The 57,671-nt window shown below is 42.1% G+C and carries 61 protein-coding genes, 1 pseudogene and 1 riboswitch (1 of these 63 only partly in view); of the genes and pseudogenes, 51 read left to right on the top strand and 11 right to left on the bottom strand.

From position 1 onward, the window contains the following. From AS888_RS07675 to AS888_RS25585, 6 genes are all read left to right on the top strand, one after another. On the top strand, nucleotides 1–1,008 hold the 3' portion of the coding sequence (locus AS888_RS07675) for a Na+/H+ antiporter NhaC family protein (protein WP_061141563.1). It extends 309 nt beyond the left edge of the window; the window shows 1,008 of its 1,317 coding nt (coding positions 310–1,317); the start codon falls outside the window, past its left edge; the stop codon is at nucleotides 1,006–1,008. A gap of 294 nt (nucleotides 1,009–1,302) precedes the next feature. After that, on the top strand, nucleotides 1,303–2,730 hold the full coding sequence (locus AS888_RS07670; protein WP_061141562.1) for an alanine/glycine:cation symporter family protein: 1,428 nt from the start codon (nucleotides 1,303–1,305) through the stop codon (nucleotides 2,728–2,730). Nucleotides 2,731–2,943: 213 nt separating this feature from the next. Next, nucleotides 2,944–3,144 (top strand): YozQ family protein, encoded by a 201-nt coding sequence (locus AS888_RS07665; protein ID WP_061141561.1) that lies wholly within the window; start codon nucleotides 2,944–2,946, stop codon nucleotides 3,142–3,144. Nucleotides 3,145–3,855: 711 nt separating this feature from the next. Beyond that, nucleotides 3,856–5,385 carry a cobyric acid synthase gene (locus tag AS888_RS07660; RefSeq protein WP_061141560.1) on the top strand — a complete coding sequence of 510 codons (1,530 nt, stop codon included), beginning with the start codon at nucleotides 3,856–3,858 and terminating at the stop codon, nucleotides 5,383–5,385. 84 nt (nucleotides 5,386–5,469) lie between these two features. Beyond that, nucleotides 5,470–5,742, top strand: coding sequence for an HU family DNA-binding protein (locus tag AS888_RS07655; protein ID WP_061141559.1), 273 nt, complete (start codon nucleotides 5,470–5,472; stop codon nucleotides 5,740–5,742). A gap of 162 nt (nucleotides 5,743–5,904) precedes the next feature. Next, nucleotides 5,905–6,072 (top strand): hypothetical protein, encoded by a 168-nt coding sequence (locus tag AS888_RS25585; protein ID WP_155645410.1) that lies wholly within the window; start codon nucleotides 5,905–5,907, stop codon nucleotides 6,070–6,072. Nucleotide 6,073: 1 nt separating this feature from the next. Here AS888_RS25585 and AS888_RS07650 read toward each other — a convergent pair whose 3' ends face one another. After that, nucleotides 6,074–6,853, bottom strand: coding sequence for a serine/threonine protein kinase (locus AS888_RS07650; RefSeq protein WP_260320154.1), 780 nt, complete (start codon nucleotides 6,851–6,853; stop codon nucleotides 6,074–6,076). 500 nt (nucleotides 6,854–7,353) lie between these two features. Between AS888_RS07650 and AS888_RS26355 the strand changes: the two genes are divergently transcribed. The 12 genes from AS888_RS26355 (at nucleotide 7,354) to AS888_RS07590 (ending at nucleotide 20,705) form a co-directional block, all read left to right on the top strand. After that, nucleotides 7,354–7,590 carry a hypothetical protein gene (locus AS888_RS26355; protein ID WP_061141558.1) on the top strand — a complete coding sequence of 79 codons (237 nt, stop codon included), beginning with the start codon at nucleotides 7,354–7,356 and terminating at the stop codon, nucleotides 7,588–7,590. Between the two features lie 164 nt (nucleotides 7,591–7,754). Next, entirely contained in the window at nucleotides 7,755–9,242 is a 1,488-nt protein-coding gene (locus tag AS888_RS07640; RefSeq protein ID WP_061141557.1) for a 4-hydroxyphenylacetate 3-hydroxylase family protein, read from the top strand. A gap of 32 nt (nucleotides 9,243–9,274) precedes the next feature. Further along, nucleotides 9,275–10,024: an IclR family transcriptional regulator gene (locus tag AS888_RS07635; RefSeq protein ID WP_061141556.1), complete on the top strand. Its 750-nt coding sequence runs from the start codon at nucleotides 9,275–9,277 to the stop codon at nucleotides 10,022–10,024. A 40-nt stretch (nucleotides 10,025–10,064) separates the two neighbouring features. Then, nucleotides 10,065–10,625, top strand: coding sequence for a 3-hydroxyanthranilate 3,4-dioxygenase (locus tag AS888_RS07630; RefSeq protein WP_061141555.1), 561 nt, complete (start codon nucleotides 10,065–10,067; stop codon nucleotides 10,623–10,625). Then, complete coding sequence (locus AS888_RS07625) at nucleotides 10,610–11,608, top strand: amidohydrolase family protein (RefSeq protein WP_185113045.1); 999 nt, start codon at nucleotides 10,610–10,612, stop codon at nucleotides 11,606–11,608. The genes AS888_RS07630 and AS888_RS07625 overlap by 16 nt, the downstream gene beginning before the upstream one ends. A gap of 10 nt (nucleotides 11,609–11,618) precedes the next feature. Then, a complete protein-coding gene (locus AS888_RS07620; RefSeq protein WP_061141553.1) occupies nucleotides 11,619–12,080 on the top strand; it encodes a RidA family protein in 462 nt (153 codons plus the stop codon). Nucleotides 12,081–12,126: 46 nt separating this feature from the next. After that, entirely contained in the window at nucleotides 12,127–13,602 is a 1,476-nt protein-coding gene (locus tag AS888_RS07615) for an aldehyde dehydrogenase (protein WP_061141552.1), read from the top strand. A gap of 17 nt (nucleotides 13,603–13,619) precedes the next feature. Then, nucleotides 13,620–14,402 (top strand): 2-keto-4-pentenoate hydratase, encoded by a 783-nt coding sequence (locus tag AS888_RS07610; RefSeq protein ID WP_061141551.1) that lies wholly within the window; start codon nucleotides 13,620–13,622, stop codon nucleotides 14,400–14,402. Between the two features lie 16 nt (nucleotides 14,403–14,418). After that, the gene (locus tag AS888_RS07605) at nucleotides 14,419–15,303 is read left to right on the top strand and encodes an acetaldehyde dehydrogenase (acetylating) (protein WP_061141550.1); all 885 of its coding nucleotides are present in this window, start codon (nucleotides 14,419–14,421) and stop codon (nucleotides 15,301–15,303) included. Continuing rightward, nucleotides 15,296–16,357, top strand: coding sequence for a 4-hydroxy-2-oxovalerate aldolase (gene dmpG / locus AS888_RS07600; protein ID WP_061141549.1), 1,062 nt, complete (start codon nucleotides 15,296–15,298; stop codon nucleotides 16,355–16,357). Before AS888_RS07605 ends, dmpG begins: the two co-directional genes overlap by 8 nt. Further along, nucleotides 16,354–17,127, top strand: a complete 774-nt coding sequence (locus AS888_RS07595; RefSeq protein ID WP_061141548.1) for a 2-keto-4-pentenoate hydratase — start codon at nucleotides 16,354–16,356, stop codon at nucleotides 17,125–17,127. Before dmpG ends, AS888_RS07595 begins: the two co-directional genes overlap by 4 nt. 827 nt (nucleotides 17,128–17,954) lie before the next feature. After that, on the top strand, nucleotides 17,955–20,705 hold the full coding sequence (locus tag AS888_RS07590; protein ID WP_260320153.1) for a pullulanase: 2,751 nt from the start codon (nucleotides 17,955–17,957) through the stop codon (nucleotides 20,703–20,705). 79 nt (nucleotides 20,706–20,784) lie between these two features. Here AS888_RS07590 and AS888_RS26750 read toward each other — a convergent pair. Next, nucleotides 20,785–21,141 (bottom strand): annotated as a pseudogene (locus AS888_RS26750) (transposase); the annotation flags it as partial. A gap of 226 nt (nucleotides 21,142–21,367) precedes the next feature. Here AS888_RS26750 and AS888_RS07580 point away from each other — a divergent pair. From AS888_RS07580 to AS888_RS07500, 18 genes are all read left to right on the top strand, one after another. Beyond that, a complete protein-coding gene (locus AS888_RS07580) occupies nucleotides 21,368–22,405 on the top strand; it encodes a LacI family DNA-binding transcriptional regulator (RefSeq protein WP_061141546.1) in 1,038 nt (345 codons plus the stop codon). A 483-nt stretch (nucleotides 22,406–22,888) separates the two neighbouring features. Continuing rightward, nucleotides 22,889–23,016: riboswitch (TPP riboswitch) on the top strand. 129 nt (nucleotides 23,017–23,145) lie between these two features. After that, entirely contained in the window at nucleotides 23,146–23,829 is a 684-nt protein-coding gene (tenA, locus tag AS888_RS07575) for a thiaminase II (protein ID WP_061141545.1), read from the top strand. 15 nt (nucleotides 23,830–23,844) lie between these two features. Continuing rightward, nucleotides 23,845–24,429, top strand: coding sequence for an ECF transporter S component (locus AS888_RS07570; RefSeq protein ID WP_061141544.1), 585 nt, complete (start codon nucleotides 23,845–23,847; stop codon nucleotides 24,427–24,429). Nucleotides 24,430–24,441: 12 nt separating this feature from the next. Next, nucleotides 24,442–25,920: an ABC transporter ATP-binding protein gene (locus AS888_RS07565; RefSeq protein ID WP_061141543.1), complete on the top strand. Its 1,479-nt coding sequence runs from the start codon at nucleotides 24,442–24,444 to the stop codon at nucleotides 25,918–25,920. After that, a complete protein-coding gene (locus AS888_RS07560; protein ID WP_061141542.1) occupies nucleotides 25,921–26,697 on the top strand; it encodes an energy-coupling factor transporter transmembrane component T family protein in 777 nt (258 codons plus the stop codon). A 34-nt stretch (nucleotides 26,698–26,731) separates the two neighbouring features. Further along, nucleotides 26,732–27,343, top strand: a complete 612-nt coding sequence (locus AS888_RS07555) for a thiamine phosphate synthase (protein ID WP_061141541.1) — start codon at nucleotides 26,732–26,734, stop codon at nucleotides 27,341–27,343. A gap of 1 nt (nucleotide 27,344) precedes the next feature. Beyond that, nucleotides 27,345–28,469, top strand: coding sequence for a glycine oxidase ThiO (gene thiO / locus AS888_RS07550; RefSeq protein WP_061141540.1), 1,125 nt, complete (start codon nucleotides 27,345–27,347; stop codon nucleotides 28,467–28,469). Nucleotides 28,470–28,483: 14 nt separating this feature from the next. Continuing rightward, entirely contained in the window at nucleotides 28,484–28,687 is a 204-nt protein-coding gene (thiS, locus tag AS888_RS07545; protein WP_061141539.1) for a sulfur carrier protein ThiS, read from the top strand. 1 nt (nucleotide 28,688) lies between these two features. Then, the gene (locus AS888_RS07540; RefSeq protein ID WP_061141538.1) at nucleotides 28,689–29,456 is read left to right on the top strand and encodes a thiazole synthase; all 768 of its coding nucleotides are present in this window, start codon (nucleotides 28,689–28,691) and stop codon (nucleotides 29,454–29,456) included. Beyond that, nucleotides 29,453–30,472, top strand: coding sequence for a thiazole biosynthesis adenylyltransferase ThiF (locus AS888_RS07535; RefSeq protein WP_061141537.1), 1,020 nt, complete (start codon nucleotides 29,453–29,455; stop codon nucleotides 30,470–30,472). Before AS888_RS07540 ends, AS888_RS07535 begins: the two co-directional genes overlap by 4 nt. A gap of 210 nt (nucleotides 30,473–30,682) precedes the next feature. Next, a complete protein-coding gene (locus tag AS888_RS26745; RefSeq protein ID WP_260320152.1) occupies nucleotides 30,683–30,805 on the top strand; it encodes a hypothetical protein in 123 nt (40 codons plus the stop codon). 250 nt (nucleotides 30,806–31,055) lie between these two features. Then, nucleotides 31,056–32,006, top strand: coding sequence for a mannose-6-phosphate isomerase, class I (gene manA / locus AS888_RS07530; RefSeq protein ID WP_061141536.1), 951 nt, complete (start codon nucleotides 31,056–31,058; stop codon nucleotides 32,004–32,006). Between the two features lie 204 nt (nucleotides 32,007–32,210). Then, nucleotides 32,211–32,522, top strand: coding sequence for a PTS sugar transporter subunit IIB (locus AS888_RS07525; RefSeq protein WP_061141535.1), 312 nt, complete (start codon nucleotides 32,211–32,213; stop codon nucleotides 32,520–32,522). Next, the gene (locus AS888_RS07520) at nucleotides 32,522–32,854 is read left to right on the top strand and encodes a PTS sugar transporter subunit IIA (RefSeq protein ID WP_061141534.1); all 333 of its coding nucleotides are present in this window, start codon (nucleotides 32,522–32,524) and stop codon (nucleotides 32,852–32,854) included. The genes AS888_RS07525 and AS888_RS07520 overlap by 1 nt, the downstream gene beginning before the upstream one ends. 27 nt (nucleotides 32,855–32,881) lie before the next feature. Beyond that, nucleotides 32,882–34,183, top strand: coding sequence for a PTS cellobiose transporter subunit IIC (gene celB / locus AS888_RS07515; protein ID WP_061141533.1), 1,302 nt, complete (start codon nucleotides 32,882–32,884; stop codon nucleotides 34,181–34,183). An 89-nt stretch (nucleotides 34,184–34,272) separates the two neighbouring features. Beyond that, nucleotides 34,273–35,688 (top strand): glycoside hydrolase family 1 protein, encoded by a 1,416-nt coding sequence (locus AS888_RS07510; RefSeq protein ID WP_061141532.1) that lies wholly within the window; start codon nucleotides 34,273–34,275, stop codon nucleotides 35,686–35,688. Nucleotides 35,689–35,893: 205 nt separating this feature from the next. Further along, on the top strand, nucleotides 35,894–36,607 hold the full coding sequence (locus AS888_RS07505; RefSeq protein ID WP_061141531.1) for a GntR family transcriptional regulator: 714 nt from the start codon (nucleotides 35,894–35,896) through the stop codon (nucleotides 36,605–36,607). Between the two features lie 21 nt (nucleotides 36,608–36,628). After that, a complete protein-coding gene (locus tag AS888_RS07500; RefSeq protein ID WP_061141530.1) occupies nucleotides 36,629–37,528 on the top strand; it encodes an ROK family protein in 900 nt (299 codons plus the stop codon). A gap of 403 nt (nucleotides 37,529–37,931) precedes the next feature. On the opposite strand, the gene AS888_RS07495 is transcribed toward AS888_RS07500, so the two are convergent. From AS888_RS07495 to AS888_RS07475, 5 genes are all read right to left on the bottom strand, one after another. Continuing rightward, nucleotides 37,932–38,192 carry a PTS lactose/cellobiose transporter subunit IIA gene (locus tag AS888_RS07495; protein WP_061141529.1) on the bottom strand — a complete coding sequence of 87 codons (261 nt, stop codon included), beginning with the start codon at nucleotides 38,190–38,192 and terminating at the stop codon, nucleotides 37,932–37,934. Between the two features lie 287 nt (nucleotides 38,193–38,479). Next, the gene (locus tag AS888_RS07490; RefSeq protein WP_061141528.1) at nucleotides 38,480–39,673 is read right to left on the bottom strand and encodes a MalY/PatB family protein; all 1,194 of its coding nucleotides are present in this window, start codon (nucleotides 39,671–39,673) and stop codon (nucleotides 38,480–38,482) included. 17 nt (nucleotides 39,674–39,690) lie between these two features. Further along, nucleotides 39,691–41,253 (bottom strand): maltose/glucose-specific PTS transporter subunit IIBC, encoded by a 1,563-nt coding sequence (gene malX, locus AS888_RS07485; RefSeq protein WP_061141527.1) that lies wholly within the window; start codon nucleotides 41,251–41,253, stop codon nucleotides 39,691–39,693. A gap of 170 nt (nucleotides 41,254–41,423) precedes the next feature. Beyond that, nucleotides 41,424–42,197 (bottom strand): MurR/RpiR family transcriptional regulator, encoded by a 774-nt coding sequence (locus AS888_RS07480; RefSeq protein ID WP_061141526.1) that lies wholly within the window; start codon nucleotides 42,195–42,197, stop codon nucleotides 41,424–41,426. A gap of 212 nt (nucleotides 42,198–42,409) precedes the next feature. Next, the gene (locus AS888_RS07475) at nucleotides 42,410–42,553 is read right to left on the bottom strand and encodes a small acid-soluble spore protein P (RefSeq protein WP_061141525.1); all 144 of its coding nucleotides are present in this window, start codon (nucleotides 42,551–42,553) and stop codon (nucleotides 42,410–42,412) included. A 114-nt stretch (nucleotides 42,554–42,667) separates the two neighbouring features. On the opposite strand from AS888_RS07475, the gene AS888_RS07470 reads away from it, so the two are divergent. Beyond that, nucleotides 42,668–42,928 (top strand): hypothetical protein, encoded by a 261-nt coding sequence (locus tag AS888_RS07470; RefSeq protein WP_061141524.1) that lies wholly within the window; start codon nucleotides 42,668–42,670, stop codon nucleotides 42,926–42,928. Nucleotides 42,929–43,012: 84 nt separating this feature from the next. On the opposite strand, the gene sspO is transcribed toward AS888_RS07470, so the two are convergent. Further along, nucleotides 43,013–43,165: a small acid-soluble spore protein O gene (gene sspO / locus AS888_RS07465; protein ID WP_061141523.1), complete on the bottom strand. Its 153-nt coding sequence runs from the start codon at nucleotides 43,163–43,165 to the stop codon at nucleotides 43,013–43,015. A 389-nt stretch (nucleotides 43,166–43,554) separates the two neighbouring features. Between sspO and acnA the strand changes: the two genes are divergently transcribed. From acnA to AS888_RS07435, 7 genes are all read left to right on the top strand, one after another. After that, nucleotides 43,555–46,266, top strand: a complete 2,712-nt coding sequence (gene acnA / locus AS888_RS07460; protein WP_061141522.1) for an aconitate hydratase AcnA — start codon at nucleotides 43,555–43,557, stop codon at nucleotides 46,264–46,266. 213 nt (nucleotides 46,267–46,479) lie between these two features. Further along, nucleotides 46,480–47,013 carry a redoxin domain-containing protein gene (locus tag AS888_RS07455; protein ID WP_061141521.1) on the top strand — a complete coding sequence of 178 codons (534 nt, stop codon included), beginning with the start codon at nucleotides 46,480–46,482 and terminating at the stop codon, nucleotides 47,011–47,013. A gap of 268 nt (nucleotides 47,014–47,281) precedes the next feature. Next, nucleotides 47,282–47,410, top strand: a complete 129-nt coding sequence (locus tag AS888_RS24950) for an FbpB family small basic protein (RefSeq protein WP_081092343.1) — start codon at nucleotides 47,282–47,284, stop codon at nucleotides 47,408–47,410. Nucleotides 47,411–47,545: 135 nt separating this feature from the next. Continuing rightward, entirely contained in the window at nucleotides 47,546–47,689 is a 144-nt protein-coding gene (locus tag AS888_RS07450) for an acid-soluble spore protein N (RefSeq protein WP_061141520.1), read from the top strand. Between the two features lie 66 nt (nucleotides 47,690–47,755). After that, complete coding sequence (tlp, locus tag AS888_RS07445; protein ID WP_061141519.1) at nucleotides 47,756–48,001, top strand: small acid-soluble spore protein Tlp; 246 nt, start codon at nucleotides 47,756–47,758, stop codon at nucleotides 47,999–48,001. Nucleotides 48,002–48,140: 139 nt separating this feature from the next. Next, nucleotides 48,141–48,572: an acyl-CoA thioesterase gene (locus tag AS888_RS07440; protein WP_061141518.1), complete on the top strand. Its 432-nt coding sequence runs from the start codon at nucleotides 48,141–48,143 to the stop codon at nucleotides 48,570–48,572. 19 nt (nucleotides 48,573–48,591) lie between these two features. Beyond that, on the top strand, nucleotides 48,592–48,888 hold the full coding sequence (locus AS888_RS07435; protein ID WP_061141517.1) for a hypothetical protein: 297 nt from the start codon (nucleotides 48,592–48,594) through the stop codon (nucleotides 48,886–48,888). Nucleotides 48,889–48,928: 40 nt separating this feature from the next. On the opposite strand, the gene AS888_RS07430 is transcribed toward AS888_RS07435, so the two are convergent. Next, on the bottom strand, nucleotides 48,929–49,225 hold the full coding sequence (locus AS888_RS07430; protein ID WP_061141516.1) for a HesB/YadR/YfhF family protein: 297 nt from the start codon (nucleotides 49,223–49,225) through the stop codon (nucleotides 48,929–48,931). An 89-nt stretch (nucleotides 49,226–49,314) separates the two neighbouring features. On the opposite strand from AS888_RS07430, the gene AS888_RS07425 reads away from it, so the two are divergent. Both AS888_RS07425 and AS888_RS07420 read left to right on the top strand, forming a co-directional pair. Further along, nucleotides 49,315–49,803 (top strand): NUDIX hydrolase, encoded by a 489-nt coding sequence (locus AS888_RS07425; RefSeq protein WP_061141515.1) that lies wholly within the window; start codon nucleotides 49,315–49,317, stop codon nucleotides 49,801–49,803. Nucleotides 49,804–50,011: 208 nt separating this feature from the next. After that, nucleotides 50,012–50,356, top strand: a complete 345-nt coding sequence (locus AS888_RS07420; RefSeq protein ID WP_260320151.1) for a PadR family transcriptional regulator — start codon at nucleotides 50,012–50,014, stop codon at nucleotides 50,354–50,356. A 16-nt stretch (nucleotides 50,357–50,372) separates the two neighbouring features. On the opposite strand, the gene AS888_RS24945 is transcribed toward AS888_RS07420, so the two are convergent. Continuing rightward, nucleotides 50,373–50,522, bottom strand: a complete 150-nt coding sequence (locus tag AS888_RS24945) for a YycC family protein (protein ID WP_081092342.1) — start codon at nucleotides 50,520–50,522, stop codon at nucleotides 50,373–50,375. A gap of 213 nt (nucleotides 50,523–50,735) precedes the next feature. On the opposite strand from AS888_RS24945, the gene AS888_RS26350 reads away from it, so the two are divergent. Beyond that, entirely contained in the window at nucleotides 50,736–50,873 is a 138-nt protein-coding gene (locus tag AS888_RS26350; protein WP_221408570.1) for a hypothetical protein, read from the top strand. A gap of 132 nt (nucleotides 50,874–51,005) precedes the next feature. Further along, nucleotides 51,006–51,149 (top strand): hypothetical protein, encoded by a 144-nt coding sequence (locus tag AS888_RS25580; RefSeq protein ID WP_155645409.1) that lies wholly within the window; start codon nucleotides 51,006–51,008, stop codon nucleotides 51,147–51,149. Between the two features lie 49 nt (nucleotides 51,150–51,198). On the opposite strand, the gene plsY is transcribed toward AS888_RS25580, so the two are convergent. Beyond that, a complete protein-coding gene (gene plsY, locus AS888_RS07415) occupies nucleotides 51,199–51,792 on the bottom strand; it encodes a glycerol-3-phosphate 1-O-acyltransferase PlsY (RefSeq protein ID WP_061141514.1) in 594 nt (197 codons plus the stop codon). A 479-nt stretch (nucleotides 51,793–52,271) separates the two neighbouring features. Here plsY and AS888_RS07410 point away from each other — a divergent pair, with 479 nt between their 5' ends. The 3 genes from AS888_RS07410 (at nucleotide 52,272) to parC (ending at nucleotide 57,472) form a co-directional block, all read left to right on the top strand. After that, on the top strand, nucleotides 52,272–52,682 hold the full coding sequence (locus AS888_RS07410; protein ID WP_061141513.1) for a CoA-binding protein: 411 nt from the start codon (nucleotides 52,272–52,274) through the stop codon (nucleotides 52,680–52,682). 370 nt (nucleotides 52,683–53,052) lie between these two features. Then, on the top strand, nucleotides 53,053–55,038 hold the full coding sequence (gene parE, locus AS888_RS07405; RefSeq protein ID WP_061141512.1) for a DNA topoisomerase IV subunit B: 1,986 nt from the start codon (nucleotides 53,053–53,055) through the stop codon (nucleotides 55,036–55,038). Next, on the top strand, nucleotides 55,028–57,472 hold the full coding sequence (gene parC, locus AS888_RS07400; RefSeq protein WP_061141511.1) for a DNA topoisomerase IV subunit A: 2,445 nt from the start codon (nucleotides 55,028–55,030) through the stop codon (nucleotides 57,470–57,472). Before parE ends, parC begins: the two co-directional genes overlap by 11 nt. The last annotated feature ends 199 nt before the right edge of the window (nucleotides 57,473–57,671 follow it).

Genomic DNA, 57,671 nt, shown 5'->3' with positions numbered 1-57,671 from the left:
TTAGCGGTCTTTCCGCAAAATCTTTTGATGGTAGGGATTTTCATAATTGCCTGTTTTATTTCTTTATCCATGGGAACAAGCATGGGAACGATCGTAGCGCTTGCACCGATAGGAGTAGGCATTAGTGAGCAAACGGATATAACTCTTGCGCTTTCAATGGCTGCGGTTATCGGCGGTGCCATGTTTGGCGATAACTTATCATTCATTTCCGATACGACGATTGCGTCAGTACGTACGCAGGGGACGAAAATGAAGGATAAGTTTAAAGTGAATTTCTTCATCGTCCTGCCTGCGGCCATCGTCACATGTGTCATTTTGGGAATATTAACGGTAGGTGAGCAGGCGGCCATTACGCAACATTCCTATAATTGGGTGAAAATCCTTCCGTATCTGTGTGTATTGATCACGGCATTGGCAGGTGTCAACGTATTTCTTGTCCTATCCTTCGGCATCGTGTTTGCCGGTATTATCGGTTTAGCGGATGGGAGTTATAAGTTGCTGGGTGTGATCCAAAAAATGGGAGATGGAATGGCTGGCATGTATGAAATCTCGTTCCTGGCGATTTTGATTGCCGGTATGGTAGCGGTCATCCAACATAATGGCGGCATCGATTATTTACTGCATGTCGTCACCCAAAAAAGCAAATCAAAAAAAGGAGCTGAATTCAGCATTGCCGGACTAGTAGGCTTAACAAATCTATCAACGGCAAATAACACGATTTCGATCATCATTGCCGGACCGTTAGCGAAAAACATTGCCGAAAGGTATGGTATCGATCCTCGGAAATCAGCGAGCCTGCTAGACGTTTTTGCCTGTTGTGTCCAAGGATTGATTCCCTATGGCGCACAACTGCTTGTTGCAGCGGGGGTGGCAAAAATTTCGCCAATAAGCATCCTCCCCTATTCATATTACCCGATACTAATTGGAATTTGTGGAGTCATAGCCATCTTGATTGGTTATCCACGATTTCAGGCAAAAGATATCGAAGTAAAAAAACGGGCATCTTAAACCATGGAAACGTCCTGAATCTTAAGATTCAGGACGTTTCATTATATTCAGATAGTTTTGCGTTCGGTGAAAATGTCTTAATTTTCTGTGTTTTTTAATGGCGTTTTTTTGGCTCTTTCATGCAAATTCTTGAATGAAAAAAATAGAATCGTAGGATATAATAGATTATTGTAAGGAAATTCATGTTTGGATTTCCTTTTTTGTTTGTTTATTTCCCAGAGGAAACGGGAAATAAATTAAAATACAAAATGTTTTTATAATAATTCATGTAGATTAAAGGGGTTTTTTGGAGAAATGGAGTTTATAGGGAATTTTATTACTGAAACAAATAATTTTTTATGGTCGTTCATTTTGATCATTTTACTGATTGGCATGGGCATTTATTTTTCAATTCGAACTAAATTTGTTCAATTCAGAATGGCAGGGGAAATGTTCAGGCTTTTGGGTGAAGGTGCTTCGGCGGAAAAAAAGGGTGTTACATCTTTTCAAGCTTTTTGCATCAGCACCGCTTCACGGGTAGGAACTGGTAATCTTGCAGGTGTAGCCTTGGCGATTACGATGGGCGGTCCAGGCGCCGTATTCTGGATGTGGCTTATCGCTCTGATTGGGTCTGCTTCTGCGTTCATAGAAAGTACACTTGCCCAAATCTATAAAGTCAAGGATGGGGACGCTTTCCGTGGAGGTCCTGCGTATTATATGGAAAAAGCTTTGAATGCACGGTGGATGGGCATCACATTCGCAGTATTAATTTCGCTTACATTTGGACTTGCGTTCAACTCGGTACAAGCCAATACGATCACAAGCGCATTCAATGAATCATTTGGCATTGAAAAGTGGGTTACTGCAGTCATTCTGGCTATCGTGACGGCGTTCATCATTTTTGGTGGCATCAAAATGATTGCAAAAGTATCTGAAGTCATTGTCCCGATCATGGCCGGAGCATATGTAATCGTGGCATTGACAATAATCATCATGAATATAACCGAATTGCCCAGTGTTTTAGGGCTAATCTTTGAAAGTGCATTTGATGGTATAAAAGAAGTGGCTGGCGGAGCCTTGGGAGCTGCCATGATGCAGGGAATAAAGAGGGGGCTATTTTCCAATGAAGCTGGGATGGGCAGTGCACCCAATGCTGGTGCAACCGCAGATGTCAGTCATCCCGTCAAGCAAGGGTTGATTCAGTCTCTTGGCGTATTTGTAGATACGCTCGTCATCTGCAGTTCGACCGCCTTTATCATTTTGTTTTCAGGTCTTTATACCTCGAAAGAAGTGGATGGCATTGTTCTTACCCAAAATGCACTTGGTACGGCATTGGGTTCATGGGCTGGCGTTTTCCTTGCCATCATTGTTTTGTTATTTGCTTTTAGCTCCATTGTGGGAAACTATTATTATGGAGAATCGAACATTGGATTCATCAATGAGAATAAAGTTTGGTTGAATGTTTATCGTGTCGCAGTCGTAGGGATGGTAATATTCGGTTCTCTGGCATCACTGAAATTGGTGTGGGGTCTAGCTGACTTATTGATGGGGTTAATGGCAATTATCAATTTAGTCGCGATCGCTTTACTTGGAAAGATCGCATTTGCGGCCTTGGCGGATTATCAAAAACAAAAGAAAAGTGGGAAAAATCCTGTCTTCCATATCAATAATATTAAAGGTTTGAAGAATGTGGAATGTTGGGGAGACCCAACAGATAATATAGACGATAATAAGGAAAACTAGGCTTTTATTCAGCTTACAAGCATCGGTCCTGAGAATGGATTTTGCCTGTAAGCCTTTTTTCATTTTTCAATTGAAGAGCATATAAAAAGTCAGGATTTCATATATATTTCCATCATGCCTGTATAATGCTTTATTTTTTGCATAAAATACCCTTGTCTTTATGAACGACAATCAAGCAATGATGGGACAAGTTGAAAAATAGGAGTGAAAACAATGGATAACGAAAAATCAAAAGAGGAATCTTCAAATATTGCGGGAAAAGTGTATGATGTCAGTGATTACAAGCGTGATGACACGTTATCATCAGGTCTTGCCACCACCCACGAACAAGTTTCGGATGTGTATAACGCTGGCGGGATAACATCTGCCGATCGAAATGAAAAGGACAGTGAGAACGAAGAAAAAGAAAGGTAAATCAAATCCCTGCTTGTTGAGTTTTCCCAACAAGCAGGGGCTTTGTTTTATTAAAAGAATCTAGCCCCAAATTAGGCATCCAGCCTACATCAAGATAGCCGGTGCATTAGAGTTAAGGACCTTCCTCAGCAACATACGAATTGACGAATTTCGTCATATTTGCGACAGTTAATAAAAAGGAGGCGGCTTTTCATTTTCCCCACTGCAAATCTTCCCCAACCAATTTCATTAGTACCGGCAATATATCTGCTTAACATTTGCAAATAACTTACCAAACATGCAGCCGATTCCTTTGTTTTCGTTGCTAAAATTTCCGGTTAGAGGGGCTACCAGAGATGGACGGAAGCGTATGAACCATGTTCCCGAGAAATCGATGCCATTTATCATCGTTGTGCTCCTATATACAATCAATGTGAACGTCTATAGGCAAATGAATGAGTGATGCGAAATGAATTTTTCTGATATATACTGGAAATAACAGATGCAAAAAAAGACGAAACAGGCATCTATTGTTCAGGCTCTGGAAAGGTTCATATATAAGTTCCTGGACTGAAGCTGTCTTGCCACTGGCGTATGATCATTGACGACATCTGTAATGGTTCGGCATAGGCAAGTGGCCATTACAGGTAAGAAGGCGTGACGGTGCTTATGAAGGTGAAAATGGGGTATCATCGGCGTGTAGTCAAAGACTTGAGGTATAGGGGGACTGAAATGAAGGCACGATCGATCATGATACAGGGAACGGCTTCTGATGTAGGGAAAAGCTTGATTAGTACGGCACTTTGCCGAATTTTTGCCAATAAAGGGTACCGTGTCGTTCCATTCAAATCGCAAAACATGGCCTTGAATTCTTATGTAACCGTGGAAGGCGGTGAAATAGGACGGGCCCAAGGAGTGCAAGCAGAAGCGGCAAGGATCGTGGCAACCTCCGATATGAATCCCATTTTGCTGAAGCCAAAACGGGATATGGTTTCGGAGGTCATCGTCCACGGAAAACATTTTCTTGATATGAATGCCATGAACTATCGAAATCAGTTTGTTCAAGAGGCGATGCCGATCATTCGAAAGTCAGTCAAAAAACTGCAGCAGGAATACGACATCATCGTTCTTGAAGGAGCAGGCAGCCCTGCGGAAATTAACCTTAAAGACCGGGATATTGCCAATATGCGGATGGCCCACCTTGCGGATGCCGCTGTCATTTTAGTGGCCGATATCGATCGTGGCGGAGTATTTGCGTCCATCATCGGGACACTCGCCTTATTGGATGATGATGAACGTGATCGTGTAAAGGGAATCATCATCAATAAATTTCGCGGCATACGTGAATTACTGGACGACGGCATCGAATGGCTGGAAAAGGAAACCGGGATCCGAGTCCTCGGGGTGTTACCTTATTTAGACGTGAACATCGAAGCGGAGGATTCGCTGGCACTATCATCCTTACGTTTCAAAAAGCCTGAAAAGGGTGAATTCCCCATCGATGTAGCAGTTTTGAGATTCCCGCACATCTCCAATTTTACCGACCTGGACCCTTTTTTCGATGAACCGGGAGTGGGTGTCAGGCTTGTCGGAAATATCCATGAATTAGGAAATCCAGACCTTCTTATCTTGCCTGGCACAAAAAATACGATCGAAGATTTAGAATGGATGAAGCGTGCGGGAATGGATGGTGCCATTAAAGAGCTGCGTGAGCTTGGAACGGTCATTGTTGGAATATGCGGCGGTTTTCAAATGCTCGGGACGAACCTCTTCGATTCCGACGCGGTCGAAGGTAAGGGGGAAAACGCAGAAGGTCTTTCACTTCTGTCCGTGGAAACCATTTTTCAAGCGGAAAAGAAGACCGTGCAAATGGAAGGTGTCCTTGCTTCAGGGATTATGGAAGGCGAAATGAAGCTGGGCGGCTACGAGATTCATTTAGGTCAAACGACTTTGGATCCTCAAGTACAGCCCTTTCTTTTATTGAAGGATGGAAGAAAGGATGGGGCCATATCGGCGGACCAGAAGGTTTTCGGCACATATCTTCATGGCATATTCCATAATCGCCTATTTACGAGATTATTGGTTAACCAAATACGACGGAGCAAGGGGCTGGATGAAGTGTTGGAAAACATTCAAAGCGACTCAGAGCATCGGGAGGAGGCTTATAATCTCTTGGCCTCCCACTTGGAAGAAAACATTGATATGGATACCATCTATCAATGGCTGGAACTTGAATCAATGGAGGATCAAACTTTTAATTAGCCTTAATAAGTGACAGACGCATAGAAGATATGTTATGTTGTCTTCTCTACATATTTTTTAAGAAAAAAAGGATGAGGTGTTCATATGAATAAAACAGAATTAGTAAGCAGTGTGGCAGCACAAGCTGAATTGACAAAAGACGATGCAAAAAAAGTGGTGGATGCATTATTTGAAACGATCACGTCTACACTTGCTAAAGAAGAGAAAATCCAATTAGTTGGTTTTGGTACATTTGAAGTGCGTGACCGTGCAGCTCGTACTGGAAGAAACCCGCAAACCGGTGAAGAAATTCAAATTGCAGCAAGCAAAGTACCCGCTTTTAAAGCAGGTAAAGAATTAAAAGAAGCTGTAAAATAATAGATGAACGCAAAAAAACCTGGCGCTGTAAAGTCGTCAGGTTTTTTTTGGTGCTCCAATGAATGAACAAAACTTATAGTACATATTAATGAGGTTTATACTGTGACTATGTTAGGCTAAATGAATAACAGGCTTTAAATCCAAAAAAAAGAGGTGAAAGATATGTTGAAGAAAATAATGAAAAAGATCAAACAGTTTTCCCAAGGCAGCAGTGAGCGAAGACATGGCCATTACCGCAGGGGCAGCAGCAGCAGCAGCCGGGGGTATAAGCGATCTCCCTTGAGCGGCAGTGACCGCTACAAGAGAAGAGGACGCGGCAGCAGCAGCTAATTCAGGCCTTGGAATATAATGCAGCCTTCAGGTCAATGGCAATTTCTTCGATATCCGAATATGGCTCTTGGATGCTTAATAGCCTTTTCAGGATATGCACCGTTTCTTTTTCTAACGAAAGCTCTTCTGTCCAAGGAAGGGTTTTTTTATTTTTGGCGGTATACGTCGTATAAAGGACATATAGGAGTATTTCCCCCAAATCATAAAAATCCTGCCGTTTCATTTCCAAAACAAGTTCATCCGTGATATCTGTCGAAACGAATCGTTTGGACAACCCAAAGTCTATTAAAATGGGCTGATGGTTCTGCAGCAGTATATTTGGTATCCGTATATCTTGATGGACAATTTCATGGTCATGCAAATAAGCTACCAATCCCGCCAGCTCAGCAAGGAAAAGCAGGGCTTCCTTCTCAGTGAACGTTTCATGATTGTAGAAAATATGGTCTTCCAAATTATCTCCTTCAATGAATTCCATCACAAAATAAACATTTTCGCGGTGCGTGAATTCCTCGTGAAATGTGGGGATGCTTTCATGGTCCAGGGCTTGTAATATGGAGATTTCCTGTTCGAACTGTTCAAGATCTTTTTTGCTGCGGCGTTTGCTTTTCCGGAGCTGTTTGATCACGATTTGTTCATTCGCTTGCCAATCCTTGCAAAGATAAACGATACCGTAGCTTCCTTTTCCGATGACAGTGGTGATTTCGTAGCGGTTATGTAAAACGACTCCTTTTTTTAAGGGCTTATCCACAAAAAATTGATAGATTTTTCTAATGGTACGCAAAATTGAAACGTCCCTCACCCCTTTCATGCATTCTAATAATGACCATTTAAAAATGAATCATGGCTAGTGTACCACTGAATGATGAAAATGAGGTAATGTAAGAGATGATATGGTTTTAGAAATCAGTAAAACAACGGTAATTACAAGCTTCGAAAAAACTCGCGAGTAAAGTGATTGGATTCGAGGGCAAACTACCAACTTTCACTAGTATATGTCACCAATTATTAAGAAATCTTCCAAATTGACGAGTGATTGCCCAAGGTCAACAGTAAAACAATCAAACTAACGAGTTAACGTCCTGTTACACGATAATTCATCATGTGAAAAAGCTTTTAAAATTTTTTTCAAGATTTCATAATGTGAAATTTAACAATTTTTTTATTTTTTACATTTAATATAATGATCTCATAATAAAAGCGTAGGAGGTGAAAGGATGAATGGGCACGAGTTGAGAAATTGTTTGGATGAACTCCCATTCGGAGACCCGATAGTGAGCTGCTTTGTGGGAAATTCCAAAAGGGCATGACTGTAAATCCATTTACTTCGGCTTCCCTGGACCGCCGCTTGCTTTAGTATTCATTCATAAAGAAGCAAAAGCCTGCACTAGCATTAAAAATAAATCTTTTACCATCAATAATTTGTCAGATGAACAAGAATCCCCATTGCATGGAAATCTGCAGGAAGACCGCTTAAGATTGATGGGGGGAATGAAGGATTTCACCATAAATAAATGGTAATGCTGCCTGGCCGGAATGCAAACATGGAGAGAGTATGACGCTGGTGATCATGTACTGTTCAAAGGTGAAATACAGGAGATATTCTTTGATCATTTGGAAGCGCTTACTTTTTTATCGAGTGAAAATGGAAGCTACAAATCAATTTGTAAGTTAGGGGAGAATTTATGGGGATTAAAACCGGCGCAGACTATATTAATAGAATTAAATCCAGAAAGCCAGAAGTCTGGCTTGGTGGAAGAGTAATTGAAGATATTCATAATGAGCCAATTTTTAAACAGCCGATACAAGAAATTGCAAAGCTTTATGACATTCAACATGATCCGGAATATCAAGATGATATCACCCATATTTGCAATGAAACCGGAGAACGTGTTAACAATGCTTTTTTATTCCCGAAGACAGCGGAGGATTTGCAGAAAAGAAGTAAATTATTTGAAGTGTACGCCAGGATGACATATGGACTAATGGGGAGAACGCCGGACTTTTTAAATGTCGTGATCACTTCCATGGCACATAATTCCTGGTTTCTTGATCAATACAACAAAGACTGGTCTAAGAACATCCATGATTATTATACCTATATTCGTGACAACGACCTTTTCTTGACGCATGCAATCATTAATCCTCAAAATGATCGAAGCAAGCAATCTCATGAACAAAAGGAAATATATACCCACTTAGGGACAGTTGAGGAAAAAGAAGAAGGAATACTGGTCCGCGGTGCAAAAATGTTAGCCACACTTGCACCCATTACAGATGAAGTGATTATCTATTCTTTCCCAGGCTTCCTACCTGGGGATGAACGTCATGCGGTGGCCTTTGCACTGCCGATTGATACACCTGGACTTCGTATAATTTGCCGGGAACCAATGCAGGACGGAACACGCTCGATATTTGATCATCCTCTGGCCTCCCGCTATGAGGAAATGGACGCTCTGCTAGTATTCAATGATGTCTTGGTTCCTTGGGATCGTGTCTTCTTATACAACAATGTGGAGGCTGCAAACCGCTTGTATCCAATGACGGGAATCGCCGAACAGCCTGCTCACCAATCTGGGGTGCGTGGATATATTAAATTGGCGTTTGCCGTTGAAGTCGCTTGTAAAGTGGCAGACTCCATCGGGGTTGATGGATTCCTGCATGTACAGCGTGATTTGGGTGAACTTGTGCAATCTGTCGAAGTCATCCGTTCACTGCTCCGGGTAGCCGAATATGAGTATGCGATTAATGAATACGGTGAGGCTCGCCCAAATCCGGATGCATTGGAAACGATTCGTGGTTTCCTTCCTGAGATGTATCCCCGTGCCATCGAGATTATCCAGACCATCGGAGCTGGCGGCCTGTTGATGTCTCCGACTGAGGCCGACTTTAATAATCCAGAATTGCGAGTAGATATCGATAAATATTATGGAGGGCGAAGCGGAGTTACAGCGGAAGAGCGCGTTCGGGTGTTTAAACTCGCGTGGGATTTATGCGGCGAAGCATTTGGGCAGCGACTCCTCCAATACGAACGTTATTACACGGGTGACCCAGTTCGTAAAAGAGCCATTTATTATAATAAATATAAGAAAAACAAAAACAAAAACGTTAGCATGGTCGATGAGGTTCTTAACAATCCGAAGCATGTCGCCATCGATGTGGTTAACCAATAATACTAATAGTTGAATAGTGAGGGGGGGCCATCATGATTTCGTCCGTCGAGAAGCTGATAAAGATACTTGATTTATTCACGAATGAAGAACCTGCACTTGGGAATAAGGAAATAGCAGAAAAATTGAATATGAGTCCAAGTTCATCTCATCATCTAGTGAAAACGATGTGCAAGGACGGGATGTTGATCCAAGGCAAAGACCGAAAATACCGGCTAGGATGGAAGTTACTTGAGTGGAGCAGTAAAGTTATGTATCAGCAGGATATTCATCTTGAAGCTGGCCCGATTATCAGTAATCTTGTCCTGCAATTTAGAGGTAATTCTCACATCGGTATGTTTCACGAAGGCGAAGTCAGGTTTGTGATGAAAATGTCGTCCCCTCATGCCGAGCATATGGCCACATATATAGGAGCAAGAAAACCAGCTCATTGTACGAGCAGCGGCAAAGTATTACTTGCCTTTAACCCATCCTTTATTCAGCCTACGTTTGCGAAAGGGCTATTGAAGCACTCAACTAATACGATCACTTGCATTAACCAATTGAATGAAGAGTTGAAGGACATCCGCAAACGGGGATATGCAATCAGTGATGATGAAAATGACAATGGAATGTATGGGGTTGCAGCGCCGATCAAATCCTATAATGGCCAAGTTATTGCTGCACTTAACCTTGTAGGTGAGCGGAATTATATGATTGGAAAAGAAAAAACGAGAATTATTCAGTCGGTGATCCGTTCGGCACAAATGATTTCAAAACAGGTTGGTTATATGTCGTTAATGTAAATTTTCAAAATATTAAGAAAAATAAGGAGGTAATTTATTTATGAAGGAAGTAGCTCAATCTTTAAAACTACAGGCTAGGTCATTGAACCTATTGAAAGTTATGGAGGACAATAAGCATTTATTGAAGCCGCCAGTCAATAACAAAGTGCTTTGGGAAGATTCCGAATTCATTGTCATGCTTCTGGGTGGACCGAATTATCGGCGTGATTTTCATGTGGATCCTTCTGACGAGCTATTTTACCAGATAAAAGGTTCCTGCTATGTTGAATGCATCAATCGAAACGGTGAGCGTGAGGTAGTGGAGGTAAAAGAAGGGGAACTGTTCATGCTGCCATCTGATGTACCGCACTCCCCTCACCGTGTATCGAATACTTACGGCATTGTTGTAGAACGGAAGCGTGCAAAAGGTGAGCTTGAAGACTTTGTTTGGTTCTGCGGGAATTGTAACCATGAGATGCACAAAGTCACGGTCCAATTGACGAATATTGAGGTCCAGGTGAAAGAAGCGATCGAGGCCTTCAATGGTAGTAAAGAACTGCGCACCTGTAACGAATGCGGTCATATTATGTCAGAAAACGTCGAGGCTTGGAAATGCGAATAGATTTCCATACACATATTCTCCCGTTGGATCTGCCGGACTTATCTGGTAAATTTGGTCAGGACCGCTGGCCAGTCCTGGAACTGAAATGTTCTTGCGGCGCGGATATCATGGTTAGCGGAAAGCTGTTCAGGAAAGTGACTGACCAGGTATGGGACGCTGAAAAACGCATTCAGGATATGAATGCGGAAGGCGTCGATATGCAGGTGCTCTCACCGGTGCCAGTGACATTTTCATACTGGGCGCCAATTGATCAAGCCCTATACATGTCCAGCTTCCAGAATGATTTCATTGCTGAGACTGTCAACAGGCATCCTGACAAATTCATCGGACTTGGTACAGTACCGCTTCAGGATTTGAAAGTAGCAATTAAGGAAATGGAACGCTGTAAATTCGAACTTGGTCTGGCAGGAATCGAGATAGGAACGAATGTAAATGGAGAAAACCTGGATTCACCTGTTTTATTGGAATTCTTCCAAATGGCCGAAAAATGGAATGTCCCTCTGTTTATACATCCGTGGGAGACAATGGCAAAGGACCGGACGGAACGGCATAACCTCATGTATACAGTGGCCATGCCGAGTGAAACGGCATTGGCGGCAGCTAGCATTGCCTGGAGTGGCGTCATGGAAAAGTTCCCGGATCTGAAAATCTGTTTTGCACATGGCGGCGGCTCATTTCCATATATTTTACCGCGGATCGATCAGGGGTGGGCAGTATGGCCTGAATTAAGAAAAACTTCCATGCCACCAAGTTATTATGCACAAAAGTTTTATTTCGATTCCTTGAACTATGATACCCGGAATATTGAATATCTGATTGATAGATTTGGATATCAGAAAGTGCTGATGGGATCCGACTATCCATTTTTATTGAGAGAAAAGCCTCCAGGTCAAGTGATTGACGACACTCTAAATCTTTCAGATGAAGTGAAAGCGAAACTATTGGGGGGAAATGCATTAAGGTTTTTAAATTTGGAATTGTGAGGGGAGAATCATGGAAAAGCAGATTAAAGCACCGGAGCAAGTGCTTGAAGAACTTGGAATCATGCTCGAGCCGCCAAGGGAAGCGGTTGGTAACTATGTCAGCCACGTCCGTGTTGGAAATTTGATTTTCACATCCGGACAAGGTGTGGATGAATATCATGGAAAGGTTGGCAAAGATCTGACGGAAGATGAAGGGTACCAGGCAGCGAGGCAGTCGATGGTAAATCTTCTGCGGGTGCTTAAGGCTGAGCTTGGTGATCTGACAAGAGTGAAGAAGGTCATCAAAATTCTCGGAATGGTGAATTCCACAGAAAATTTCACAGGCCAGCCCAAAGTATTGAATGGTGCATCAGATCTGCTTGTGGCCGTATTCGGAGAGAGGGGTAGACATGCTCGGTCAGCAGTGGGAATGGCCCAACTTCCGAATAATACGGCAATTGAAATTGAAATGATCGTGGAAATACAAGATTGAGGCACTTGTCTAAGCCAATACCTCAATAAAGGGAGAGGGATGTTTCATGCAAGCAGCAAAAGATAGTAGATATACAGCTAAATCTATAGATTGCCGGCACTTTATTAACGGGGAATTCCTGAATCCAAATCAATCCAAGACTTTTGATAATATCAATCCCGCAACCGAAGAAAAACTTGGCTGGGTTGCAGAAGGGGGGAAAGAGGAGGTGAATCTGGCTGTTTCGGCAGCAAGACATGCACTTAAAGGTCCTTGGAAATCTTTTACCGATAGTGAACGCACTAAGGTTTTAAGGAAAATTGGTGATCTCATTTTGGAAAAGAAGGAAGAACTGACAATTTTGGAAACGCTTGATACAGGGAAACCATATAGTCTTGCAATGGAAATGGACATCAAGCGTTCCGCTCACAATTTTCACTTTTTCGCAGACTATATCACCACACTTGGCAATGAATCCTTCAATCAAAACAACATGGCCCTTCATTATTCCATTAGGCGGCCTGTAGGGGTGGTAGGGATGATTAATCCTTGGAATTTACCTTTGCTATTGTTGACCTGGAAATTGGCACCATGCCTGGCAGCTGGCAATACAGCGGTTTTGAAACCAGCAGAACTGACACCGATGACAGCGACAAAGTTAATGGAAATATGCAAGGAAGCGGGAGTTCCGGATGGAGTTGTCAATCTTGTGCATGGATTTGGTGTCAATTCTGCCGGAGCTGCTCTGAGTGAACATCCGGACGTCGATGCGATAACTTTCACAGGGGAAACTAAAACGGGAACGGCGATTATGAAAGCTGCCGCGCCTACGTTGAAAAAAATTTCTTTTGAACTGGGCGGGAAAAATCCGAATATTGTGTTTGCAGACTCAGATCTTGATGAAGTAATCGAAACGACATTGAAATCAAGCTTCATGAACCAAGGTGAAGTTTGTTTATGTGGATCGCGTATCTATGTTCAGCAAGGTTTGTATGACGAATTCCTTGAAAAGATGGTCTTACGAACAAAAAAATTAAAAGTTGGCGATCCGTTTGATTCCGAAACGGAGGTAGGAGCTGTAATAGGAGAAGAACATTTTCAAAAAGTGATGAGTTACATTGATTTGGCGAAAGAAGAAGGCGCAAGAATAGTAACGGGTGGAAGAAGAGCTGGACAATATGAAAAAGGGTTTTTCATTGAACCGACTATCATTGCCGGGGTTACGCGTGAATCCCGTTGTGTAAGGGAAGAAATTTTTGGCCCTGTAGTAACGGTCATGCCTTTCGAAACGGAAGAAGAAGTACTAGATCATGCCAATGACACTCATTACGGTCTGGGGGCAACGATTTGGACCAATGATTTAAGGAGAGCACATCGTGTCGCTTCTAAAATAGAAGCGGGCATTATCTGGGTGAATACATGGTATTTGCGTGATTTGCGTACACCTTTTGGTGGTATGAAGCACAGTGGCATCGGCCGTGAAGGCGGATCGCATAGCTTCGAATTTTACAGTGAATTGTCTAACGTCACGATTAAATTATAGGGATGGGGGAAAGCATCATGAACGCTAGTTTAACGGAATGGTCTGCCAGGTTTTTGAAAGCGGAAAAAACAAGAATCGGAATAGCGGCCCCCACCAGTGAAATTGCAGATTTGGACGTGGAGGACGCCTACCAAATTCAGCTTGAAACCATTCGAAGGAAAATCCAATCCGGTCTAGAGGTATCAGGAAAGAAAATAGGCTTGACCTCAAAGGCTATGCAGGAAGTTCTGGGGGTCAATGAACCAGATTACGGACATTTACTGGATGGAATGAGGGTGGAGAATGGTGGCTGCATATCCAGTTCACGATTGATTCAACCGAAAGTGGAGGCAGAAGTAGCTTTCATTTTAAAGAAAGATCTACATGGTCCCGATATTACGGTTGATGATGTAATCGAAGCCACGGATTATGTGGTTGCCGCAATCGAAGTGGTTGATAGCCGGGTGATGGATTGGAAGATTAAACTTCCGGACACTGTCGCGGATAATGCCTCATCCGGCTTATATATTTTGGGAGACCGCAAAATCCAATTACGTGAAATCGAACTCCCTTCCGTCCAAATGAGTTTATATAAAAATGGTGATTTCATGAACGAAGGAACAGGTGAGGCGGTATTGGGAAACCCAGCGACTTGCGTGGCCTGGTTAGCAAACAAACTGCATGCGTTTAATGGTACATTGAATGCGGGCGAAGTCATACTATCAGGTGCACTATCCGCCGCAATCGAAGCGAAACCGGGTGACCATTTTTCTGCTGACTTTGGAGAAAAACTTGGAATAGTCACGATTAATTTTGAGTGAAAGGAGCTCAAGTGCCATGAAAAAGCTAAAAGTAGGCATTATCGGATCAGGGAATATCGGAACGGACTTAATGATGAAAATCCACCGGTCGGATGTTCTTGAAATGTCGGTAATGATTGGTATTGATAAGGAATCAAAGGGTTTATCGAGGGCTAGAGCGCACGGACATCATATCATTGCAAATGGCCTGGATGGATTTTTAGATAAGCCGGAGCTTGCAGACATTTTGTTTGATGCCACATCCGCGAAGGCTCACGTGATGATTCACTATGAAGCCCTGAAAAAGTTGAACAAGAGGGTCATAGACTTGACTCCGGCCGCAATCGCACCCTTTGTTGTTCCTTCTGTCAATTTGCAGAACAATATGGAAGAAATGGAAGTTAATATGATTACTTGTGGCGGTCAGGCGACAATCCCAATTGTTCATGCGATCAGTCAAGTGGCCCAAGTCGAATATGCTGAAATAATCGCGACCATTTCCAGCAAGAGTGCCGGTCCCGGAACTCGGGAGAATATCGATGAGTTTACCCAAACGACGGCAAGGGCACTGGAGCAGGTCGGTGGAGCGAAAAAGGGAAAGGCTATCATTCTGCTAAATCCTGCCGAGCCGCCACTCATTATGAGGGATACGATTCACTGTCTCCTTCAATCTGATCCTTTTGATGTGAAAGCGATAATGACCTCCATTCATAAGATGGTCGAAAAGGTTTCTGAATATGTTCCTGGATATAGTCTGAAGGCAGAGCCGATCATTGACGGTAAACAAATAACAGTTTTTCTGGAAGTGAGGGGGTTAGGAGATTATCTGCCCGTTTATGCAGGTAATTTGGATATAATGACGGCTTCAGCTGTAAAAGTAGGGGAAGAAATGGCGAAAAATATTTTCAATGGTTATGTATGAAAACGAAAATGGAAGTGGTAAAGGAGGAGTTCGTTTGGAAAGAGATGTAGTAGTAACGGAAGTGGCTTTGCGGGATGGGAGCCATGTAGTGGCACATCAGTTTACGATCGAGCAAGTAAAGAATCTGACTGGGAAACTCAGTGCTGCGGGTGTCCCTTACATTGAAGTGTCACACGGAGATGGCCTAGGCGGATCATCCTTGCAATACGGCTTTTCAAAAGTGAATGATATCGAATTAGTTGAGGCGGCTGTTGAGGTAGCTGGCGAATCCGCTATTTCCGTCCTTTTAATTCCGGGTATAGGAACAATTGATCAATTAAGAGAAGCAGCTGATGTAGGCGCCAAAATGGCGCGCGTTGCAACACACGTAACCGAAGCCGATGTCTCAAAGCAGCATCTGGAGGCTGCGAAACATCTCGGTATGGAAGCAATTGGATTTTTAATGATGTCTCACATGGCATCCCCCGAAAAACTTGTTGAACAAGCCCTTTTAATGGAATCCTATGGAGCGGATGCTGTGTATGTGGTTGATTCCGCAGGGGCTTTTTTGCCCCAAGAAGTGAAGACGCGAATCAATTTATTAAAAACAAATTTGAATATCGATATCGGTTTTCATGCTCACAATAACTTATCACTCGCTGTGGCAAATTCACTTGTAGCAATTGAAGAGGGGGCGAATCGAATTGATGGCAGCATCCGCTGTCTCGGTGCAGGAGCCGGGAATGCCCAGACGGAGGTGCTTGTTGCCGTTCTGGATAGGCTGGGCATCCGTACGGATATCGACTTATATAAAATGCTTGATCTTTCGGAGGAAGTGGGAAATACAATCATGCAAAAGCCCCAGGAAATAACAGATTCGAGTTTAATAATGGGATATAGTGGCGTGTACTCCAGCTTTTTATTGCATGCGAATAAAGCGGCGAAAAAATATGGAGTCGACGCAAGGGATATTTTAATGGAGCTTGGTCGGCAAAAAGTGGTTGGTGGACAGGAAGATACGATCATTGAAGTGGCAAAGCAAATGGCGTTACAGAAAGAAGGGACTTTAAGATGAAACTTGTTCAACTAGCAAAACATGTAGCAGAATCGCAAAGAAATGGCTATGAGATGGATAAACTTACATTATCCAATCCAGAACTCACAGTAAATCAAGCCTATGAAATTCAGAAGTTGAGCATTAATGAAACGCTCACCGGTGATAACAAATTCATCGGGTGGAAGATGGGCTTGACTAGCAAAGTCAAGCAACAGCAAGTAGGGGTAGAGGAAGCGATTTATGGCAGGCTGACATCTGCCATGGAACTTAATAATCCATATTTAAAAGTTGGGGAATTCATTCATCCGAGAGTGGAGCCCGAATTCGCTTTTTTGTTCAAGGGGGAATTGAAAGGTGCAAATATAACGGCGAAAGACGTATGGCCGGCCGTAGAATGTGTATTTCTAGCATTGGAAGTCATTGACAGTCGTTATAAAAATTTTTCTTTTACACTTACAGATGTAGTGGCGGATAACGCATCCTCAGCCAAAATCCTGCTTAGCAATCAAGCTTTTTCTCCATATCACACGGACTGGGCACTAGCAGAAGTTATGCTCTTTCAAAATGGTGAAATGCAAAAGAAGGGGCTTGGTGAGGCTGTACTCGATCATCCGATTCATTCGATCGTGGAACTTGTAAAGATGATAAGCCGGGAAGGACTTTCCATTCAAGCTGGTATGATCGTTTTGGTAGGCGGTATTACAGATGCCATTTCCATACAGGCAAACGATGAAATTATAGCAGATTACGGTAAGCTTGGGAAACTGACATTGCATGTCATAGCGTGAAAGAGGTGGGAATCAATTGCGTGAAGTCAATGCATCGGAAGAGGTCGCCAATAGTAAATTTGGACCCTTTACATTTAATGAATTTTATGTGGTGTTTGTTCGCCATAAAAAATGCTTTAGTTTAACAAGACACCATAAAATGATCAAACTTTTAGAAAACAATATGTACATTAAATACATGTAAATGATGTGAGAACCATTTAAATTTCAATAGTTCTCACATCTAATCAAGATAATTGGGAATTAATAGTGCTAATGGGTCTAGCCCTTAATGATCCTTGATATCACAACGTAAAGAGAACCTTCATAATCACCTTGTCTTTTTGTTCTATTAATATCCCAATTTCTGTTCCTCCAGGGCTGTCCCCCCATCGTCCACATACCCTTGTTACGTGACTTGATCTCCTCCGGAATATGGATTTTGGGGTTCCATTCTAGGGATTCATTTCTTAATAGTTTCCAAGCATCCGAGGAGTCTGGTACTCATACACAGTATTCTCACTCGATGAATCAGGAAACATCACTCTCCCAAGTTATCACCCAGAAGTTACGGTGGAAGATGACTCGATTGCTTCAGGAGAAAAATTACCAACCAAATCAACTAGAAGATAGAATGAGGCTTTCTTCGCTCCCCACATATTTCGAAAGAGTCGCAAACCAGGAATAAAAGATCAGGTCTTAGTGAGTGTTTCGTACTTTCCTGAGATCAAAAATTCAGAAAATGGAGAATTGTGTTACAATATATGTGCTTGAAAGCTTTTTTTAAAGGCGACTTTTTATTTTTTTGCTTTGATTAAACGTTTAATCAAAAAAGGAGGAGAGGAAACGTGCACAAAAAGAAAGGTTGGTTAAAAGTTGTCTTGCGAATTACGATGATTTTAGTTCTTAGTTTATCACCCTTGCTAACTTGGACAGGTACTTCCCCAAGTTATGCAGAAGGCGCAGTATTGTCAGAAATACCTGACGATCATGTGCGTGTTCATTACAAACGCTTAGACGGGAATTATGAGGGGTGGGGCTTGCACTTGTGGAATCAGGATCCTAGCAGCCCGGCAATTGAATCGGACAGCGATTTCAGTTCTCCAGTCCTATTTGATGAAACATCCGAGTGGGGGAGATATGTGGACATCCCTGTCATCGATATTAAAAATGGGCTGAATTTTATCGTACACAAAGGAGACCAGAAAGATACGTCAAACGACCGGAGTTTTCCTGCCACAGGGGAACGAGAATTCTGGATTGTCCAAGGAGATACAAATGTATACTTAGATGAACCATATGTAAGTACAAGTGTAAAAATGGCAAAAATCACAAGTGATCGAGAAATAATTGCCAAGCTCAGTCAGGAGGTCGAAGATGCCAAAATCTCGGATTTCACTTTAGTTCGTGCGGATGGAAAAGTGATTCCACTGGTTTCACAACGAGCTGAAGGGCAGGCAGTAACCTTAACAACATCCAAAAAGCTAGACTTAACTCAGACCCATACATTGAAGTACCAAGAAACATCCACTAACGTGAAAGTGGACTGGAAGCTTATTGATAAAAAGTTTGCTTACGATGATGAATTGGGAGCTATCCCCCACCAAGACGGCACAGCCACACTGAAACTCTGGTCACCAATCGTAGCCAATGTGGAAGTCGTTCTTTATGATAAGGATGACCAGTATAAAGTGATTAAAGACGATATCGCTATGGAAAAAGGGAAGAATGGCGTATGGGAGATCACATTAGATCAACGCAATACAGGGATAAAAGATTTAAAAGGTTATTTTTATCAATACAAAATTGAAGCCTACGGTGAAGAAAAACTGGCGCTGGATCCTTATGCAAAATCAATGGCAGCATCCAATAATGAAGACAATGATGAGGTAGGAAAAGCCGCGATTGTTGATCCGTCATCCATTGGACCAAAACTGGATTTTGCTAAAATCAAAGGATTTGAAAAACGGGAAGATGCGATCATTTGGGAAGCACATGTGCGTGATTTCACTTCAGACCCAAGCATAGAAGGCGAATTAGACTCCCAATTTGGTACCTTCAATGCCTTTGTTGAGAAATTAGATTACTTGAAAGAGCTTGGGGTTACACATATACAGTTGCTTCCAGTGATGAAATATTATTTCGGTGATGAACTGGACAGCAGTACCCGAGAGATGGAGTATTCAGCCCAGGACAACAATTACAACTGGGGCTATGACCCACATTCGTATTTTGCTCTTTCCGGAATGTATTCAGAACGTCCGCAAGATCCTGAAGAGCGGATCGCTGAATTTAAGCACCTAATAAAAGAAATCCATAAGCGTAAAATGGGTGTAATTTTGGATGTTGTCTATAATCACACAGCCAAAGTAAGTATCCTTGAAGACCTAGTTCCAGGTTATTACCACTTTATGGATGAAGAAGGGGACGTGAAGGTCGGTTATGGCGGTGGAAAAGTGGGAACCACCCATGACATGTCGCGCAAGTTGATGATCGACTCCATCAAATACTGGGTAGATGAGTTCAAGGTGGATGGCTTTCGTTTCGACTTGATGGGCGACCTCGATGCCAAAAGTGTGCAGATGGCTTACGAGGAAGCGAAAGCGCTGAACCCGGATATATTAATGTTAGGGGAAGGCTGGCGCACCTTTGTCGGTGATGGCAGTTCAGGTGAAAGCGTTACTCCAGCAGATCAGGATTGGATGGACGAAACCAATGGAGCTGCTGTCTTTTCTGATGAAATCCGTAATGAATTGAAATCAGGATACGGTAGTGAAGGTGAGCCTCGTTTTATTACAGGCGGTGCAAGAGACGTCCAAACCATTTTCAATAATATCAAAGGACAGCCTGGAAATGTGTCAGAAGATGACCCTGGTGATGTCGTGCAGTACATTGCTGCTCATGATAATCTCACATTACATGATGTGATCGCCCAGTCAATTCAAAAAGATCCAGCCAAGCACGAGGAAGAAATCCAAAAGCGTATTAGAATCGGGAATTCCATGGTATTAACAAGTCAAGGTATCTCCTTCCTTCACGCAGGTCAAGAATATGGAATTACCAAACAGTGGAAAGATAAAGAGAAACCAGAGGCGAAGTACACATACATGACTGATGAAAATGGAAAACCATTTGAAAACCCTTATTTCATTCACGATTCCTACGATTCTACGGATGTAATCAACCAATTCGATTGGGAGGCTGTAACAAATGATACGATTCATAAGGAAACAATGGAATATACAAAAGGGTTAATTGAGCTGAGAAAATCGACCAATGCGTTCCGATTGGGTTCTCGCTCTCTCGTGGATTCTAATGTAACGATGATTGCCGCACCTGAGATTGAAGAGACCGATCTGGTCCTGGCCTATAAAAGTATTTCCACAGGAAAAAAAGGAAAAGATACCTATTATGTGTTCATCAACGCCGATGAGAAACAGAGATCGCTTACACTAGATGAAGATTTAAGAAAAGGTAAGGTACTTGTCGATGATGATGAAGCGGGCCGGAAGCAAGTCAAGAAAGTATCGGGCTTGACGGTGAATAAAAACCAAATCACCATCGATCCTTTAACAACGGTCGTGATTAAGCAGAAATAAGTGAAATGAACCCAAAAAGTTAGAATAGTTAGGCAACCATGAGGGCATGAACCCGGAAATCTTCCGGACTCATGCCTTTTTATTTCACTTTAATTCACTGATGATTGTAATAATGTATGTAATTTTCCAGTTTTTCTTTGGAATGCTCCATAAAATTCTGTAAATAAAGTAATTCAGATTTTAATAAGCCGAAGAAGTTTTCCATCACAGTGATGTCGAGACAATTTCCCTTCCGAGACATACATTGTGTAATCCCGTATGTCTTCAAGGTATGTGAATTTGATTTCATCTGGTAATGCCAGACTTGATCCGAATGAAGGATGCGTGAATCTTCCAATTCCAATCGCATAAGGACCTGGTCTACCATCTGGGAGACTAAAGGTTAAATTGGACTTGATTGGATATTGCAGGCGATGATTTCTCCAATTAAATCCAGAGAATACACCAATGGATTTAGCTATCCTTTTAACCCTCTCTGTACCTTGAAAATATCTTTGTACAGCTTGTATTTAATGTTGTGGTGTGAATTTGGCCATAAAGAAACTGCACCTCCAATAGATAGACGTTTTTTTCTAACAATTGGGGTGCAGATCAGATACCTGCCTGCGTTTTTTTGAAAATTATGGTACGATTTGTTTATTAATAAGTCGGAGGGGTGGAAGATGCTTCAGGAAAATATCAACATTAAATTCATCGCGGAGAAGGCGAATGTTTCCATCGCTACCGTATCAAACGTGATCAATTCCAAGGGCAGGGTATCAGTGGAAACAGCCCTTCGTGTGAAAGAGGTCATCGACAGTTATCAATATAGCGGGAACCTGGCTGCCAAAAATCTTCGGACAAGGAAGTCCTACCTATTTGGAGTGGTCGTTTCTCTTTTACAGCCGGAAGGTAGGATTAAGAATAACCCGTTTTATTGGGAGTTGGTCTCAGGGATTGAATCAAAGGCAAGGGAAAAATCATTTGATATTGTCCTTAAGGGAATCGAATCCCCCGAAGAACTGACAACCTTTATAACTCAAAGGAACCTGGATGGACTGATTCTTGTAGGTGCGAAATCGGATTCGCCAGTTGTAGCAAAAGTGAAAGAGCTGGATCTTCCGATTGTGTTTTTGGACAGCTACTTGGATGAGTCGGCTCCTTTTCAAGTAGGGATTGATGACGCATTCGGCGGACGCGTCGCAACCGAGCATTTGTTATCACTTGGTCATCAGCGCATAGCCCTCATCACTGGGGACTTGGAGCCGGACTCTGTGAACGGACGGCGGTTTCGTGGATACCGATCTGCGCTTCAGAAAAATCGCAGCTTTGACCAAAATCTCATATTCGAATCAGACACGTCCGCTCAAGGCGGTTTTGAAGCGACTGAAAAGATAATAACAGAAACAAATGCCACTGCCATCCTTTCTTTTTCAGACGTGTCCGCCTTAGGGGTGTACAAATGCCTGAACGAAAAAGGTTGTAAAATTCCTGACGATTATTCTGTAGTAGGGTTTGATGGATCTTACTTTTCTACTTTTATGACGCCGACTTTAGCAACAGTCAAACAGGATGTAGGGGAAAAAGGTGAAAAAGCCGTAGATTTACTCTTTTTACAAATAGAAGATGCAAATCGTCTCAAACAACAATCGCGAATTTCGCTACCTGTTACATTTATGGTAGGGAGTAGCACAGCTCCTCCTAGATCAACACGCCGCTGATCTGTTGGAGGGGCCCTATCTTTTCCGCTTTGATTCCTTTTCCATGAGCTCTAAAAAAAAATCAGCAATAAGGCTGGATGTTGCCATACCTCTTTATTTCATGATAATCAAGGAAATTGACAAAAACGGCCACCACCGAGGAAATGATTGATACACAGATTGATTTAAGAAGAAACTACAAAAATCGTGTCATGAAAAAATGAAGCTTTGGAAAGATAATCATATCAAAAATATTGATTAAAGTTAGATGGTGCAAATACACCCAGCAGCTAATAAAGATACTATCGCTAAACCAGCTCCAAAAATCATTGAATAAACAAAAATATCTTTAAGTGCCATAATAGTCCAAATTGACGAGTAATCCGCCAACCTTGGCAAACTAGCAATCCAACCTTATAAGGTATCGGCCAGAAAACTTTTCTAATCTGTTTGACAATTTAATTTATCGTGTTAATATAAAGGCAACTGCATGATATATACAATTTGTACCACTAGGGGTGCTTTATTGGTAAAAGCTATTTTACCTGAGAAGCTGAGATTAAAGTATGACTTTAAGACCCTTAGAACCTGATCTGGTTTATACCAGCGTAGGGAAGTGGGGGCTGGAACAATACGTTTTTGTATTATTTCAAGTACAACCACTTTCTTACGTCAAAGAAAGTGGTTTTTTATTTGCCAAAAAAAAGGAGGTTCTTTCACGGTTCAGTCTTTAAAAAAATAAAAATTTGGAGGAAATGATGATGAAGTTTTCAGAGGAAATTCGGCAGGAAGTGGATCATATTTGGGAAGCGAGTTTTAATCACCCATTTGTTAAAGGAATAGGTGATGGTACATTACGTTTGGAATGTTTTCGTTTTTATGTTTTGCAAGATGCTTATTATTTATCACATTTTGCTAGAGTTCAAGCATTAGGGGCAGTCAAAGCTCCAGATTTACATACAACCAGCAGGCTTGCCGGCCATGCACAAGGTACATATGAAGCGGAGTTGAAGCTTCATGAGAATTTTTCTGAGAGATTAGGAATCACAAAAGAAGAAAGGGATGATTTCAAGCCTGCACCGACTGCTTATGCCTATACTTCCCATATGTATCGTGCGGCTTATTCGGGACATTTAGGAGATGTTATTGCAGCGATCCTGCCGTGTTATTGGCTGTATTATGAAATAGGTGAAAAGCTGCAGGGGTGCATACCCGATGAGCCGATTTATCAAGAATGGATAGCGGCGTACGGTGGAGAGTGGTTCCGCACCTTGGTGGAAGAACAAATTGCGAGGCTTGATGAGATTGCTGAAAAAGTAACGGATGCAGATAGAGAACGGATGAAAGAGCATTTTATCCTTAGCAGCCAGTATGAATATTCATTTTGGGAAATGGCTTACGATTTGGAAACATGGCCGGTGCATAAGGAAACACTAGAAGTGTAAAGGAGATTAATAACCATGAAAAAAGGGTTGAAATTAACGGATGTTTTAGTCACGATCGTGATTGCTGTAGCATTTGGGATCATCTATATCCTCTGGGGTTCGATTTATTATTTCGCTAAACCATTGGGGTTACATGTAGATCAACTTATTTATGGAATGTGGTTTATTGCTGGTCCCGTAGCCTTTTTAATTTTACGGAAACCGGGTGTGGCACTTCTGGCGGAGATAGCTGCAGCTTCCGGTGAATTCTTTCTAGGTTCGCCATGGGGGCTGACCGTCCTCTTATATGGGGTCGTGCAAGGGTTGTTCGCGGAGCTGGTGTTCATGGTGTTCAGATATAAAAAATTCAATATGTCAGTGGCTGTATTAGCGGCGATCGCTTCTTGTTTGGGTTCAGTCTTCATGGATTTTGCATATGGGGAAATTGGAGCGCTCTCTACCTGGAATCTATCGTTATTCATGATAGCGAGGTTCATAGGTTCCGTTTTCTTTGCCGGTGTGACTGCTTACTACTTAGTTAAGGTTTTAGAAACAACAGGGGTAACGAATCTTGTACGTCCAGTTTCTAGTAAAGATTATGCAGAGCTGGATCAAAAGTAGAGGTTGATGTGTATGGAACAAATCGTTTCTGTTGAGAAGTTAAGAATGAAATTTCCTGGTGATGAGTCCATGATCTTCAAGGATCTATCGATCTCATTTGGGAAAGGTGAAAAAGTGTTATTGTTGGGACCATCAGGATGTGGAAAGTCGACCCTTTTACAAGTGTTAAGTGGATTGATTCCGAATTCCATTGAAGTGCCGTTGAAAGCGGGAAAATTGAAGTGTCCTTCCTCATGGGGATATGTTTTTCAAGATCCTGATAGTCAGTTTTGCATGCCATTTGCCGATGAGGAAGTTGCTTTCGTTCTCGAGAATCTTTCCGTCCCTAAGCAAGAAATGAAAGAGAAGATCCAACATCACCTTCATCAAGTTGGATTGAACTTAAGAGCTATTCATACAAGTATTGATACATTATCAGGCGGCATGAAACAGCGTCTGGCAATCGCTTCAGTACTGGCCCTTGAACCAGAAGTTCTGTTTTTAGATGAACCGACTGCCATGCTCGATCCGGAAGGAACAAAAGAAATGTGGGAATTATTGAAGGAAGTCGGTAGAGGTAAAACGGTTATTGTAGTGGAACATAAAATTGACCATGTTTTAGAATTCATTGATCGAATCGTGCTTTTTAATGATGAAGGTCAAATTATTGCTGATGGCCCAAAAGACACCATTCTTTCACGGTATAAAAATGAAATGAAAGAACATGGGATATGGTTCCCTGGTGTTTGGGATGAGTATGTTAAGAATCATGCACCTGTTCGTAAACAACCACTCACGGATGATGTTCCTCTTATGCAAGTCCGAGATTTTAGCGGTTTTCGGAATAAAGAAGAGAAAATCAAGGTTGATGAGCTCGAGGTCACTTCAGGGGAATGGATTGTAATCAGGGGAGAAAATGGAGCGGGTAAGAGTACTCTTTTGCATGCACTGATGCAATTCATTAAAACGAGTGGTATCTATGATTTAATGGGGACCTCCATTAAAAGAGTGAAAAACCCAATTGATCATATGACGTTTGTGTTTCAAAATCCTGAGTTTCAGTTCGTTGCAAATACGGTATATGAAGAAATTGCTTATTCATTGCGGATAGATAAAAGGCCGCAACAAGAAATAGATGAGAGAGTCCGTTCATTGCTTAAAGTGTTCCGCCTTGAGGCACATCGGGATAAACATCCATTTCAATTATCAATGGGTCAAAAACGTCGCTTAAGTGTAGCCGCTTCAATCGTTAAAGACAAGAAAATCATTCTCTTGGATGAGCCTACCTTTGGTCAAGATTCGAAGAATACCTTTGCTCTACTGGAATGGCTTGAGGTATATCGAAGCCGCGGCGTAACCGTAATCATGGTTACGCATGACGATCATATTTCAAAAAACTTCGCAACGAGGATCTTGACGGTTCAGGATGGGAACGTAATAAGTGATGAAAAAGTCATCCAGCCAGGATGTATGGAAACCGAAGTTTCTCAATATAAAAGGAGTGTCATGTAGATGACCGTTACAAATGCAGAAACATGGCTCTATAAGATTAATCCAAGTCTTAAACTTTTCGTATTGATGGTGTTATGCATAGTGGCATTATTCATCGATGATCTGAATTATATGATCAATGTCACCATGGGTGTTTTACTCATATTTTTGTGTTTTACCGGGCATTCGATAAAACGTATCATACTCTTGTCTATCCCTTTTGGTTTCATTTTCATATCCACTTCTCTAGCGATGATTTTTTTTGGTAAAGGGAAGACACTTTGGTTTGAATGGGGCCTTATATCAATTACAGAAGAAAGTTTCATGAGAGGATTACTTGTAGGCTTTCGAGCTTTGCTTTTTGCAGCACTCGGTTTAACGTTTTCCTTAACGACGCGACCTGTGAACTTGTTTTATTCGTTAATGCAGCAAGTTAAGCTTAAACCAAAATATGCTTATAGTTTCATGGCTGCATTAAGGCTTATTCCGATCATGATGCAGGAGTTTCAAACGATACGAAACGCGATGAAGGTACGCGGTTTTGAAAGAGGAACAGGAGTTAAATCGATCTATTTCAAAATGAAAGCCTATTCCATTCCGCTGTTATCCGGAAGCATTAGAAGAGCTCACAGAATCGCCGTTGCAATGGAGGCGAAGCGATTTACAGATACGAGGGATCGAACATATTATTATGACTTCGGGTTTTCAAAATACGACCAAGGATTCATCTTATATTTCATCATCCTGCTGTTGGCCGGTTTTTATCTATCGATTCAATTCCCGTTAGTATCGATTTAATTTTATGAGTATATACAGGTAAGGGGTTCTTCGTATGAATGCACAACAATTGCATATTATTTCTACCGGGAAACAGCCAATAGAAAAGTTCATAGAGATCGCTTCGCATATACAGGAACATGTTGATTACTTTTATTTCAGAGAAAAGCAAAGTAGCGCCTCGGAACTTTATCGAGCAGTGACCCTTTTACATGATAAAAAGATTCCGCTTTCTAAGATCATCATTAATGACCGGGTGGATGTAGCATGGGTACACAAGGTCTTTGGTGTGCAATTGGCTTTTCATAGTTTAGATGCAGGGGTCGTACAAGCAGCATTTCCAGGGATGAGTGTTGGCTGTTCGATTCATTCCATGGCTGAAGCGAAAGCCGCTTTCAGTAAAGGGGCCCATTACGGGATTTACGGACATGTTTTTGAAACGGATTCGAAACGCGGTCTTCCTCCTAAGGGAATTGAGGAACTTCATGCAATCACAAGAAGTGTCAATCTTCCGATTATTGCGATAGGAGGAATAACACCATCCAATTGTCAAGTCGTCCTGGATGCAGGGGCACGAGGAATTGCAGTCATGTCAGGTGTGCTTGAAGCTAAAGATCCGATTAAAGCCGTTAAAGAATATTCGAAGTCTTTGGGAAAGGAGATATAAGATGAATTCCATATATGATGCAATCATTGTTGGGGGAGGAGTGATAGGTGGGTCGATTGCTTTTCAATTAGCCAAACGAGGTAAAAAAGTCCTGTTATTGGAAAAAGATAGACTTGCCAGTAAAGCATCCAGTGCTGCAGCAGGGATGTTAGGAGCGCAATCCGAGTTAGATGTCGATCAGCCACTTTTTAGATTGGCAACCGAAAGCAGGGAGATGTTTCCGGAACTGGCCGAAGAATTGAAAGACACAAGCGGAATTGACATTGAATTGGTGAACAAAGGGATGTTCAAGGTGGCATTAACGAATGATGGGGCAGCCAAGTTGAAGAACATAATCAAAACCCAGCAAGCTGCCGGCCTTGAGGCCCAATGGTTATCGACTGCCGAAGCAAGGAAAGCGGAACCGCTTCTTTCGGATGAGCTTAAAGGAGCCATGTATATTCCGAAAGATGGACAAGTTTCAGCCACCAGACTGTCACTCGCTTTCACTAAATCCGCAGCTGCCCTAGGTGTGGATATAAAGGAATTTGTACATGTCTCAGATTTATGTACAAAGGACGGAGCAGTAAAAGGCGTTGTCACGAATATAGGAGAATTTTCATGTGAAAATGTCATTGTAGCAAGTGGGGCTTGGAGCGCATTCCTCCTTGAGAAATTAGGGGTTACCCTCGACACCTATCCGGTAAAGGGAGAATGCTTTTCCGTTCTGACGAATTCACCATTGCTTGAAAGAACGATTTTTTCGGATGGTTGCTATCTTGTACCAAAGGTTGGCGGGAGAATCATTGTCGGGGCAACGGTTAAAGCGAATACTTTCGATCAAAAGGTAAGTCTCGAAGGAATTTCAACTTTAATGGAAAGAGCAACGCAATTGCTTCCTGCCATTAAAGAAACCGAATTGGAAAAGACATGGGCAGGTATACGGCCCCAAACAGGGGACGGTCTGCCATACTTTGGTGAACATCCAGCATGCAATGGACTTTTCATTGCAACGGGGCACTACAGGAATGGCATCCTGCTTTCTCCAATTACAGGTGTGCTTATGGCGGATATGGTAGAAAAGAAGAAAAAACCTCAATGGTCCGCTTTTCGATTGGATCGTGCAATACAGCCACTTTTTTCTTAATGGAGGTGAAAGAAATGGAATTGGTTATTAACGGGGAAAAAATACGGGTTCCTGCTGATGAATCAACAGTCACAGCGCTTTTGCAACACTTTAATTTACATCAAAAAGTAGTGATTGTTGAATTGAATGATGAAATAGTAGCGAAAGAACACCTAAGTAAAACATTTTTGTCAAATGGAGACAAGGTCGAGATTGTACATTTTGTAGGAGGCGGATGATATGTTAAAGATTGGTTCTTATGAATTTTCTTCAAGGTTATTGTTAGGTACTGGAAAATATCCGAACTTCGATGTTCAAAAGCAAGCTGTGGAGGTTTCAGAGACCGAAATATTAACATTTGCGATTAGGAGAATGAACATTTTTGAAGCGACTCAACCTAATTTTTTAGAAAAACTTGATTTGAAGAAATATACACTTCTTCCTAATACAGCAGGTGCGAAAACCGCCAAAGAAGCCGTTCGCATAGCGCAGCTTGCCAAGGCCTCTGGGCTATGTGACATGATTAAGGTTGAAGTCATCGGTTGTCAAAAAACGCTTTTGCCTGATCCAATTGAAACGTTAAAAGCTGCTGAGGAATTAGTGAAACTGGGGTTCATCGTTTTACCTTACACTTCGGATGATGTGTTACTAGCGAGGCGCCTGGAGGAAGTGGGCTGTCATGCAATCATGCCTGGTGCTTCACCTATCGGCTCTGGTCAGGGCATTTTAAATCCACTGAATCTACGATTCATCATCGAACAAGCCGAAGTTCCGGTAATTGTTGATGCTGGAATCGGTACTCCTTCCGATGCGGCAATCGCGATGGAATTAGGAGCGGATGGTGTTTTGCTTAACACGGCAGTTTCCGGAGCAAAAGATCCGATCAAAATGGCGATAGCAATGAAACTTGCCATTGAGGCTGGTCGACTAGGGTATGAAGCTGGAAGAATAGAAAAAAATGATTACGCCATAGCCAGCAGTCCAGTAGAAGGAATGAGCATGGGATGAATGAACGTTATTCACGTCAAGAGCTTTTTGGCCCTATAGGGGAAGAAGGGCAACTGAAAATCCGTAAAAAACATGTTTTGGTGATTGGGGCAGGTGCTCTCGGAACAGGAAGTGCTGAAGGTCTTGTCCGGGCAGGAATCGGAAAGCTGACGATTGTGGACAGAGATTATGTGGAGTGGAGCAACCTTCAGCGACAACAGCTTTATTGTGAAGCAGATGCTGAAAAAAGACTACCGAAAGCAGTGGCAGCAAAGAAGCGCTTGAATGCCTTAAATTCAGAAGTTATCGTTAAATCGCTCGTATCGGATGTATCGGTTGATGAACTGGAGCAGCTCGTATACGGAGTGGACTTAATAGTGGATGCCACGGATAATTTCGATACGAGGATGCTCATAAATGATAGTGCACAAAAATTTAACATACCTTGGATATACGGTGCCTGTGTAGGGAGTTATGGGATAAGCTATACGGTGATTCCACAGGTGACCCCATGTTTGAATTGCTTGCTGGAAACGGTTCCGATTGGAGGGCTGACTTGTGATACGGCGGGAATCATTAGCCCTGCCGTTCAAACGGTCGTTGCCCATCAATTAACGGAAGCTTTGAAAATTCTTGTCGAAGATTATGGATCCCTAAGAAACAAAATCGTTTCATTCGATCTTTGGAAAAATGAACATTCGTCCATACATGTAGCGAAATTAAAAAAAGACAGTTGTCCCTCATGCGGGAAGAACCGAACGTATCCCCACCTTTCTTATGCAAACCGAACAAAAACAGCGGTCTTATGCGGGAGGGACACTGTCCAGATTCGGCCATCAAAGGAACAGGAATGGGATCTCGCGGAGCTCGAAAACAATTTACACGCTCAAGACGGCCATGTTGTAAGAAATCCGTATTTACTTTCATTTTCCGTCGGAAAACATCGGTTGGTCGTTTTTAAAGACGGACGGGCATTGATTCATGGAACGAAAGATATTGCGGAAGCAAAAACTTTATATCATCGATTTTTAGGATGAAACGTTTTTTCGTTTGAATAAAAGGAGCTTGGGTACCCAAGCTCCTTTTTCATTAACCTAAATAAAGTGAAAATAAGCATCGTTACGTAAGGGCGCCTTCTCAGATACTAACAACAAAAAAAAAATCAATGAAAAAGGCGAATATAATAGATTTAACAGAATATACGACAAAAAATATGATAATCTTAAATTTGAAAGCCAACCGCGCAGATGAGGCTCCGGTTAGTAGATTGGATGAAAAATGCTGGGGGATTACAGAAAAAAATCAATTATGTTAAAGCCTTGTTGAACAGCGAAGCGCATAGCTCGACTGCGATCGGATTTGAAGTGTAGCGACCAAATGGGGAAAAATGCTGTCATTTAGCCATCCTTTTTATTTGAAGAATGGAGCCATGATAGCTAACTGGTTAAACTAGTCGTGCTCCGCATTAGCAGCAGGAAAAGAACCATTACATATCCTCGTCCTGCTCATCCAACATATTAGAATCTGTACCGATTGATGAAATCAACAGTCAGTTTAGCCAAAGGCCCATGCGTAATGAACTCATTATCAAAATACATATTAGCAAAGGGGAGCGAATACATGACCATTTTAAAACTTAAGCCAATTTTTCAAAAAAGAATTTGGGGAGGAAGAAAGCTCGAAACGGATTTCAATTACTCGATTCCGAAAGGCCCGATTGGTGAATGCTGGGGAATATCCGCTCATCATCACGGAGAAAGCGTCGTTGAAGAGGGCGAGTTTAAAGGAGAAGTCTTATCTGCATTATGGAGAAACCATCGCAGCAAGCTATTTGGCGACTATAAAATGGAAGAATTCCCCTTGCTCATTAAGATCCTCGATGCAAACGATGATTTATCCGTCCAGGTTCATCCTAATGATGAACAGGCTTCAGAACTAGAAGGAGAACCGTACGGAAAAACAGAATGCTGGTATGTCATTGACGCAGAACCTGATTCAGAAATCATCCTTGGTCATAAAGCTCAAACAAAAGAAGAAATGGTGAAGCTGACATCGGACGAAAGGTGGGACGACCTGCTGCAAAAACAGCCTGTAAAGCGCGGAGATTTCATATTTGTAAAAAGCGGGACCGTTCACGCAATCGGGAAAGGCATCGTCATCTTAGAAACCCAACAATCTTCCGATACAACCTATAGGGTATATGATTATTACAGAACGGATTCAGAAGGAAATAAACGTGAACTGCATCTCGAGAAAGCACTACAGGTAACGACAGTCCCAGATTCTCAGACAATTCATGCATCACAAACGGTAACGGCTGCTGGAGGGGAAACAACATTCCTCATTGAAGTTCCTGAATTCTCTGTCGTTCATCATAAAATATCAGGAACAGGATATCGGTTAGCAGGGAGAGGCACCTTCCAATTAATCAGCATCATTGAAGGAACTGGAAAAATCGAATCCGAGAGTGAAGTGATGGAAGTGAAAAAAGGAGACCACTTGATCATGACGCGGGAACTGAAGGAATTGATTGCATCTGGAGAAATGGAATGGATTACGAGTTTTATATAAGCAAAAAACCACTCAAGTGAAAGCTTGAGTGGTTTTTTTAAAGGAAGAAACATTCATATGATAAATTCAGAAATGAAGCCTTTTTTAAAAAAACTGAATAGTATTTTAATTAAATGTCTAGACATTTATAATAAAATGATCATAATAATAAATGTAAGCGTTTTAGATGATTGTTAAAAAAATACAAAAGGGGAGGTAATAAGTATGAATCGAATCTTACTTGCATGTAGTTCTGGAATGTCCACGAGCTTATTAGTTACTAAAATGGAGCAGCACGCCAAATCGATAGGCGAAGATGCAAAAATCTGGGCGGTTGGCCAGGATAAAGCGAAGAAAGAAATGGCAGATGCGGATGTAGTGCTAATCGGACCGCAAATGAGTTTCCTTAAGGGGGAACTTCAAAAAGAGGCATCCATATACAATATCAAGGTAGATGTAATCGATATGATGGCTTATGGAATGGCAGATGGTAAAAAAGCGTATGATCAAGCTATTTCCTTGATAGGTAATAAATGATGGAGCAAATGAAGTTGGAAGACCTCACGAGCGAACAAATTAATTTTCAATTGATTTTATATAGTGGCAATGCCCGCAGCAAGGTGATTCAATCCTTACGTGAATATCGCGGAGGGAACGTGGAAGAATCGGAATTGTTGATTGCTCAAGCAGAGCAGGATTTGGCTGTTGCTCACGACGTTCACTTCCAATTGGTTCAAAAGGAAGCACAGGGTGAAAAGGTGGAAATTTCGATGCTATTCATTCATTCTGAAGACCATCTGATGTCAACTTTGACGATGAAGGAACTAGTAAAAGAGTTACTGGATATTTTCAAAGCAAAAAATATCTGATCATTCATCTATAATGGGGGGTCTACTATGTTTGACAAGCTGAGTCAGTTTCTCATTCCACTAGCGGGGAAGCTAAATAACAATCGCTATTTATCGGTTTTACGGGACGCATTTATGTTAGCGTTCCCACTTACGATATTCGGTTCGATATTTGTCGTTTTAACTAATTTGCCCTTTTTAAACCAATTTTTAAGTGACCATTCCCTCATGACCATGCAATCTTCATTCGCAATCGCTTCACAGGCCACGATGGGAATTCTGTCGGTGTTCGTTGTTTTCGGAATCGGATATTTCCTCTCAAAGAGCTATGATGTCGAAGCTGTGTTTGGTGGAGTTATCGCTCTTGCTTCCTTTCTAATCCTAACCCCGTTTGTGATTGAGGCGGAATCAGGAGAAACGGTCGCTAATGTCATCCCACTTGACCGGCTTGGTGCGAAAGGAATGTTTCTCGGAATGATCTCCGCTTTTATTGCCGGTGAAATTTACCGGAAAATCGTTCAAAGAGATATAACGATTAAAATGCCTGCAGGTGTACCCCCAGCTGTTGCAAAATCATTCGCTGCCCTGTTGCCTGCCTTAATCACGTTAACGGTTTTCTTAGCGGTAAATGTAATCGTTACACTAGGATTCCATACGAATTTACATGATTTTATTTATGACGTGATTCAGGCGCCCCTTGTTGGTTTAGGTAGTGGAATCATCCCTACTTTGATCGCTGTATTCTTCATACAGGTTTTGTGGTTCTTTGGCTTACATGGTCAAATCATCATCAACTCTGTTATGGATCCCATCTGGGCAACTCTTGCACTCGAAAACCTCGAAGCTTTTAGAGGAAAGGAAGAGTTACCGAATATTGTTTCTAAACCGTTCATAGAAGTCTTTACTGTAGGTATGGGTGGTACTGGGATGACATTGGCGGTCGTCATCGCCATCTTATGGTTCATGAAGAGCAAGCAAATGAAACAAGTAGGAAAGCTTGGTGTAGGACCGGGTATCTTTAACGTGAATGAACCGATTATTTTTGGGCTGCCGATCGTGATGAATCCAATCGTTGTCATCCCTTGGATTATTGCACCAATGGTGGTTACAGGCTTTACATATTTCACCATGGCAACTGGAATTGTCCCACCACCAACAGGTGTCACCGTTCCATGGACGGTGCCAATCGGAATAAGTGGTTACCTTGCGACCAATAGCTTCAGGGGCTCTTTGTTGCAAATCGTTAATTTATTGATCGTATTCGTCATCTGGTTTCCATTCCTAAAAGCATTGGATAAAACGAATGTGAAAAAAGAAAGAGAAGCGGAAAATCAAAACAAGGCTTCTTAAACACCAGGGCAGGAAGATACAAAAAAACGTAAACCAGATTCGGCATGCCATGACTGTTTCCGGTTTAAAAAGAATGGGGGAAATTAAGGATGAAACTGAAAGAAGAAACGACTGAAAAATTACAATATCATTTTCCAGAAGGTTTTTGGTGGGGATCATCTGCTTCGGCCACTCAAACGGAAGGTGCAGCAGATATAGACGGAAAAGGCAAAAACATATGGGATCACTGGTATGAAATTGAGCCCAATCGTTTTTTCAACGCCGTCGGACCTCAGGACACTTCTCAGTTTTACTATAAGTATAAAGAAGATATAAAGTTAATGAAGGAAATTGGTCATAACTCTTTCCGGTTATCGATTTCATGGTCACGTATGTTCCCGAAAGGAAAAGGGGAAGTGAACAAGAAAGCGGTGGATTTTTATAATTCGGTCATTGATGAAATGGTGGAAACGGGCATCGAACCATTCGTCAATTTATACCACTTTGATATGCCCATGGCCCTGCAGGACATCGGAGGATGGGAAAACAGGGACACCGTCGATGCGTTTGAAGGTTATGCTGCGACATGCTTCCAATTGTTCGGAGATCGTGTTGCAAAGTGGTTCACGCATAATGAACCTATTGTCCCGGTAGAGGGCGGGTATTTATACAATTTTCATTATCCGAATATCGTCGATTTTAAAAAAGCGGTACAAGTTGGTTATCATACGATTTTATCCAGCGCAAAAGCGATCAAAAAGTATAGGGACATGAATATGGATGGCAAAATCGGGATTATATTGAATTTGACGCCATCGTACCCGCGAAGCCAGAATCCAGCCGATTTAAAAGCATCAAAGATTGCCGATGCCTTTTTCAACCGGTCTTTCCTGGATCCTTCCGTTAAAGGCGAATTCCCATCAGATCTGGTTGCCATCTTAAAGACAGAAGGGTTCATGCCTGCTATGGCAGCTGGCGATTTGGATATAATCCAGCAAAATACCGTCGATCTTTTAGGGATCAACTATTATCAGCCTCGACGTGTAAAGGCAAAGGAACATGCCCGTAACCCTGATGCTCCATTTTTGCCTGAACTGTATTTTGATCATTATGAAATGCCCGGAAGAAAAATGAACGTCCACCGCGGCTGGGAAATATACGAAAAGGGAATCTATGATATTTTAATGAATGTAAAAGAAAACTACGGGAATATCGAATGCTTCATTTCTGAAAATGGAATGGGAGTGGAAGGGGAAGAACGCTTCCGTGATGAAAATGGCATGATACAGGATGATTACCGAATCGAGTTCATAAGCGAACATTTGAAGTGGGTTCATAAAGCCATAAGCGAAGGGTCGAATGTATGGGGGTATCATTTATGGACTTTCATGGATAATTGGTCTTGGAGCAATGCTTACAAAAATCGATATGGTTTCGTTTCTGTCAATCTGGAAAAAGATGCTGAAAGAACAGTGAAAAAGAGCGGCCATTGGTTTAAAAAAGTGGCAAATATGAACGGGTTTTAAAAAATCGGGGCCTGAATACGCAATCTTTCCTTGATGCCTGATGGAACTGGATTTGGAAGTATTTGTCTCCCTTGACCTGCTTGTAAGGGAAGATGCGTTAACTTTCAGAAAAATCGATTCTTTACAGTGATAACCCTGATTTCTTATAATGGAAAAAGCGGATGACTTAAACTGTATTGTTTTTTGTAAGTAGGAGCGAATAAAAATGAATAAATATGAAAAAATTTCAATTGAAATGAGAAAAAGGGTCAAGGAAGGGTTTTATCGGGTAGATCATCCGATCCCTGACGAAATCACGCTTGCTAAAGAATTCGAATGCAGCCGGATGACAATGAAAAGAGGCCTGGATATTCTCGTGGAGGAAGGGCTGCTTTTCAGAAAACGGGGGCATGGAACATTTATTGTCCAATCACCTGTAAATGACGAGAAGGTGAATGTCATCAGTGAGGAAACCCTCGGTTTGTCTAATGTGCTTCCGAACAGAAATGTAACAAGCACGATCATCGCCTTTGATGTGCAATTTCCAGAAAAGGAAGTGGCCGAACAGCTTTCAATTAGCGAGGATGCACCAGTGTATCACATAATCAGACTTAGAAAAGTGGATGGTGAGCCATATGTCATCGAGAGGACATATATGCCGGTATCGATGATTCCAGGAATCACAGAAAAAGTGTTACAAGCATCCATCTATAATTATATTCATGAAACACTTGAATTGAAAATTGGCGGTGCACATCGGAAAATTAGAGCAGATAAACCTAATGAACTGGATCAAATTCATTTAGAGTGTTTGCCGGATGACCCGATATTGGAGGTTGAACAGGTTGGCTATTTAAACAATGGCTTGCCTTTTGAATATTCTTTTTCCAGGCACCGTTATGATAAATTCGTTTTTACGACAGTGACCATCCGCAAATAAAAACATGAGGTGAGTGGAGCCGTGAGGTTATATGGGGCGATTGAAGCAGGGGGAACGAAATTTGTTTGTGCCGTAGGTGATGAAAAAGGAAATGTGAGGAAGCGAATACAAATTCCGACGACTGTTCCTGAGGAAACCATACCGGAAGTTATCCGTTTTTTTTCCGAATACGAGCTAGTAGCGATTGGAATCGGTTCATTCGGTCCGGTCAACATTGACCCTGCCAGTCCGGCATACGGAAATATAACGACTACACCAAAGCCAGGGTGGAAGGACTTTCCCTTTTTACAAACGATTAAAAAGGAATGTAAAGTACCTGTCGGCTTTCATACGGATGTAAATGCAGCCGCATTGGGGGAAGCAAGATTTGGAGCAGCTGCGGGAATGGATAGTTGTTTATATATAACCGTAGGCACGGGAATTGGAGCCGGTGCAGTGGTTGGCGGTCGATTATTGGAAGGGCTTTCTCATCCGGAAATGGGTCATATCATGGTTCGAAAGCACCCAGAAGATTCATATAAAGGCAAATGTCCTTTTCATGGGGATTGTTTGGAAGGTCTTGCATCCGGTCCCGCCATTGAGGAAAGATGGGGAAAACCTGCTGGTCAATTAGCGGATAGGCATGAAGTATGGGAACTGGAAGCCTATTATTTAGCTCAGGCAATCGCCCAATACATATTAATCCTATCTCCTAAGAAAATTATCCTTGGGGGCGGAGTCGGTAAACAGGAGTCCATTTTCCAAATGATTAGAAATCAGGTGAAGGAAGTACTGAAAGGGTATGTTTCACTTCCAGAACTTGAAACCGAAATATCCGATTATATTGTAAAGCCCGGCTTAGGGGACGACGCTGGAATTATTGGTTCACTTCTGCTCGCGGATCTTGCTTATCAAAAAGAAATGAAGCTGGGGATGACTTGAACTACCGCCGCTTATCGATTTAACTGTCTGATTGAAGGGGATATGGGCTACCCCCGTCATTCAGACAATAAATTCTGGCTGCATTCATTAAAGGACTCTTCCGATCATTAGAGGGAAATGGGCCGTTCAGGTCAATTATTAACAATGAAGTTATCGATAAATTTTTATGAGAACTACTTGTTTGTTAGTTGGATAGATTCCAAATGTATGAGCCTGGTTTACCACCATTGGTATCACCTTTAATTATTCGTAACTAAGGAGCGTAAGTTTGTCGTGACCGCCATTTTTCTCAGGCTTTCCTCTGGGGTTCTGCCTCCGATCATCTAACTGTGGAGCGGGTCCCTTTTTCAACATTTACAAAATATACAAATCAATGGAAGCAGGTAGTTGTTCGGATCAGGTGTTAGCGGCACCTGGTCTTTTTTAGATAGCCCAGATTCTTGCCTCTGTTCCTGCTTGTTCCATAGGATTTAAGATCGATGACATCCACAGGAATCCCATACGGTGCAGCTGTATTTTCAGCTGCCTTTTTCATGAGTTTCACTTGGGGTCCTAATAGAATCGCGATTAGATAATTACCGGACCGGCCTTCACGAATGGCTTCGACAAAATGGCTCTTTGCCTCTCCAGAGTAGGAAATGATTTGGAGTGCTGCCGATTGCATTCCTTCTATAGTTTTCCTTCGTTGGCTGTTTCAAAAATGAAAAAAGCTGCAATCGCAAGAGGAGTTGACTATCATATCTATGCAATTCCCGAATCTTCCATCGGTGAAGTACCTTAAACAGCCAAGAATAACCCCCCTTTGGACATATATCCATTGGGGGTTTTCTAATGGACGGAGGACTCTATCTGTATTCGACTACAGTCCGTTGCTTTTCATGAGAGATGCACCTTTACCGTAAATCGTATCTAGTCAATTCAGAAAACCAGGTTGCTAGAAATCCTTGCTTCTCATTTCTCTTGATTCTCCAAATAGTCTATCGCTTTTTTTAACCGGTCGAGACCTTCCAATAGCTTTGATTTTGGACAACCCACATTCAATCTGATAAAACTGCGCCCTGATTCTCCAAATGTTTCGCCAGGCATGATCGCTACTTTCCCATGATGTACAAGGGAATCCTGTATTTGATTGCTGGAAAAGGGGAGTTGCGACACATTAATCCAAGCGAGATAGGTGGATTCGGGTATATGGAAAGAAAGCATCGGTAAGTGTGCCTTTAAAAAATCTTGAATGATCCGTAAGTTGTCGTGTACATACCCCGTTAAATCGTCTACCCAATATTCACATTCATTATAAGCGGTGATCAGTGCTTCCATTCCAAATACGCTGGCACTGGATAGCCCATCTTTATTCTTCAAGGAAACAAGAAAGGCTTCACGAATACTACTATCTGGTATGAGACAGTATGAACCTCCTAACCCTGGAGTATTGAATGTTTTACTGGCTGAAGAGCAGATGCACAATCTATTTGGATCAATAGCCGAATGAATGATTGGTGTATGGGCATTCCCTTCATGGATGATATCCATATGAATCTCGTCGGAAATAATGTATACATCATATCGATTGCAAAGGGCTACGATGTTATTCAGTTCATCACGAGTCCAGACACGGCCTGTAGGGTTATGCGGACTGCATAGTAGTAGCACTTTTGCTTTTGGATGGGCTAGTTTTTCTTCTAGATCCGAAAAATTGATCGAGTATGTTCCTTCATGATAGATTAATTCATTACTTGATATCAGGCGTTTATTATCTTGGATCGTTTTAAAGAATGCATCATACGCCGGTGTTTGAATGACAACGTGATCGTCCACGGCCGTCATGATCTCGATTATCTTGGAAACGGAGTAAATGACGGAGGGACTATAAGTAATCCAAGCTGCTTCAATGGGACAAACAAATCTTTTTTTATACCAATTGGTGATTGCGTCTTTGAATGGTGAGTGGTTCCAGCGTGTATATCCAAAGATTCCATGTTGCAATCGTTGCTGGATGGCCTGCAAAATTTCAGGTGGACATCCGAAATCGGTATCGGAAATCGAGAAGGGGAGAAGGTCTTTCTCTCCGAATCGATCTTCCACATAGTCCCATTGGGTACAAAATGTCCCCTTGCGATCAATTGTTTCATTAAAGTCGTGCTGCATGATTTACAACTCCATTTTCATGAAATTTTTTCAATTTGTGATTTTAATAGGCCGACTTGCGGCCCGATGACGACTTGTAAATTATGCTCATCGAGAATCACAACTCCAAGAGCGCCACATTCTTCTTTCAAGATTTTTTCGTCTACTTTGTCCATTACATCCACGACGAGACGAAGGCGGGTTACACAATTATCCAATGATTGGATGTTTTCTTTACCACCTAGGGCAGATAATACTTTTTGGGCATTGTAGCTTGTTCCTTTCGTAATAGCAGAATCATTGGCAGGGTCATCACTCATCTTTTCCCGTCCCGGAGTTTTTAAATTGAATTTTACTATCGCATAGCGGAAAATCATATAATAGAGCCCGAACCAAATCGGTCCAATGACAAGAACGAGATACCATTTTGTAGCGAATCCCTGCATGATACCAAAAATTAAGAAATCGAGTAAACCGCCATCTGTATTCCCGATGGTCACGCCCAGTAACGCCATAATCATAAATCCTAAACCGGTCATAATGGCGTGAATTAAGAACAAAGCGGGGGCTACAAACAAGAATAAAAATTCAATAGGTTCTGTAATACCTGTAACAGCAGTGGCAATCACTCCTGATATTAATAACCCCTTAATTTTCGTACGGTTTTCGATCCGAGCCGTATGATATATGGCTAATGCAACGCCTGGCAACCCGAACATGAAAGTGGGCATTTTACCTTGTGATAAAAAAGCCGTTGCAGCAGGGCTGATTGCACTTCCACTTTGTAATTGGGCATAGAATATATTCAATGCTCCCGAAATCGTTTTACCATTGACAACTTCTGTCCCGCCAGCTTCCGTGAAGCGGATCATCGCGACCAGGATATGGTGCAGGCCAAAAGGAAGTAATAAACGTTCACCGGCACCGAATAAAAACGGGCCAAACATGCCTGATTTATTAATGATGGTACCGATGAAAGCGATGGCTGTGGCGAAAATGGGCCAAATCATTGGAAGAAGCAGACCCACAATCGACAATGTGAATGCGGTAACTATAGGGACAAACCGTGCTCCTCCGAAAAAGGCAAAAGCGTCCGGCAATTTAATTTCATAGAAACGATTATGTAATAAATACACGGTAATCCCAGCAATGATGCCCCCCAGTACACCTGTTTCTATGGTTTGGATCCCCATTACCATTCCTTGGCCAGCTTGGCGCAATTGTTCAGGATTTGCTAAAGTTCCCGTTTCAGTTAAATAGAAATTGATGGCTAAGTTCATGATTACATATCCAGTAAAGCCTGAGAAAGCAGCTACACCTTTTTCATAGCGTACCAGACCCATTGGAATGGCCATTGCGAAAAGTACAGGTAAATAAGTAAAGGCAAAGCCACCTATCGTCGCCAAGAAACTAAAGATGAACTGAAGGAAAGAATTATTCAAGAAGGGAAAGGCTTCGATAGTGGTCGGGCTAGTGAACGAGCTTCCAATTCCTAATATGAGCCCCATGAATGCCAATAAAGCAACCGGCAGCATGAACGTTTTGCCTAGTCCTTGGAAAAACTCCCAAAGCTGTGATTTTAGACGTTTATTCTTTTTCATTATTCTGACTCCTTCCGGCGGATAAACATAACTTTAATATACACTGAGGATCAAAAGTATCAACCGTTGACAGACTAGATGTATGTGTGTACATTTTTTGTATATTCAAACAATTCTGCCCGTTCAAGGAAAAAGACCCGTAAAATGCAGTGGCATTTTCTACGGGTCTTTTAGGAATCTTTATATTTCTCCAGATAGGTTAAAATAATGAAATCCAAAATAATGCTCAAAGGGAAGCGCGAGCTCATATCTAATTCACCATAATAGCGATTCATTACGTGTGCCTGGAAAGATAAATCCACCTCTTGCTGTAACCGATTATTATGTTGTCCTGTGATGGAAATGGTTTTAACGTTGCGCTTCTTTAACAGGGAGGCGTATTCCAATGTGTATATCGTTTCCCCACTATACGAAACCAAGATCGCCAAATCATCTGCACGTAAACTATTGGCAACGCTTCTCAATTCATCCCAATCTTCACGGGCACTGCTTATTTTCCCCGAGAACATTAATTTCCTTGCTGCATCGACACAAGGTGGCAGTGAATTTCCTACACCAAAGAACTCTACATGCTTACTTATATGTATATACTTTGCAGCCTCGATTATTTTTCCTTCATCAATATAATCAATCGTACTTTCAATTTCCTGCTTGAAACGATCAATATGATTACTTAAGGCTTCAGAACGAGAAGAAGCAATATTATGGGTCTCTTTGGTCGTTTCTTTTATGAATGAGTATTTCAAATCTTGAAATCCACGAAAACCTAACTGTTGGCATGTCCTGCTTATGGTTGCCGTGGATACAAAAAGCTTCTTCGCTAATTCATCTAAATTCATATGCACAATTATTTCATGATGATGCAATATGTACTCTAACACGCCCATCTCTAACTGGCTCAATCGTTCCCGCTGCTGGGATAAACGCTTCAGAAAAGCTTGCATGAACTCACCCTCTTTATAAGGAATCAGACCTTATAGTCTATCATAATCGTAAAATAGAAAAGTAGGAAGTTGTAATTTTTATAAGAAGACGATTTAAATGGGTGAAACACTTTAAGGGTTTAATGATAAAGCTTATGGTTGTCCGTTATCCAAATAAAGAGCGGTGCCTGGCAAATGGCAGGCACCGCTTCGTTATCAAATGAAAAAGCAGCTTACATATCGTGGCCGCTATTATGCTTTTGACGGGAATGCTGTCTATTTTTCACCTTATGGGAACCGCTTAACGGAGCAGGTTGACCTGGGTTATTCCCTTTAGGTGCATTTTTTCGAATATCTTTGCCATCATTTTTGTTCATATGCTGATCCCTCCTATATCTTAAGATAAGCAATTCGGGGATTTTTATTCACATACATATATTTGTAACCCTCGTACATCCTATGAGTGATACTAATTAAGGAGCTGAATCACATTGCAGGATAAACAAGATAAACGCAGGGCATTCCAGGAAGCACAGCAAAGTTACCAACAGGTGTTTGATGCATATTCTTCAATCGAAAAGACGGCACCGAATTATGGAACGGAATTGAAGCATGTGAAGCAGGAAGTGAACGAGGCTTACCAGCAAATACAAACTGCCTTGGTTACCGCTTCTGAGCACCAACGGGATCAATTGAAACAATTCGAGCAGGATATTTCTGCAATCGTCCAAGAAGTGAATTCTGAGGACTGATGGATGTCTGATTTGAGGGGTGAAAAGGCTTTTTGAACATGTGATTTTCAAAAAGCCTTCCTTATTAATGCCTGAAAATTGATATTATTGGTTTTTCTTTCTTTTTTTGTTGTTTTGTCTTTGTTCTTCCGATAATGGCGGTTCATTTCCCAATTCATCATGGTATCCTGTCCCATTACCTTGTGCTTTTGCTGCATTCATCCCTGGTATGACATGATTTGCCTTTTGTTTTGACATTTCGACACCTCCACCAATAGAATGTGATAATGCGGAATGATTATGTATGTTTGCCTAATATGTTTTGTTGGAATAATTTCTCAGCTTGTATATGGGGTTTTTTTCACCAATTGGAAGGCGGGTAAGGCTCTTAAACGTCACTTTCATATAAAAAGGAATTATTAACATAAGTGAAACTTATCAAAAACAATAACTTTCTTGTTATTTACTTATACTCATTTCTATATTAGTATTAAGTTGAAGGAAGAGTTAGGGTGGGAGAACAGAGAGAAAATTCGACAAACTAACTTTTTTGTTTATATTTATTGGTAAACATGGTTTCAGTGAACCAGGTTTTACTTTCATGTGCAGAATAAGTTGTTCTGACAGTTTAATAGGGGGTAATATTCATGACGAAAAATGACGTGTACCAATCGCGTAAATCCTTCGAAATTGAAGGGAAACGCTACAACTACTACAGCCTAGACGCTATTGAAAAAGCAGGGGATGGCAAAGTTTCACGCCTTCCATATTCCATTAAAGTATTACTTGAGGCAGTTCTGCGCCAAGTGGACGGAAGAGTTATCACAAAAGAACATGTTGCGAACCTTGCTAAATGGGGAACAAGCGAGCAACAAGATATAGATGTACCTTTCAAGCCTTCACGTGTCATCCTTCAAGATTTCACGGGTGTGCCGGTTGTTGTAGATTTAGCTTCTCTACGTAATGCCTTCGCGGCCCTTGGTGGAGATCCAGACAAAATCAACCCGGAAATTCCAGTTGACCTTGTAATCGACCACTCAGTCCAAGTTGATAAAGCAGGTACTATGGATTCCCTTGATGCCAATATGGATCTTGAATTCGAACGTAATGCAGAGCGTTACCAGTTCCTAAGCTGGGCTCAAAAATCATTCAACAACTACCGTGCGGTTCCGCCAGCGACTGGTATCGTTCACCAAGTTAACCTTGAGTACCTTGCGAACGTAGTACACGCAGTTGAAACTCCAAACGGCGACTTCGAAGTATTCCCTGATTCTGTATTCGGTACGGATTCACATACGACAATGATCAACGGTATCGGTGTTCTTGGTTGGGGCGTCGGCGGTATCGAAGCTGAAGCAGGCATGCTTGGACAGCCATCATACTTCCCAGTTCCAAAAGTGGTTGGTGTTAAGCTAACTGGCCAACTTCCTAAAGGAACGACAGCTACTGACCTTGCTTTGAAAGTAACGCAAGTTCTTCGTGCACACGGCGTAGTTGGTAAATTCGTTGAGTTCTACGGCCCAGGAGTAGGATACCTTCCGCTTGCTGACCGTGCAACAATCGCTAACATGGCTCCTGAATACGGTGCTACAGTCGGTTTCTTCCCAGTTGATGCAGAAGCGATCGATTACATGCGCTTAACAGGCCGTGATGAAAAACAAATCCAAGTGGTTGAATCTTACTGCAAAGAAAACGGCTTGTTCTATGCTCCTGAAAACGAAGATCCAGCATACAACGATGTAGTGGAAATCGATCTTTCAGCAATCGAACCAAACCTTTCAGGCCCTAAACGCCCGCAAGATTTGATTCCGCTTTCTCAAATGAAGAAATCTTTCCATGATGCCATCAATGCACCAATGGGTAACCAAGGCTTCGGCATGGACAATTCCGAATTGGATAAAGAAGTGACTGTTAAATTCGCCGATGGCAAAGAATCGGTCATGAAAACTGGTGCGATCGCAATTGCTGCAATCACGAGCTGTACAAATACTTCAAATCCATACGTAATGCTTGGAGCAGGTCTGATCGCTAAAAAAGCGGTTGAAAAAGGCTTGACAGTTCCGGATTATGTAAAAACATCATTGGCACCAGGCTCTAAAGTTGTTACTGGTTACCTTCGTGATGCAGGTCTTCAACCATACCTTGATCAATTAGGATTCAACGTAGTCGGTTATGGCTGTACAACATGTATCGGTAACTCAGGTCCATTAGCGGACGAAATCGAAGCAGCTGTTGCTGAAGCCGATCTTCTGGTAACTTCAGTACTTTCAGGTAACCGTAACTTCGAAGGCCGTATCCATCCGCTTGTGAAAGCAAACTACCTTGCTTCTCCAACTTTAGTTGTGGCATATGCCCTTGCAGGTACTGTGGACTTCGATCTTAACAATGATTCACTTGGTAAAGATAAAGATGGCAACGATGTATACCTTGCTGATATCTGGCCATCACAAGAAGAAGTAAACGCTGCTGTTAAAGCAACGGTTACACCGGAATTATTCCGTAAAGAATACGAAACAGTATTCAACGATAACAAACGTTGGAATGAAATCCAAACAAGCAACGAAGCGATTTACGCTTTCGATTCCAAATCAACATACATTCAAAATCCTCCGTTCTTTGAAGGATTATCACCAGAACCAGGTTCAGTTAACCCGCTTTCTGGCTTGCGCGTTGTAGGTAAATTCGGTGATTCAGTAACTACTGACCACATTTCTCCTGCAGGTGCAATCGGTAAAGATACACCAGCTGGTATCTACCTTCGTGAAAACGGTGTGAAACCGCGTGACTTTAACTCTTACGGTTCTCGTCGCGGTAACCACGAAGCAATGATGCGCGGAACATTCGCAAACATCCGTATCCGTAACCAAGTGGCTCCAGGTACAGAAGGCGGATTCACGACTTACTGGCCGACAGGCGATGTAATGGCTATCTATGATGCTTGCATGAAATACAAAGCTGATGGAACAGGTCTTGCCGTTATCGCTGGTAAAGACTACGGTATGGGAAGCTCTCGTGACTGGGCTGCAAAAGGTACGAACCTTCTTGGCATCAAAACGGTCATCGCTGAAAGCTTTGAACGTATTCACCGTTCTAACCTTGCATTGATGGGTGTTCTTCCTCTTCAATTCAAAGAAGGCGAAAACGCTGAAACGCTTGGATTGACTGGTAAAGAAGCGATTGCTGTTAAAATCGACGAAACCGTTAAACCGCGTGATATCGTAACCGTTACAGCTACTGATGAAGCTGGAAACGTGAAAGAATTTGATGTACTTGTTCGTTTCGACTCAGAAATCGAAATCGACTACTACCGTCATGGCGGTATCCTTCAAATGGTACTGCGCAATAAATTAAAAGGCTAATTCGGCCCTTTTGGAATCGGTAAACCTAGAACCTAGGTTTACCGATTCTTTTTTTGTGTCAAGATTATGAAAGCGGGCGAATAACATGAAACGAATACAGGGGTTTCACTATTCCCCATGTCTTTTTATTGTTAAAATGAAAAAGGGAAGTTGTTCTATTTCTGGAAATGGCTTAATAACTTTATTGTATTGGGACTAGGGGGACAAAAGTGTATGCTTAAAAAAATTATCGCCTCAGTGCTCTTACTGTCACTGATTGGAATTGCGATTGTACAAGCGATGGATAATGAACCAAACAACCATGGGAAAAAGGATTCATTGGGCGGTTTGAAAATAGGAGCTAAAGCGCCCAATTTCACCTTGGAGACCTTGGATGGAAAACAAGTTGAATTGGCTGATTATAAAGGGAAAAAGGTTATGCTGAATTTTTGGGCAACGTGGTGCCCGCCCTGCAAAAAAGAAATGCCGGATATGGAGCAATATACGAAGCAAGCAGGTGATGATGCCATCGTTCTTGCAGTCAATATAGACCCTGAAAACGATGTACGGTCATTTGTGAAGGAAAATAAAATCACCTTCACCATACCTCTTGATAGCAACAGTGCAAAAAATCCAGTGAATGAGCAGTATAAAGTGCTAAGCATTCCTACTACATATTTCATCGACAAGAAAGGCAAGATCAGTCACAAAGTGATATCAGCCATGCAGCTTAAAGATATGGAACGATACATGAATAGCATGCAGTAGCGGGACCTTTAAAGGTTCCGTTTTTTTCGTTGAATGATTGCTTGTTAACAAAGTTGTCAAAAATTAAAAATAATATTGTTAAAATTCAAAATTTTTGGTTAATAAAGATAAGAAAAGGGTTAAAGTATAAAGAGGGGCAAAGTAAGGAATGATTGATGCTACTAAAAGTCAGATAATTATGACAATTTATTGTTGTAAAACCATATAGTCATAATTTTACGTTAATTTGGCAATGCTGAATCATATACTAAAAAAAGTAGGTGAAAACATGAAAAAAAGAAAAAGAACATTTGAAGAATTGATCAAAGAAAACAAAAGGGAATTAATGATGGACCTTAAACAAATGGAAAGACTAGAGGAACGCCTTGAAAAAAAACATATGCAAAAAGCTGAGTAACCAAGAGGGTTCATTAGCTAAATATGAGTCAGTACGTTGTCTTCAATCGTGCTGGCTTTTTATTTTGCGCTTTTCAAAATCTGGCACTCATGAATTGCTTCCTTTTCACCCATTATAATAGAAGGAGGCGATAAAATGAGTAATCCAAAAAAAGATTCCAAACACTTTAGACCAAGCCATCTTGGAACACAGCCAAGGGAAGCTGGAAGCAATAACGGTAAGCAAATGCAGGATAAATCCGGGAAGCATGCCCAGGTGATTCAGACAAAAGGCGAATGACGAAGGATTAGCGCGAATTGATAATATTATTATGTAAACCATTTTTTTGATTAGAGGTGAAAACCAATGGATTCATTCAAACATAATCAGGATAACCGTTTGGATAATGTAGAGAAACTTCAGGACGCGATTCACAATACGGAACAGAACATGACAGCGGCGAATGATGCGACATCCTTTTCATCAGCTGAGGACAAAATGGCGATTACAGCCAAAAACGAGCGAAGAAAAGCGAGCATTGAAGCGATGAAGCAAGAAGTACAAGATGAGCAAGAAGCACGGGAGAACGGCTACAGTACCGATAATATTTAGTTTATGGATGATGGGGAAGAAAGAAGCATGATTGCTTTCTTCCCCATTTTTTCATGAGAGCTGAAGCCTGCTTAAATGAAAAGGGAACGGTTGTTATGGTAATATGTTTATATTGCAAAAATGAAAGTGGGGAAGAAAAATGTTCATAGCTGAAAATGATATTGAAGTGAGGTATGCAGAGACAGACCAGATGGGTGTTGTTTACCATGCCAATTATTTAATATGGATGGAACTGGGCAGGACAAAATTAATCGAAGATTTAGGATTTCGTTATGCCGATATGGAGGCGGTTGGGATCCTATCCCCTGTCATGGACATACAGGCTTCATACAAATCGCCTATACGATATGGTGATAAAGTAAAGGTGAGGACCTGGATTGATATGTATGACGGGTTACGGGTCGTGTATGGTTATGAAATCGTCAATGGTAAAGGGGAAGTGGCGGCTACTGGCCATTCTTCACATGTTTGCGTGAAAAAGGACAGCTTCCGTCCGATATCGATTAAACGTATGTTTCCTGATTGGCATGAGGCCTATGAAAAAAATAAAAAACAGAATGAGCTGGTTTAATTAATCGAGGTGTATAGACATGGCTTTCGGCATTAAACGGAAAGATGTAGTGGAGTGGAAACAGCGGATCGATCAAGGCGAAATCGCTTTTTTAACTCATTATTGGCTGGACGACCGTTTTCCTGGCTGCAAGACGGTTACAAAAGTCGGCAGTAAAGATTTAGGCCGATTATCTGAATGGGGTAAGCAATACGGACTGAAAAAAGAGTGGATCCATCACCGCAAGGATGGCTATTCTCATTATGACCTTCTGGGCGACAAACAAAGGGATATCCTCAAAGCGGAAGGGATTTCTGTAGTGCTTCTCGATGAATAGAAAAGAAGAGGCAACAGCAGTTTGCACCGCTGCTGCATGGTCATGCGCTCTTATCATAATGAAATTCAGGCTCAGTCAGCTTTTCGTTGAAGGTAATCCGCAGATCATGGCCATCGAAGTACCAAATATCTTTTTCTTCAACATAGAAATGAACATTATTCGTCGATGATACGGCTGCCGCATTTTCAGGAGCTTCTTGCATGATGCCCAATGAAAAGCCGCTTTGGACGGAACTGTGTCCGCCATATCTTACATAAAAGCGCAAATGTGAGCCTTCCTGGAGCTCCAATTCATCCGCATACCACTTGGCTGCTTGATCGGAAATGGTCAGTTTCATAGTCATTCTCCTTCCTTGAGGTTCGTTATTTAAGTATAAAGTAATTATGAAGTAGATGCGAATAATGTGCGTTTTAGAAAGGAAATACAATGGAGATCATTTATACAATTTGTTTCATTACCCGTAAAACGAACAATAAAGCTGAAGTGTTGATGCTATTCCGCAAGAAAGATCCCAATCGGGGGAAATGGAATGGCATTGGAGGGAAAATCGAGGAAGGTGAGACGGTCCGTGAATCGATGGAACGGGAAATTTTTGAAGAAACTGGTTTGAAGGTCAAGCGATTGACCTATAGGGGAATCGTGACATGGAATGAGACGGGCGGAATGTATGTGTACCGCGCTGAAGATACAGGGGGAAGTCTTGGGCCATGTGATGAAGGAGAATTGGCTTGGAAGCCTTATCAATGGATCATGGAGGCAGCTGAAGTCGTATCCAACATCAAGCACTATCTTAGTGAGGTATTGGATGCCTCACCTCCGCAAGAATTTGCCTGCATCTATGAAAAGGATCACTTCGTTTCCATGAAAAAGAAGGAACTGCCTCCTTTCGCAAAAGAATCGGTTTTAACCAATTGAAGACCGCCAATGGGCGGTTTTTTATTTGGTTTTTATAAACAAGACTATTCAATGTTAATAGGTAGTAAAGAAATCAGAATATTGTTATATTAAAAAGAAAGTCAAAGAATATGCGGTATCGTGAGGGGGGAATGCGTCGCTATATATGAAGAATATATAGTTTTCGACCTACCTATTTAAGTATCTTATTTAGAGGGGGCTGCCGAATTTGCGAAAAGCGGAGCTATTAAAAGGAAGTACGGAGATGGTATTGCTTTCGTTGCTGGCTCAGAAGGATATGTACGGCTATGAAATGATCGAACAGCTCAAACAGCTGAGTGATGGTTATTTGCAATATAAAGAAGGCATGCTTTACCCCGCATTAAAAAGGCTGGAAGAGAAGGAGTATTTAAAAAGCTATTGGAGGGATTCCTTGGAAGGGCCGAAAAGGAAATACTATTATGCGACCAAATCGGGCCTCAGCCAATTTCAAGGGCAGTGGGAAGAATGGAACGCCTTTCAGCAGGTGATCCGGAAGGTGATCACGCACACATCTGAGCGCACACAAAAATAGCTGCAGGCTTCTGCAGCTATTTTCTCTTTTCGTTTTCAATTGCTTCAGCCTCGGCAAGCTTTTTCAGCAAGATGGGTGTGGGCATATGCATGATTTGCTCCAAGGGCAAATTGAGGGATTTGGATAATTTCAATGCAGTTTCCGGTGAAATTTGCAGTGGCTTCATGACGGATTCTCCTTAATGGTAAGCGTAATTAGTTCCAGTTTAGCCTCTATGCAACAATTAATCAATCTTTACTTAGCTGTATAGGCTTCTCGAAACAATATCTTTAAATAAGATGTTAGGTAAAAAGATCCTTGTGATTACAGGTTTAAATAAGGATGGGCATTTTCATAATAGTGAAGCAGGAAAAAGCAAGTGATACGGTCGGAATATTGGATGCAGGATCAGATGGGACTTCAGGTCATGATTGCTGAAGAAGGGAAGGAGCGCAGGCAAATCCTGACCGGAAAAGGACAGAACCTGATTATATGTCGAGGAAAAACCAATCCTTCCACAGCATCAACGAGGCTGTAAAACTAGTGCAGGAGATAGCTGATAGCTATTATGAAGGAAGTGGCTGGGTCTGTCCAAAGGGTCAGGGAGGTCGTTTAGGCAGGAGGCAAAGAAGCGGTTTTAACCGGAAAGTCTTTCAATGAAATCATTGGCGTGATCGAAGGGAATATTACCGATTCAAAGGAAATGGAATGGACCATTCAACGTTTGATATCGGTCATCCAGAAAATGAGGGACTTTTCGGAAAAGGTATCCAGTCAAGCCGGTGCACTGAATAATACGGCACATGCATTGTAGAATGGAAATGGACCTGTGGGACCTGGCCCATTCCCATCCTGAAAATCGCTTATAACCATTTGACTTTTGGTTCAGTTTTATCAATAATTCGTTTAATGTTCGCCCGGTGCCGGTAGAAAATGAAGATCATAAAAACGCCGATCACTGTAATGAGGGCCCAATCACCTGCATGAAACACCAAACTATAGATAAACGCAAGAAGGGAGGCGATCATGGACGAAAGTGATACGTATTTGGAAATGTATAAGGATATAAAGAAAATGATGACGGCAATGAGAAAAAATAATGGTTCATAAGCAAGAATGACACCAGCTGAAGTCGCAACCGCTTTCCCGCCCCTAAAGTTTGCAAAAACGGGAAACATATGGCCGATGACGGCAATTACGCCGATAAGCATCTCATTTATATTTATATCAGCACTAAGCAAAAACGGGAGTGAAGTTGCAAGGGTCCCTTTAAGGATATCCATGATGGTGACGGTAAGCCCTGCCTTGACACCCAATGTCCGGAAGGTATTTGTCCCGCCAAGATTTTTACTGCCATGCTCCCGAATGTCGATTTTGTAAAACGTTTTGCCGATAATTAAACCGGATGGGATCGATCCAATCAAGTAGGCGGACAGTATAATGATAAATGTAAGCATTCTATGACCCTTTCTTTAAGAAAAATCTTCTTATTTATTCATGTTTAAGAGGCTGATTGTCACCATATTTGAAAAAAATAGCCAAAAACAGCGTTAAACTGCATGATAAGCATCTCTTATTGTAACATTTTCGTGACAAAATGGTACGGCTGTCCGAAAAAAATCTATTGAAAAATGAATTTTACTTGATGAATATGCACTTTTTAATATAGGTTTAAGTTGTAGCAGGGCAAAAGGTTTAGGATTTCTTATTTTCGTATATATAAAATGGAGCCTGTTTGTATAAAGCCTAACAATACGTGGCAGGCTGGTTGAACAGAAAGGGCGGCAAGGGAGCCATGCCTTTTCGAAACATATTTTTTCTTGTATAATTGTTTTTCTTAATAATGGGAAATAATCAGCTTGCCATTGCAAAATATCCTTGTTAAGTATACTTTTTATGCAATATAACATTTTATAAATAGAGGGGATTGGTAAGAATGATAGAAAATCCAAGCAGAGCGGAAATGGGCCAAATGCTAAAAAAAGCGAAGCGGATCGCTGTAGTCGGTTTATCGAATAACCCCGAGCGGACGTCTTATATGGTATCCAAGGCGATGCAGGACAGCGGATATGAGATCATCCCGGTTAACCCTTCCGTATCCGAAGTGTTGGGCGTCAAGGCCGTGAAAGCCCTCAAAGATATTGAAGGCCATGTCGATATCGTCAATGTGTTTCGCCGTTCGGAATTCCTCCCGGAGATTGCCAAAGAGTTTGCCGACATTGATGCTGATATCTTTTGGGCTCAGCTGGGTGTGGAAAACGAGGAAGCCTATAATTTCTTGAAGGAAAAGGGTTATACTGTCATCATGGATCGATGCATTAAAGTCGAACACGCCCTGACGAAGTAAAGTCAAAAGAGCGGACATCCGCTCTTTTTAGGATGTTGCTTGAGAGTCTCAACCATGGCCAAAGCCGCGGGATATCCAGGGGATTTAACAACATTTTGATCAAAATAGTAAAAGTATATTTGCCAAATGAAAAATTACCGCTACAATTAGAACGGTAGCTATGATACGTTTTCAAGCGAAAAGTTCCAGGCAAATGGGCTAACGCTAATAAAAGGGACAAAAAAATAGAACACTTGTTCTTTTCTCGTGAAAGTATTATACTTTTTATATGAATAGTAACGTATGTGAAAAATTGTTAAAGCTAGTGAGTCATTTCATTGCAGTATGATTTGGCCCGGAAATTGTGTTTAGTAAGGAAAGGGGAATTTCTGTGGCAAAAAAGGTAAAAGCAATCGAGTACAATGATGATGCAATTCAGGTACTGGAAGGACTCGAAGCGGTCAGAAAACGTCCCGGTATGTATATCGGCAGTACTGATGCACGCGGACTTCATCATTTAGTGTACGAGATTGTAGATAACTCCGTAGATGAGGCTTTGGCTGGTTATGGAGACCAAATTAGTGTGAAAATACATAAAGATAACAGTTTAAGTGTAACGGATAGGGGCCGCGGGATGCCTACGGGTATGCATAAATTGGGTAAACCGACGCCTGAAGTCATTTTGACGATCCTCCATGCAGGGGGGAAATTCGGACAAGGTGGATATAAAACGAGCGGAGGCCTTCACGGTGTGGGTGCTTCAGTCGTTAATGCGCTGTCTGAATGGCTTGTCGTGACGATCAAAAGGGACGGGTTCATATACGAACAACGGTTTTTCAATGGAGGCAAGCCTGAAACGACCTTGGAGAAACTCGGTAAAACGAATCAAACGGGTACGAAGATTCACTTCAAGCCCGATCCAAAGATATTTTCGGTGACCACCTTCAATTACGATATCCTATGTGAACGTCTCCGTGAATCAGCGTTTCTATTAAAGGGCATGAAGATAGAATTGACGGATGAACGCAACGACCGAAATGAAACCTTCCATTATGAAAATGGAATCGAAGCATTTGTGGATTACTTAAATGAGGAAAAAGAGACCCTTCATGGTGTTGTTAGCCTGGAAGGGGAGCAAAATGGGATAGAAGTTGAACTTGCCTTCCAATTCAACGATGGCTACTCAGAGAATATATTAAGCTTCGTCAATAATGTTCGTACAAAAGACGGCGGCACCCATGAAATCGGCGCAAAAACGGCCATGACCAGGGCATTTAATGATTATGCGAGAAAAATGGGGCTATTGAAGGAAAAAGATAAAAACCTCGAAGGTACCGATATACGTGAAGGCTTGTCATCGATCATCTCAGTCCGCATTCCGGAAGAACTGCTTCAATTCGAGGGGCAGACCAAGAGCAAGCTTGGCACCAGCGAGGCGCGCTCTGCAGTCGATTCCATCGTGTCAGAGCACTTAGCCTACTTTTTTGAAGAAGATCCGACCACGAGTACCTTGTTGGTTAAAAAATCGATTAAAGCGTTCCAGGCACGCGAAGCGGCCCGCAAAGCAAGGGAGGATGCAAGGAGCGGAAAGAAACGAAAAAAATCCGATGCCATCCTATCTGGTAAGCTGACGCCGGCTCAATCGAAAAATCCCGAACGTAATGAATTGTACCTTGTGGAAGGGGACTCTGCCGGAGGATCCGCAAAGCAAGGGCGGGATCGCCGTTTTCAGGCGGTTTTGCCTTTAAGGGGTAAAGTCATCAATACGGAAAAGGCCAAACTGGCTGATATTTTTAAGAACGAAGAAATCAATACGATCATCCACGCCATTGGCGGAGGGGTCGGGGCCGAGTTCAATACGCCGGACACCAATTACGATAAAGTGATCATCATGACCGATGCCGATACGGATGGTGCCCATATCCAAGTGCTTCTTCTGACTTTCTTTTACCGTTATATGAAACCATTGATAGAGTCAGGGAAGGTTTATATTGCCCTGCCGCCATTATATAAAGTGAGTAAAGGGACCGGGAAGAAAGAAGTGATTGAATATGCCTGGAGTGACGAGGAGCTTCAGGGAGCGATAGACAAAGTGGGGAAAGGCTATATGATTCAGCGTTATAAAGGGCTTGGAGAGATGAATGCCGATCAATTATGGGATACCACGATGAACCCGGAGACAAGGACGCTGATCCGTGTGAAAATCGATGATGGGGCCCGTGCTGAAAGACGAGTGACGACATTAATGGGAGACAAGGTTGAACCGCGCCGCAAATGGATTGAAGCAAATGTCGCTTTTGGTCTCGAGGAAGAATCGAATATTTTAGATAATGAAAATATGTCGATTGAAGAGGAGGCCAATAACGATGGTATTTGAAGAAACGTTTCGGGATTTGCCGCTTGAAGAGGTCATCGGAGATCGCTTCGGGCGCTATAGTAAATACATTATCCAGGATCGGGCCCTTCCCGATGCCAGGGACGGCTTAAAACCGGTACAGCGCAGGATCTTGTATGCGATGCATGTGGAAGGAAATACACAGGAAAAAGGATTCAGGAAATCTGCAAAAACGGTCGGTAATGTCATTGGTAACTATCATCCCCATGGGGATTCATCTGTATATGAGGCGATGGTAAGGATGAGCCAAGACTGGAAGCTGCGGAAAGTCATGGTCCAAATGCACGGAAACAATGGTAGCATCGATGGCGACCCGCCTGCTGCGATGCGGTATACGGAAGCCAGGCTTTCATCGATTGCTTCGGAGATGTTACGTGATATTGAAAAACGGACGGTCGACTTCGTGCCGAACTTTGATGATACTTCGGAAGAGCCGATCGTGTTGCCTGCGATGTTCCCGAACTTGCTCGTAAACGGTTCCACTGGGATCTCAGCCGGATATGCCACGGAAATTCCGCCGCATCAAATAGGAGAGGTCATCGATGCCGCCATCATGCGGATCGATAAGCCTGAAGCGACCGTCGCGGATTTAATGACGGTCATCAAGGGACCGGATTTCCCTACTGGCGGAATCATACAAGGCATCGAAGGCATTCGCAAAGCCTATGAAACAGGCAAAGGAAAAATCATCATTCGCGGTCTGGCGGACGTGGAAACGATTCGTGGCGGCAAACAGCAAATCGTCATCACCGAAATCCCATATGAAGTCAATAAAGCGAACCTGGTCAAGAAGATGGATGAGTTCCGTCTAGACCGGAAAGTGGAAGGCATCGCCGAAGTAAGGGATGAAACGGACCGGACCGGACTGCGCATCGTCATCGAATTGAAGAAAGAAGCGGATGCAAACGGTGTCCTGCATTACTTATACAAGAATTCCGATCTTCAAATTGCCTATAACTTCAATATGGTCGCGATATATAAAAAACGGCCGACTTTGATGAGCCTTCCAAAAATGCTCGATGCGTATATCGATCACCGTAAAGAGGTAATCGTGAACCGTTCCCGTTATGAGCTGCAAAAGGCGCATGACCGGGCGCATATCGTCGATGGCTTAGTGAAGGCCCTGTCGATATTGGATGAAGTCATTGCCGTTATCCGTGCTTCCAAAGACAAACGCAATGCCAAAGATAACCTGATCGCCCAATTCGCGTTTACGGAAGCGCAAGCCGAAGCCATCGTATCTTTACAGTTATATAGACTGACAAACACGGATATTACGGCACTTGAGGCAGAAGCAGCGGAATTGAAAAACAGGATTGAGGAATTGACGAAGATCCTTGGCAGCGAAAAGGTGCTTCTTCAAGTCATAAAAAAAGAACTTCGGTTCATTAAAAAAGGCTATGATGACGGAAGACGTTCGAAAATCGAAAAGGAAATAGAGGAAATCAAAATTAATCTTGAAGTCTTGATCGCAAGTGAAGACGTAATGGTGACCGTGACGAAAGAAGGCTATGTGAAACGGACATCATTACGGTCATATGCGGCATCGGGCGGTCTTGATTTTGGCATGAAGGATTCCGATCGCTTGCTTCAGCGCCTGGAAATGAATACAACGGATGTCCTGTTGCTGTTCACATCCAAAGGGAACTTTCTCTATTGTCCAGTTCATCAGCTTCCTGATATTCGCTGGAAGGAAACCGGCCAGCATATCGCGAACATCATTCCGATCGATAGGGAAGAGCAGATCATAAAAGCAATTCCAATCAAGGACTTTACCCTTCCTCAATTCCTGGTGTTCATCACGAAAAACGGGATGGTGAAAAAGACGGAACTTGCTGCTTATAAAGCCCAACGTCATTCTAAACCATTGGTCGGCATCAACTTAAAAGGCGATGATGAACTGGTCGATGTTCATCATACCGATGGTCAGGAAGATCTTTTCCTTGTCACCCATAACGGTTATAGTTTATGGTTCGATGAAGAAGAGGTGAGTATCGTCGGTGTCCGTGCAGCGGGTGTAAAAGGGATTAATTTGAAAGAAGATGACTATGTTATCGGCGGCAAGATGTTAACCAAGGATAGCAAAGAATCGATCCTAATCGTTACCCAGCGCGGCGCCATCAAGAAAATGAAATTAACCGAGTTTGAAAAAACGAGCCGGGCAAAACGCGGTGTCGTGGTATTAAGGGAATTGAAATCGAATCCCCACCGGGTCATCGGATTTACTACGGTCAATAAAACCGACAGTTTGTTCATTCTTTCGGAAAAGGGAACGGTTGAAACCGTTCATGCGGCCTCATTAAAAAATCACGATCGCTACACGAATGGATCTTTTGTTTTTGATGAAACGGTCAGTGGGAAGGCGAAAGAACTATGGAAAATATCATTGGAAGATGAAGCCTCCATGGAGGAGTGATTCATTTTTTCTGACGGGATGCTGGATAAATCAGCATCCCGCAGTTTGTAGACAAAAGGGGTTCGGAATTAAAAAATTCCGAACCCCTTTTGAAATTCCTTTGAAATTTTGAACAAAGGTTACGAGATTTGGGCTCTTCGAGCCACTATGTTAAGCCGTTTTAGGACCTTGCCATGTCCAAGTGGCCATCTTCTTTACC

This window comes from Peribacillus simplex (assembly GCF_001542915.1).
Lineage (GTDB): Bacteria > Bacillota > Bacilli > Bacillales > DSM-1321 > Peribacillus > Peribacillus simplex_B.
This window is presented reverse-complemented; position numbering and strand designations above follow the sequence as displayed.

Bases quoted from the DNA above. Each gene is read 5' to 3' on its own strand.
- dmpG (WP_061141549.1), top strand. From the start codon at position 15,296: ATGTATGAAAACGAAAATGGAAGTGGTAAAGGAGGAGTTCGTTTGGAA.
- AS888_RS07525 (WP_061141535.1), top strand. From the start codon at position 32,211: ATGAATCGAATCTTACTTGCATGTAGTTCTGGAATGTCCACGAGCTTA.
- AS888_RS07565 (WP_061141543.1), top strand. From the start codon at position 24,442: ATGGAACAAATCGTTTCTGTTGAGAAGTTAAGAATGAAATTTCCTGGT.
- AS888_RS07665 (WP_061141561.1), top strand. From the start codon at position 2,944: ATGGATAACGAAAAATCAAAAGAGGAATCTTCAAATATTGCGGGAAAA.
- AS888_RS07605 (WP_061141550.1), top strand. From the start codon at position 14,419: ATGAAAAAGCTAAAAGTAGGCATTATCGGATCAGGGAATATCGGAACG.
- AS888_RS07450 (WP_061141520.1), top strand. From the start codon at position 47,546: ATGAGTAATCCAAAAAAAGATTCCAAACACTTTAGACCAAGCCATCTT.
- AS888_RS07535 (WP_061141537.1), top strand. From the start codon at position 29,453: ATGAATGAACGTTATTCACGTCAAGAGCTTTTTGGCCCTATAGGGGAA.
- AS888_RS07540 (WP_061141538.1), top strand. From the start codon at position 28,689: ATGTTAAAGATTGGTTCTTATGAATTTTCTTCAAGGTTATTGTTAGGT.
- AS888_RS07555 (WP_061141541.1), top strand. From the start codon at position 26,732: ATGAATGCACAACAATTGCATATTATTTCTACCGGGAAACAGCCAATA.
- AS888_RS07440 (WP_061141518.1), top strand. From the start codon at position 48,141: ATGTTCATAGCTGAAAATGATATTGAAGTGAGGTATGCAGAGACAGAC.
- thiS (WP_061141539.1), top strand. From the start codon at position 28,484: ATGGAATTGGTTATTAACGGGGAAAAAATACGGGTTCCTGCTGATGAA.
- AS888_RS07455 (WP_061141521.1), top strand. From the start codon at position 46,480: ATGCTTAAAAAAATTATCGCCTCAGTGCTCTTACTGTCACTGATTGGA.
- AS888_RS07595 (WP_061141548.1), top strand. From the start codon at position 16,354: ATGAAACTTGTTCAACTAGCAAAACATGTAGCAGAATCGCAAAGAAAT.
- AS888_RS07490 (WP_061141528.1), bottom strand. From the start codon at position 39,673: ATGCAGCACGACTTTAATGAAACAATTGATCGCAAGGGGACATTTTGT.
- AS888_RS24945 (WP_081092342.1), bottom strand. From the start codon at position 50,522: ATGAAGCCACTGCAAATTTCACCGGAAACTGCATTGAAATTATCCAAA.
- AS888_RS07430 (WP_061141516.1), bottom strand. From the start codon at position 49,225: ATGAAACTGACCATTTCCGATCAAGCAGCCAAGTGGTATGCGGATGAA.
- AS888_RS07660 (WP_061141560.1), top strand. From the start codon at position 3,856: ATGAAGGCACGATCGATCATGATACAGGGAACGGCTTCTGATGTAGGG.
- celB (WP_061141533.1), top strand. From the start codon at position 32,882: ATGTTTGACAAGCTGAGTCAGTTTCTCATTCCACTAGCGGGGAAGCTA.
- acnA (WP_061141522.1), top strand. From the start codon at position 43,555: ATGACGAAAAATGACGTGTACCAATCGCGTAAATCCTTCGAAATTGAA.
- malX (WP_061141527.1), bottom strand. From the start codon at position 41,253: ATGAAAAAGAATAAACGTCTAAAATCACAGCTTTGGGAGTTTTTCCAA.
- tlp (WP_061141519.1), top strand. From the start codon at position 47,756: ATGGATTCATTCAAACATAATCAGGATAACCGTTTGGATAATGTAGAG.
- plsY (WP_061141514.1), bottom strand. From the start codon at position 51,792: ATGCTTACATTTATCATTATACTGTCCGCCTACTTGATTGGATCGATC.
- parC (WP_061141511.1), top strand. From the start codon at position 55,028: ATGGTATTTGAAGAAACGTTTCGGGATTTGCCGCTTGAAGAGGTCATC.
- AS888_RS07640 (WP_061141557.1), top strand. From the start codon at position 7,755: ATGGGGATTAAAACCGGCGCAGACTATATTAATAGAATTAAATCCAGA.
- manA (WP_061141536.1), top strand. From the start codon at position 31,056: ATGACCATTTTAAAACTTAAGCCAATTTTTCAAAAAAGAATTTGGGGA.
- AS888_RS07425 (WP_061141515.1), top strand. From the start codon at position 49,315: ATGGAGATCATTTATACAATTTGTTTCATTACCCGTAAAACGAACAAT.
- AS888_RS24950 (WP_081092343.1), top strand. From the start codon at position 47,282: ATGAAAAAAAGAAAAAGAACATTTGAAGAATTGATCAAAGAAAACAAA.
- AS888_RS07570 (WP_061141544.1), top strand. From the start codon at position 23,845: ATGAAAAAAGGGTTGAAATTAACGGATGTTTTAGTCACGATCGTGATT.
- AS888_RS07480 (WP_061141526.1), bottom strand. From the start codon at position 42,197: ATGCAAGCTTTTCTGAAGCGTTTATCCCAGCAGCGGGAACGATTGAGC.
- AS888_RS07580 (WP_061141546.1), top strand. From the start codon at position 21,368: ATGCTTCAGGAAAATATCAACATTAAATTCATCGCGGAGAAGGCGAAT.
- AS888_RS07505 (WP_061141531.1), top strand. From the start codon at position 35,894: ATGAATAAATATGAAAAAATTTCAATTGAAATGAGAAAAAGGGTCAAG.
- AS888_RS07475 (WP_061141525.1), bottom strand. From the start codon at position 42,553: ATGAACAAAAATGATGGCAAAGATATTCGAAAAAATGCACCTAAAGGG.
- AS888_RS07635 (WP_061141556.1), top strand. From the start codon at position 9,275: ATGATTTCGTCCGTCGAGAAGCTGATAAAGATACTTGATTTATTCACG.
- AS888_RS07560 (WP_061141542.1), top strand. From the start codon at position 25,921: ATGACCGTTACAAATGCAGAAACATGGCTCTATAAGATTAATCCAAGT.
- AS888_RS07520 (WP_061141534.1), top strand. From the start codon at position 32,522: ATGGAGCAAATGAAGTTGGAAGACCTCACGAGCGAACAAATTAATTTT.
- AS888_RS26350 (WP_221408570.1), top strand. From the start codon at position 50,736: ATGCAGGATCAGATGGGACTTCAGGTCATGATTGCTGAAGAAGGGAAG.
- AS888_RS07620 (WP_061141553.1), top strand. From the start codon at position 11,619: ATGGAAAAGCAGATTAAAGCACCGGAGCAAGTGCTTGAAGAACTTGGA.
- AS888_RS07630 (WP_061141555.1), top strand. From the start codon at position 10,065: ATGAAGGAAGTAGCTCAATCTTTAAAACTACAGGCTAGGTCATTGAAC.
- thiO (WP_061141540.1), top strand. From the start codon at position 27,345: ATGAATTCCATATATGATGCAATCATTGTTGGGGGAGGAGTGATAGGT.
- AS888_RS07410 (WP_061141513.1), top strand. From the start codon at position 52,272: ATGATAGAAAATCCAAGCAGAGCGGAAATGGGCCAAATGCTAAAAAAA.
- AS888_RS07435 (WP_061141517.1), top strand. From the start codon at position 48,592: ATGGCTTTCGGCATTAAACGGAAAGATGTAGTGGAGTGGAAACAGCGG.
- AS888_RS07610 (WP_061141551.1), top strand. From the start codon at position 13,620: ATGAACGCTAGTTTAACGGAATGGTCTGCCAGGTTTTTGAAAGCGGAA.
- AS888_RS07670 (WP_061141562.1), top strand. From the start codon at position 1,303: ATGGAGTTTATAGGGAATTTTATTACTGAAACAAATAATTTTTTATGG.
- AS888_RS07655 (WP_061141559.1), top strand. From the start codon at position 5,470: ATGAATAAAACAGAATTAGTAAGCAGTGTGGCAGCACAAGCTGAATTG.
- sspO (WP_061141523.1), bottom strand. From the start codon at position 43,165: ATGTCAAAACAAAAGGCAAATCATGTCATACCAGGGATGAATGCAGCA.
- AS888_RS26745 (WP_260320152.1), top strand. From the start codon at position 30,683: ATGAGGCTCCGGTTAGTAGATTGGATGAAAAATGCTGGGGGATTACAG.
- AS888_RS25585 (WP_155645410.1), top strand. From the start codon at position 5,905: ATGTTGAAGAAAATAATGAAAAAGATCAAACAGTTTTCCCAAGGCAGC.
- tenA (WP_061141545.1), top strand. From the start codon at position 23,146: ATGAAGTTTTCAGAGGAAATTCGGCAGGAAGTGGATCATATTTGGGAA.
- AS888_RS07510 (WP_061141532.1), top strand. From the start codon at position 34,273: ATGAAACTGAAAGAAGAAACGACTGAAAAATTACAATATCATTTTCCA.
- AS888_RS07615 (WP_061141552.1), top strand. From the start codon at position 12,127: ATGCAAGCAGCAAAAGATAGTAGATATACAGCTAAATCTATAGATTGC.
- AS888_RS07495 (WP_061141529.1), bottom strand. From the start codon at position 38,192: ATGCAATCGGCAGCACTCCAAATCATTTCCTACTCTGGAGAGGCAAAG.